Genomic DNA, 45272 nt, shown 5'->3' on the forward strand with positions numbered 1-45272 from the left:
TTCGATGCGCATAAAAAATCCGAAACCAATCAATAGGTTTCGGATTTTCACATATCAGAAGGATCGGTCAATGGATCCTTAACTGATCGGCATTAGGGCGTTCGCCCGGTTTTTTGTTTCGCTCATCCCTTACTTGGCGGGGATCTGCTCCAGCACACGGCTCAGCAACTGCCAGAAGCGCTCCACCGCGACGATATGTACACGCTCGTCCGGGGAGTGGGCGCCGCGGATGGTCGGGCCGAAGGAGACCATGTCCCACTCGGGGTAGGCGCTCTTGAACAGACCGCACTCGAGACCGGCGTGGATCACCATGATGTTGGGGCGGCTGCCAAACAGCTCCTGATAGGCGCCGCGGACCAGCTCCATGACCGGAGAGTTGACGTTCGGGGCCCAGCCCGGATAGGCACCGGTGAACTCGCAGCTGGCGCCGGCCAGGGCGAACAGGGAGCGGGTCATCTGCTCGATCTGGTCGCGACCCGAGTCGATGAGGGAGCGGATCAGGCACTGGATGTAAACCTCACCGTCCAGGGTCTTGATGACGCCCAGGTTGGTGGAGGTCTCGACCACACCGGCCATGCTGTCGCTCATGCGCATCACGCCGTTGGGACAGGCCATCAGGGCGTCCAGCAGGCGATCGCGCAGGGCGGTGCTCATCACTTTGGCAGGCGCCGTGGTCTGGGTCAGCAACAGGGTGAGGTTGGGCTCGGTGGCCGCCAGCTCGCTTTGGTAGATGCCGGTGAAGCGATCGACCAGAGCCTTGAAGGCGTTGACGCTTGCGCCCGGCACAATCAGGGTGGCGCGGGCCTCACGGGGGATGGCGTTGCGCAGGGTGCCGCCGTGGATCTCGGCGAGCTCCACATTCAGATCCTGAGCGGCCTTGAGCAGGCGCACCAGCAGCTTGTTGGCATTGCCGCGGCCGCGATGGATGTCACCCCCCGAGTGGCCGCCGACCAGACCCTTCACCTGCAGCTCGAATGCCTCGCCCGCGGGGGCTGCGATCAGCTCGAGGGGGAAGCGAATGTTGGCGTCGACGCCACCGGCGCAGCCCATATAGACCTCACCGTCCTCTTCGGAATCGGTGTTGATGAGGATCTCCCCCTCCAGCCAGCCGGCCTCGAGGCCGAAGGCGCCGGTCATGCCGGTCTCTTCATCGGAAGTGAGCAGCACCTCCAGCGGGCCGTGCTTGAGGCTCTTGTCGGCCAGCACCGCCAGGCAGGCGGCCATACCGATGCCATTGTCGGCTCCCAGGGTGGTGCCGCGGGCGGTGACCCACTCACCATCCACATAGGCATCGATAGGGTCTTTGGTGAAGTCGTGCGGTGTGTCGGCATTGGCCTGGGGCACCATATCCAGGTGTGCCTGCAGCACCACCGGCTTGCGGTTCTCCATGCCCGGGGTGGCGGGCTTCTTGATGAAGAGGTTACCGACCTTGTCCTGCTTCACCGCCAGCCCTTCGGCATTGGCCCACTCGGTGATCCAGCTGGCGAGGGCCTGCTCGTGCTTGGAGGGGTGGGGGATGGAGCAGATTTTCTCGAAGAAATGCCACACCAGGGTGGGGGAGAGGGAACTCAGTTGTGCCACGTCATGACTCCTTACACGGCAGGAAAGAGGGGTGGCAAGGATAATACAGTCAACGGCGCAAAAAGGTGAGCCAACTGTTCAAATGGAAAGTAAAGGAGTGTAAAGCCGGGGAGTCCGGGGTGATAAATCCCTTTTTTGTGATGCGCCTCACAAAAGTGTTGTGCAAAAAAGAGACCCGGTGTAGAGTACAAACCGTGATGAAGATCACGCTTCATGGACCGGACAATACGCCTCCAGGGAACAGAAGCAAAGCAAGTGCGCCTCCACGGAACCGAGTATCAGCTTATGGAAAAGCCCGCATCTAAGGTACGTTACTTGTTACGCATTAAGGAGTCTTGATATGGTCGGCAGCAACGCCTCTTACTGGTTTGCCAGCGCTCTCTACACCCAGAGCTTCCAGTATCCCAATCCCTTCCGCCGTTAATCCGGTGGAAAGCAAGACAGCAGGCCAGATGCCTGCTGTTTTTGTTTCTGCATTTCATACTGTGCGCCGGGACACAGAGTATGGTGAAAGTCGCTGGAAAAACGATTGTCACCTCACTATAATCCGCCGCAACTTTTATCCCCTGTCGTTGGATCATAGTGCCTGCCTGCTCGCCAGTGCCGGCCCTTTGTCGCATCTGCAGGAATCCATTTTTGCGCGTCAGCGCTCTGCCGCTCCCGAGGTCGTCATGCCGAAGAAGTTTTATGTGTCATGGGATAACCTGCAGCGTGAGGCTCGCCGCCTTGCCCGTCGTCAACTGCCCGTCAGCCAGTGGAAAGGGATCATCGCCGTCAGCCGTGGCGGTCTGGTGCCGGCGGCCCTGATGGCCCGTGAACTCGGTATTCGCAATGTGGAGACCCTGTGCATCTCCAGCTACGACCACGACAACCAGCGCGAGCTGGTCGTGGTCAAGCCGGCGACCACGGCCGGTGATGGCGAGGGGTGGCTGGTGGTCGATGATCTGGTCGATACCGGTGGTACCGCCAAGGCGATTCGTGAGCTGTATCCCCGCGCCAAGTTCATCACCATCTTCGCCAAGCCTCAGGGTGAGCCCCTGGTTGACGACTTCGAAGTCTCCATCCCCCAGGACACCTGGATAGAACAACCCTGGGACATGGCGCTGGAGTTTATGACGCCGATCTGTGACGAGGAGTAACTCTCCCGCCGTGACAAGGGGCCCTGATGGGCCCTTTTTGCTGGGCGCCGTAGCCCTTGGGGGTGATTTTCGCCCTGTCATCGGCTTAATATGGGAGTCATGTTTCCTACTCCTTGAGAGGCCCTTGTGGAACCGAATGATGAGCTCACCCTGACCGAGCGACTGTTTAGCCAGGTCAGGCGGGTTCGGGAAACCTCCCAGATATCCAATAGTTCCCCTGCCGAGCCGGAAGCAGTTCCGGGTGAGCGTCCCTTTATCGATGGCTCCTTCTCGACCCGCTGGTATCGCCTGCTGCGCCGCCCCGCCTGGGCCTGGCAGGGAGCCGATCCGGTCGAGGTCGAAGAGGTATTGTCCCGGATTGCGGCCGCCGATGGGGAACGCACCCATGAGCACTTTCTCGATACCATCAAGGGCTATGTTCCCGGTAACTGGATCTATGAGTGGAGCCAGTTGGCCGGCGACTATTACAAGCGTGGCCGGACGGCTCTGGCCGGTGACGAGCGCGACAGTGCCCGAGCCTTGTTGCTGCGGGCTGCCCGCTACTACTCCATTGCCAGCTATCCCCATCTCAAGGAGGACGAGTTGGCCGATCAGGCCCAGTTGCTTGGCAACATGGCCTATCGGGAGGCGGGCAAGCTCTTTACTGTCCCCCTCAAGGAGCTGCAGATCCCGTTCCGCGGCAAGAGCATCCAGGGATATTTGCACCTGCCCACTACCGAGCGCCCTGTGCCCCTGGTGATGGTGAGCGGCGGGATCGACTCGCTGCAGATCGACTTTGTGCAGCTCTATCTCAAGTATCTGGAGCCGGCCGGCATCGGCATGTTGTCGCTGGATATGCCGGGGATCGGTTATGCGGAGCATTGGCCCCTGGTGCAGGACACCAGCCGGCTACATCAGGCGGTGCTGCAGCACCTGTGCGAGGTGCCCTGGGTCGATCATCAGCGTATCGCCATGGTGGGATTTCGTCTGGCGGGTAACGTGGCGGCACGGCTCGCCTTCATCGAGCCTTTCAAGTTGCGTACCGTGGTCTGTCTCGGGGCGGGGGTGAACCAGGTCTTCACCCAGCCCGAACTCTTTGCCCGCTGTCCGCGCATGATGCGAGACAGTCTGGCCAATCGCCTCGGGGCCGATGCGGCCGACTGGGATCTGCTGCAGACCAAGAGCCAGGTGTTTTCGCTCAAGACCCAGGGACTGCTCAGCACCCGCACTTCCGTGCCGATATTGAGTATCGGACACAAGCAAGATTTCATCTGTCCCGAAGCGGATGTCAGGGCCCTGGCCAACGCCAGTCGCAACGGCAAGGCGATCGTCTACGATCGCGAGGCGCTCTGGGATGTGTACGATAAGGGATTGATTGAAACCGTAAATTGGTTGAAGCTGCATCTGGTGGGGTGACAAGCCCCAGGTTGTAATGAGCCCGTGACCCCCAGGGGTCTCCTCTCACTTATTGACAAGGTGGTTGATATGTCTGAAGGCGTCTCTTACAAGCGCTTGCTACGCAAGTTTCTGGCCATTGGCCCCTATCTGCGCGAGGAGCAGTGCAGGGAAGGGTGTTATCGATTCGACTGTCTCTCGGTCTGCGTCAGTGCCAAGCCAGCCCCCGACCGACGGGAGTTCTGGGGGTGGTGGTTGACGCTGGAGCAGGAGGAGCGTGCCTTCACCTATCACTACCAGTTCGGTTTTTACGATGTGGAAGGGGTTTGGCAGGAGAAGGCCTTGCCCAAGAAGCATCAGGACGAGGTCGAGCGCACCCTGAACCAGTTTTACGAGCGCCTGTCGGCCCTGCTGGGGGACCTGGAGTGCCAGTTGATTCCGGCAGAGCATCTGGCGCAGGAGCGGGTGATCACGGCCGCCTGACGGGGGGCTTAATTCGCCTTGCAGGCCAGCAGGGGCGTGGGTATAAAGGGAATCCCCTAGCCCTTTTTCTGTTGGTTCCATGGAAAACAAAACCATAGTCGTCAAGTTGGGCACCAGCGTGCTCACGGGTGGTTCTTCCCGTCTCAACCGCGCCCATATGGTGGAACTCGTGCGCCAGTGTGCAGCCCTGCACCGGGATGGCCATCAGGTGGTGGTCGTCACCTCCGGCGCCATCGCCGCCGGACGCGAGCACCTTGGGCACCCCTCCATCGCCCCCACGCTGGCCAACAAGCAGATGCTGGCCGCAGTAGGACAGACCCAGATCATCCAGGTGTGGCAGGATCTCTTCAATCTCTATGGCCTGCATATCGGTCAGATGCTGTTGACCCGCGCCGATCTCGAGGATCGCGAACGCTATCTCAATGCCCGTGACACCCTGCGTGCCCTGCTCGATCACCGCATCATTCCGGTCATCAACGAGAATGACGCCGTCGCCACCGCCGAGATCAAGGTGGGGGACAACGATAACCTCTCGGCGCGCGCCGCCATCCTGGCCGATGCCGATCTCTTGATCCTGCTGACTGATCAGAAGGGGCTCTTCACCGCCGATCCGCGTACCAATCCCGATGCCCAGCTGATCGAAGAGGTGCAGACCATAGACGATACCCTGCGCAAGCTGGCCGGGGGCAGCGTCAGCGGCCTTGGCACCGGTGGCATGGCCACCAAGTTGCAGGCGGCCGATGTGGCGCGCCGCGCCGGTATCGATGTGGTGATCGCCACCGGTCAGGTGCCGGAAGTGGTCGGGCGCCTGGCCAAGGGGGAGCGTATCGGCACCCGTTTCCCGGCGATCGCCACTCCGCTCGAGGGGCGCAAGAGCTGGATCCTCGCCGGCCCCCCTCCTCACGGCGAGGTACATGTGGACGCCGGCGCCGTGCTGGCGGTGCGTGAGAAGGGATCCAGCCTGTTGCCCAAAGGCATAGTGCGGGTTTTGGGGGACTTCGTCCGTGGCGACGTGGTTCGTATTCTGAGCCCGGAAGGGGGCGAATTGGCCCGGGGCATCTGCCGCTACGATCACGAGGAGTTGGGTCGCCTGTGCGGGGTGCACTCGGATCAGATCGAGGCGGTGCTGGGGTATGGCTATGGCGCGGTCGCCATTCATCGGGACGACATGGTGCTGCTCTGAATTGCGGCACTCACAGTGAATAAGGAAGGTACATGAGCCAGGAAACTCTCTCTCCCCTGACCGCCATGGGGCAGGCGGCCCGCGAGGCCGCCTATCAGCTGGCCGTCACTCCGACGGCGGCCAAAAACCGGGCCTTGGCGGCCATCGCCGATGAGCTGGAGGCGCACAGCGCCGAGATCCTTGCGGCCAACGCCCAGGATATCGAGGCCGCCCGTGCCGGTGGCATGGGGGAGGCGATGCTCGATCGCCTGCTGCTAAACGAGTCGCGCCTGGCTGGCATCATCGGTGATGTACGCAAGGTGATCACTCTGGACGACCCGGTGGGCAGCGAGCTCGACTGCCGGATGCTGGAAAACGGCATGCGCCTGTCACGCCGTCGGGTGCCTATCGGTGTCATCGGGGTCATCTACGAGGCGCGCCCCAACGTCACCATCGACATCGCCAGCCTCTGCCTCAAGACCGGCAACGCCAGCATACTGCGTGGGGGCCGCGAGACCTTTCACTCCAACCAGGCCCTGGTGCGCGTCATTCAGCAGGCACTTGAGAAGAGCGGGCTGCCGGCCGCTGCGGTGCAATACATCGACAACCCGGATCGCGCCCTGGTGGGCGAGCTGCTGCGCCTGGACCGCTATGTGGACATGATCATTCCCCGCGGTGGTGCCGGCTTGCACAAGATGTGCAAGGAGCAGAGCACGATCCCCGTCATCATCGGTGGCTTCGGCATCAGCCATCTCTTCGTCGATGCGAGTGCCGATCTCCGCCGCTCTCTCGATGTGATCGACAACGCCAAGGTGCAGCGTCCCTCCGCCTGCAATGCCCTCGATACCCTGCTGGTCCATGAGGCCATCGCCGCCACCTTCCTGCCGGCACTGGCCGAGCGAATGAACCAGCGCCAGGTGACCCTGGTGGCCGATCCGAGTGCCAAGGGACTGCTGGCGAGCGCCACCGGGCTGCGTGATGCCGGGCCTGAGGATTTCGACACCGAGTGGCTGTCGCTCACCCTGGGGGTCAAGCTGGTGAAGGGGGTCGACGAGGCGCTGGCCCATATGCGCGAGCACAATGCCGGCCACTCCGATGCCATCCTCACCAACGATCTCGCCAACGCCGAGCGTTTCGTCAACGGTGCCGGCTCGGCGGCCGTCTATGTGAATGCCTCGACCCGCTTCACCGATGGCGGCCAGTTTGGCCTCGGCGCCGAGGTGGCGGTATCGACCCAGATGTTGCATGCCCGTGGCCCCATGGGGCTGACCGAACTGACCAGCTACAAGTGGGTGGGGCAGGCCGACTATCTGAGCCGCTCCTGAGGCGACACGTTAGAGGCACAATGCCGGCATCATGCCGGCATTTTTCTTGCTGTGTCCTCACGGAGGCTCTATAACTCTTGGAGTTGGCAGGCGATGACAGGGAGATGTCATGAGGAAGTGTCTATGGAGTATGGCCCTGCTCGGGCTCTGGGTGGGGTGGTCGTCGCCTGCGGTGGCTATCAATGAGAGTGCCCTCTACTATGGATCGGGTCTCTCTCGCCTCATCTCCCCCCAGGTCTTCGAGGGGGCACTGCAGGGATATCGCCAGGTGCCCGGCAAGCGCAAGGCCCTGCTCACCATCATCGACTACAGCAAGCCTTCGAGCGAGCGGCGTCTCTTCATTCTGGACATGCTCAAGGGACGCCTGCTGGCGGCTACCTGGGTGAGCCATGGTCGCAACTCCGGGGATGAGCAGGCCTATGCCTTCTCGGATCGCCCCGAGTCGCGCCAGAGCTCCCTCGGTGTCTATCGCACCGCCGAGACCTACCTGGGTAAATATGGTTACTCCCTTCGCCTCGATGGCCTCACGCCGGGCAAGAACCTCAACGCCCGCAAGCGTGCCATCGTGCTGCATGGCGCCCCCTATGCCAGCCCGGCCCATCTCAAACGCTTCGGCAAGCTAGGGCGCAGTTGGGGGTGCCCGGCGGTCCCTCTGGAGCAGGCCCCGCGTATCATCCGTCTTATCGAAGGGGGCAGCGTCATCTACGCCTACGGTTCCAACCGGCAGGTGTAAGCATAAAAAAACCGGAACCCTTGGGTTCCGGTTTTTCTTTACCACGAAGTGGATTACTTACAGCCGTTGGCGTCGGCGCTGTTGATAAAGGTTACTTCACCGGCAGGCTGATAGTCGGCCACATTGATGGTCTGCTTGGCCTCCAGGTACTCCTTGAGGACACCTGCATCAACCAGACCGGCGTTGATGGTGTTGATCACCGGGTAACCGTCACCGCCGGCGGCGCTGAAGCTCGGGATGGCGAAGCTGTAGGTGGCATTGGCATCGAACGGCTTGCCGGCGATGGAGGTGATGGCCACGCTCTTGGCGCTGCAGTTGACCTCCATATTGATGCCGCCAAACTGGGGATAGCCGCCGGTGGTGATCGTCTTGGTGGCAACCTGACCCAGATAGGAGACCAGCTCGCTGCCCTTCATGGTGGCCTTGTTGACGGTGTTACCGAAGGGGTGCACGGTCAGCACATCGCGATAGGTGATGTCGCCGGTCTGGATGGAGGCACGCACGCCGCCCGAGTTGACGATACCGAAGTCGGCATTGAGGCGGGCCGTGGTTGCGGTGGTGATGAGGCGGCCCAGGTTGGTCTGCTTGCTACGGACATTGCTGCGCTCGCCGTCGAGCAGGCCATCGGTGGAGGCGATCCGGACGTTGAGCTCAGCCTCCCCCTTCTCCTGATAGACTTGCAGAGTGGATAGCAGGGTCGGATCCTTGATGATCTCGTCTTGAACGAACTTGGCGTTGCCGCTGCCATCCTTGAGCACGTTGTTCTTGGCATCACGTTGTACCAGATTGACCGGGATCAGCTCATAGCTGGTCAGGGTCAGCTTGCCATTCTGGTAGTCGAACTGGGCGCGGCCCACATACTTGCCCCACTCGTGGGCCTGCATGATCCAGGTGCCATTCTGCTGATCCGGCATGCAGTCATCACCGGGCTTGAAGGTCGCGTACTTGTTCGGCGTTCCCGGCTCCATGCAGACCGGATTCTGGGAGTGACCACCGATGATGGCATCGAGTTGACCGGCCGGCAGGGCACGGGCCATCTCAACATCGCCGGGAGCATTGCTGCCGTGTTGACCATCCGCATAGTGGCCCATGTGGGTGATGGCAAAGACCAGGCTGGCCTCTTTGTTGCTGCGGATCTGCTCGATGGTCTTGGCCGCTTCCTTGGTGGGATCGCGGAACTCGAGGGTCTTGACGTTGTTCGGGTCGACCAGCTGGGCGGTGTCTTCGGTGGTCAGGCCCACGACGGCGACCTTCATGCCGTTATCGAACTTGAAGACCTTATAGGGGTCGAAGTAGTGTTTGCCGCTCGCCTTGTCATAGATGTTGGCGGAGAGCATGGGGAACTGGGCCCACTTGCGCTGCTTCTCCAGCACCTCAAGCGGGTTGTCAAATTCGTGGTTACCCACGGCCATGGCATCGTAGCGGATGCTGTTCATGGCGACGAAATCGGGCTCGGCATCCTGCATGTCGGACTCGGGTACGCCAGTGTTGACGTCACCTCCGGAGAGTACCAGCACCTCGCTACCCGCCGCCTTGGCCTCGGCCCGCAGGCGCTCGACCAGGGTCTTCTGGGCGGCCATGCCGTACTCACCATCCTTGTTGTGCCAGAAGCGGCCGTGGGTGTCGTTGGTGTGCAGCACGGTCAGCTTGCAGACGTTCTCGGTACAGGGGGCAACGCTCTCGTTGCTGGAGCTGTTACAACCACTCAGGGCAGCCAGCACAGCCAGCGCCACACTTCCTTTCAGCAGATTATTCATTTCCATAGCACCTTTTTCGTTATCGTGGGCCATCCATATTCGGCCGTGCGGCACTATAACAAACATAAGATGACGTTTTTTCATCACCGAGTCAGAAAGTGCTGTAATTGTGATCGTGGGCTCACCCTCCACCTTATTGATTTAAATGATATTTAATGAAAACGTTTTCTATTTCTCCGAGGAGGAACGCTTTGATGGCCCGTCTCTGGTATTTCCGGGCTTTTTTTAGCAAAATCCGGCCTCTTTCCTGGTGGAGTCTATGATGGCCAAATATCAGAAAACCTCTCCCGAAACCCGGGCCGAGGCGCAGCGGCTGGCCCGCGCCAACCAGAAGCCCGGTCAAACCAAGGAGCAGACCCAACTGATCGCTCAGGGTATTCAGAAGGGGATTGAGGAGTACAAGAAGCAGCAGAAGGCCAAGGCTCGCGACCTCTCCCGCTACAAGAAGCTGCAGGCGAAGGCGAAGAGCCAAAATGAGATGGCCGAGATGAGCGAGGAGGTGGAGATCCTGATCGAGCGTCGCCATCATCCACTGCCCTGGCTGTTGCTGTTGGCAAGCTGGGGCGCGTTTGGACTCTGGCTGCTGCTACGCTAATCGTTTGCCACGGGAGCGGGCTCACACCTGGCTTGCGTGGTGCTGGCATCAAGGCTATCCGGCTGGTTAAATCGCCTCCCTGCCTAGACTGGAGTCATCCCAATGAGCACCTCATCCCTTTTCCTGTTGGCCCCGCTGGCGCTGTTTCTGGTGGCCATGCTGTTGTGGCGTATCTCTCCGCTGCGTGCCATGGCCGCCGGCAGTGCCCGTTGGCTGGTCTTTCCTGCCTTTACCCTCTTTATGCTGCTGATCGTGGCCAACAATGGTATCGATCCCGCTTTGCGCAGCCCCGGCGTCAACTGGCTGATGCCGGGGTTGGGGTTTGCCCTCTCTATTTTTCCGGCACTGCCCAAGGCGCTGGTGCCCCGTCTGGCTCTGCGTGAGGGGGTCTTCTCCGCCCTCGGGCTGATGCTGATGAGCCTGGGATTGCTGCTCTAATTCTTGCCAGCACCCGGTCGCGGGGGCATCTTGGAAGGGCAGGATGGAGCCTGCCAACCCGGAGTCCCCGATGAACGGAATACCCGACTTTATGGCCTGCTGGGACTACACCCAGCCTGCCGCCACCGCCGAGCGTTTCCTCGCCCTGTTGCCACAACTGACCGAGAGTGGCGATCTCCAGGCTCTGCTCGAGCTCAAGACCCAGCTCGCCCGTACCCACTCCCTGCGCAGCCAGTTCGATGAGGCCCATACCCTGCTCGACGAGGTGGAGCAGGGGCTCACCGATGCCACGCCCCGCGCCCGATTGCGCTGTCTGCTCGAGCGGGGCCGCAGCTTTAACTCCGCCGGTCGGCGCAGCGAGGCATTGCCCTGTTTCGAGAAGGCCTGGCAGCTGGCTCTCAAGCACCATGAAGACGCATTGGCGGTGGATGCCGCCCACATGATGGCCATTGCGCTGCCCAGTGCCGAGCAGATCCGCTGGCACCAACAGGCGATCACCCTGGCCGAACGCAGCAAGGAAGAGGGGGCCCAGCGTTGGTTGCCGAGCCTGTGGAACAACCTCTCCTGGACGCTGTTTGATCAGGGGCGCCTCGATGAGGCCATGACCCTGCAGCACAAGTGTCTGGACTGGCACGAGGCGCACGAGCGTGTGAAACAGGCCTTTATCGCCCGCTGGAGCATAGGGCGGATCCTGCGCGAGCAGGGCAAGAGCGACGAGGCCTGGGTCAGCCAACTGGCGTTGCAGGAGGCGATGGATGAGGCCGGGCAGGCACCCGATGGTTATCTGTTCGAGGAGCTCGGGGAGCTGGCGCTGCTGCGCCAGGATCCTGAGGTCAATAGCGAGGAGTTTTTTGCCAGGGCCTGGTTTCTCCTGTCGCAGGAGGAGTGGCTGGTGCGTGAGGCTCCGGAGCGCCTGGCCAGGCTCAAGCGCCTCGCCAAGCTCTGAGGCATCAGACGATGCCCGCATCCTCCCAGGCCTGCTTCTTGCGATAGATGGTCGACGGGCTGATCTCGAGCAGGGCGGCCGCCTTGGGGATATTGCCGTCACACTGCCTGATGGCGTGTTCGATGGCCTCTTTCTCCACGATCCAGAGTGGGCGTACCGGCTGGGGCTGTGCCTCGGCGGTGACCGCGATGGGGTTGTCGGCAGGAGGCATCTGGATCGCCCCCCGGTTGCTCAAGGGAGGCGGCAGCATGGTCACCTCGACGCGCTCTCCGTCGTTGAGTACCACGGTATTGCGAATCACGTTTTGTAGCTCACGCACGTTGCCGGGCCAGGGGTAGTCGAGCAGCAGCCGCACCGCCTCGGGAGAGAAGTCGGTGAAGCGGCGTCCCTCTTCACGGGCATAGCGCGAGAGCAGCTCCCGGGCCAGCAGCAATATGTCCTCACCCCGTTCGCGCAAGGGCGGCAGGGTCAGGGGGATGACGTGCAGCCGGTAATAGAGATCCTCGCGAAAGCGGCCCGCCTTCACCTCGGCCAGGGGATCCCGGTTGGTGGCGCAGACGAAACGCACATCTACCGACTCCATCTTGCCGCTGCCCACCTTCTGGAAGCTGCCTGTTTGAATAAAGCGCAGCAACTTGCTCTGCAAGTCGAGATCCATCTCGCAGATCTCGTCGAGAAACAGGGTGCCCCCGTCGGCCAGGCTGGCGGCGCCCTTGCGATCCCCGACGGCGCCGGTGAAGGAACCCTTCACATGGCCGAAGATCTCGCTCTCCATCAGGTCGTGGGGAATGGCGGCGCAGTTGAGGGCCACGAAGGGGTGCTCCCGACGGGGGCTGCTCTTGTGGATCGCCTCGGCACAGACCTCCTTGCCCGTACCGCTTTCGCCCGTGATAAACACGGTTGCCTTGCTCGGTGCCGCACTCTCTATGATGCGATAGACAGCCTGCATGGGCATGGAGGCGCCGATAAAGCCGGCGAAGGAGTTACGCTCGAAATTCTCCTTGTAGTGGGCAACCAGAGAACTCAGTTGCTGATGCTGCAGGGCGTTGCGGGCGGTGGCGCACAGACGCTTGCTGTCAAACGGTTTGGTCAGGAAGTCGAAGGCGCCGCAGCGCATCGCCTCCACGGCGATGTCGGCCGAGCCATGGGCGGTGATCACCACCACGGCACAGGGGAGCTGCTGTTCGGTGACCTGACGCAAGATGGTCATGCCGTCCATGTCCGGCAACTCGAGATCGAGCAGGATGAGGTGCACATTCTGGCTCTGCAGGATCTCGAGGGCCTGCTGGCCGCAATCGGCCATCACGACCTCATACCCCTCCTGGCGCAAGTACTGTTGATAGACAACGGCCAGGCTCAGGGTATCTTCCACCAACAGGATTCGAGAGGTTGACTGTGACACGGCAAGCATCCTTGATGATTGATTGTTAAGCACAATTTAGCCACGGACGGGTCTTGGGCTCAATCCAATTTAGGGTAATGCCTGTGCAAAATGCAAATGGAGGGGAAGCGGGCCGGCAGTGACCGGCCCGTACCGCATCACTCTTCCTGCTGGCGCACGATGAGCACGGGGCAGGGGGCGTGGCGCACCACGGCCTCGGCGACGCTGCCGACCAGCAGGTGGGCGAGGCCGGTGCGGCCATGGCTGCCCATGATCAGCAGGTCACACTTCTCCTTGTCGGCCAGGGCCACGATCTCGTCCGGCGCGCGTCCGAAACAGACCTCGAAGGTGGCCGGAACCGGCAGCTCGTCGAGCAGGGCGGTGAGATGTGCCTGGGCCTGCTGCTCGAGCTGGAAGGTGATCTCGGCGGCCGTCATGTGGAGGATCTTGTAGCTGTCAAAGCCCTGTAGCTGATCGACCACGTGCACCAGCTTGAGGCTGGCGTTGTGGCTCTTGGCCATGAACACCGCATAGTCGAGCACCGGCTTGGACATGGGAGAGAAATCGACGGGACACATGATGCTCTTGATGGACATGGAGAGACTCCTCTGAGTAGGGCCACGCGGGGCCGGAACGAGCGGCGGGAAGACCCCGCCCTCGTCCCTATCTTACGGAGTAGGGGGGGAAAGAACACCGCCGCGGCACGGGAACATGAGCCAGATCCGGTTTTTAACTGGTTTCAATGGGGGCCTGATTGTCCTGTCGCAAGGTCCCTCGGCAGGAGGCCTTGTGGGTCTTGGCCAGCCGGTCGTAGAGGATGACATTGACCGAGGCGGCCAGGTTCATGCAGCCCCGGGTCGGCACATAGATGACATCGCGGCACCACTGTGTGATGTCACTTCCCAGGGTGCCGTCCTCGGGCCCGAAAATATAGAAGGCATTCTCCGGGTGCCGGTAGTCGGGCAGGGGGGTGGCCCCTTCGATAAGATCCACCGCCACCGGCACGGCTCCGTCGGGCAGGGCGGCGATCAGTGACTCGACCCCGACCAGAGGGATCTGCTGCACCATCTGTTTGGTGTCGGTGACGAAACGCTGGGCCAGCTCGAAGCGGACCCCGCTGTAGAAGACGGCGTCGGCGCCGTAGCAGCCGGCGGCACGCAGCACGGCGCCCACGTTCTCCGGCGATTTGGGATTGACCAGCCCCAGGGTGACCTGACTCATGACGGCTCCTCGTGATAACGGGGCGCGATTATAGGCGCATGTGGCCAGCCGTGCACCTGGTGTCGATTTTGTGCGCTTCCCGACACTTTTTTGTACTGATCGTTGCACCTTCCCGGGAATGGCAAATAATGGACAAACGTTTGCAATTGGATGTTTGTCTATGACTGAGCGTGAACAAGAGGTGCTGCACCTGCTGCGCGAGGACCCCATGATCTCCCAGCAGGATCTGGCGGACCGGCTCGGCATTAGCCGTTCGGCCCTGGCCAGCCACATCTCGAGCCTGATGCGTCAGGGTTACGTGATGGGGCGTGGCTACGTGCTGAGGGAGGGACCCTATGCGGTGGTGATTGGCGGGGCCAACATGGATATCTGCGGCAAGGCGCTCGGCGCGCTGACGCTCGGGGATTCGACCCCGGGGAGGGTGCACACGGCGGCTGGCGGCGTGGCGCGCAACATCGCCGAAAATCTGGCCAGGCTTGGCAGTGACACCCGCCTCATCACGGCGGTGGGCAACGACGCTCACGGTCACCGCCTCATGGAGGTGAGCCAGCTGGCGGGCGTCAACATGCGCCACACCCTGGTGCTCGACGGCCACGCCACCTCCTGTTACCTCAGCCTGCATGACGGCAGCGGCGAGATGAGCTGCGCCATCAACGACATGGGGATCCTGGACGAGCTCACTCCCCAGCGCCTTGCCCTGCAAGATGGCCTGCTCTCGGGAGCCCGCGCCCTGGTGCTCGACACCAACCTCTCGAGCCAGACCCTGGCCTGGCTGTTCGATCGCTATGGTCACCTGCCCCTGTTTGTCGACACCGTCTCGGTGGCCAAGGTGGAGAAGATCCGTCCCTGGCTGCCGGCCATCCACACCCTGAAACCGAACCGGCTGGAGGCCGAGCGCCTCTGTGGCATGACCATCGCCGGGCCCGAGAGCTGGCCCATGGTGGCCGCCTGGTTCCACCGCGCCGGGGTGCAGCGCCTGTTCCTGAGTCTGGGGGAGCAGGGGATCTATTACAGCGACGGGGAGCAGCAGGCCCACCTGCCGGTGCTGCCCGTGCCCGTGGTCAACGTGACCGGCGGCGGGGATGCCTTCATGGGTGCCCTGGTTCACGCCTGGTTGCAGGAGACCCCCCTCGATGAGAGCGCCCGCTTCGCCCTGGCCTGCTCGGCCCTGGCGGTGGGCTGCGAAGACACCGTTTTTACCGGCCTCTCCCGGGCCGCCGCACTGAGAATCCTGGAGGAATACCCATGCTGAGCACCTATCTCGATATCCTGCCGGAAATTGCCGACGCCCTGGCCACCGGCAAACCGGTCGTGGCTCTCGAGTCCACCATCATCTCCCATGGAATGCCCTACCCGCAGAACGTGGAGACCGCTCGCCGGGTCGAGCAGGTCGTTCGCGACAACGGTGCCGTGCCGGCTACTATCGCCATCATGGACGGGCGTCTCAAGGTGGGACTGGATGCCGCCGCCCTGGAGGCCCTGGGCAAGGGGGGCCATGCCGTCACCAAGTGCAGCCGTCGTGACATCCCCTTCGTGCTGGCCGCCAAGCAGATGGGGGCGACCACGGTCGCCTCGACCATGATAGTCGCCGCCATGGCCGGGATCCGGGTGTTTGCTACCGGTGGTATCGGCGGGGTGCACCGTGGTGCGCCCGAAACCTTCGACATCTCGGCGGATCTGCAGGAGCTGGCCCACACCGGGGTGGCGGTGGTGTGCGCCGGGGCCAAGTCGATCCTCGACATCGGGTTGACGCTCGAATATCTGGAGACCCAGGGGGTGCCGGTGATCGGCTACCAGAGCGAGGAATTGCCCGCCTTCTACACCCGCGAGAGCGGCTTCAAGGTGGACTACCGGCTCGATACTCCGGCGGCGATCGCCGAGGCGCTGCGTCTGAAATGGGCGCTGGGGCTGGAGGGGGGCGCCGTGGTGGCCAACCCGATCCCGGCCGAATACGCCATGCCCAGGGCCGACATCGATAGGGCCATCCAGCAGGCTCTGCGCGAGGCCGACGAGCAAGGGGTCAAGGGCAAGGCATCGACCCCCTTCCTGCTGGCCCGCGTCTGCGAGCTGACCGGCGGCAACTCCCTGGCCGCCAACATCCAGCTGGTGCTCAGCAACGCCGCGCTGGGGGCGCGTATCGCCGCCGCCCTGTAGTGACCCATAAGAAGAGGGCCGGTTGGCCCTCTTTTGTGTCACTTGTTCTTTATCTCGTTGCCGATGCCATTGACGGTGTCTCGCGTACTATGGCCAATCTCCCGGGTCACATCGCGGGTGGTGTGACCTATCTCCCGGGTGACGTCGCGAGTGGTGTGGCCTATGGTACGACCCACCCCCTTGAGCTCGGCGCAGCCCGCCAATAGCACGACGGTGATCAGCAGCAGATGTTTCATCGTGGCTCCATGCAGTCAGTCAGCCCTTACTGTTTACCCGCTTCACAGGGGGGTCGCAACCAGCAGGGTGTGACCCGGTCCCGGGATATCGTGATCCTCCTCCACATGAAATTCCGCTTCACGCAGGCACTGGTACAACTCCTTGGAGTGGTAGAAGCGGCTGTTGCCATTGGCCAGACAGGTGAAGTAGAGGGAGGTGGCATTGAGGCTGAAGGTGGCCGCCTCGAACGGTTGCCTGTCCCAAAACAGCTCCAGAATGCACAGGCGTGCCCCCGGCTTCATGCTGCGACGAATGCGCCGCAGCAGCCCCACGATCTCGTCGTGACCGAAGCAGTCGAGAAACTGGCTCATCCACCAGATATCCGCCTCACCGGGGAGCTCGCGCTCCTCGAGCAGGTTGATAGGATAACCGCGAACCCTCTGTGCCAGGCCGGCCTCGCGGATCTGCTCCTCGGCCATGGCGATCTGCTCGGGCAGATCGAGAATGGTGACTTCCAGCTCCGGGCTGCGCCGGGCACAGGAGATAGACCATTTGCCGGTATTGCCGCCGAGATCGTAGAGGTGGCGAGGTTCGTAGCCGAAGACCAGGTCTTGTACCTGCTTGAACGCCCAGTCCGAATAGAAGTGATCGAAGCGAAACCAGCTGCTTCGTGCCGGCTCGGGGAGATCCTTGAGATGGGGGTAGAGGCTCTGCCAGTCACCAAACTCCTTGAGGCCGGAGGGCTCTCCCCGCTCGATCGCCTGTTGCAGATGAGCGAGGGGTTTGTAGCAGACGTGCTGGACAAAATCCATGTTGACCCGGGTCATGGGGTCATTGAGCAGGTAGTGTCCCACCTTGCCCAGACGATAGTGCTCCCCGGTCAGGTAACAGATTCCGCCCCCCAGCCCCATGTCCAGCAACACGCTCACCGCATACTCGCTCAGGCCGGTTTCAGTGGCCAGCATGGCCACCGTGGCCCCCTCGGATGAGGAGGCCATGGCTGCCAGTATGCCGGTTTCACGCAGGCTCCAGGCCGCCTGAAACAGCATGGGAGAAAAGGCGATCCGTTGAGCCTGACTAATCGCATCCAGCGCATTGTACTTATCGGACGGATAGTGATTCAAAAGACACCGACCTTACTTGTAGCTACTGGCGCGGTTGAGTTCGATCTGAATCGCCTGATTCAGTCCGTTGATCCAGCGGTTATAATTGCGATGGATTTTTCCACTACCGGTATCATCTAAATTGACGCTGCTCACATAATTAATGGAGTAGCTCTGGGTATTGTACGGAATGTTAATTGTGGCCTGATGCTTGCGGACCTGAATATGACCACTAATTACCCCGGGGCTATCCTCGCGCATGACCCAACGCTTGCTGACACCGGCATTAATAATGGCTTGAGAAACAACCTGTTCGCTAAGGCCGGTGGGCACGGGGCTGCTGGCTACGTTCATGACGGGTTGGGTGGTCGAGCAGCCGGCGGCCAGGGTTAATGTGAGCGCGGCAAAAATAAGTTTTAATTGTTTCATTTTTTTACCTTTGTAAAAGTGATGACACCTGAAAAAAGCCGCCTAAATAAGACAATAAAATCTCGGTGCTTTCAATATGCGAGCCCATTTGTATTGTGTTTCTATCACCTCTATTGGTCTGCTCACACTTTGCCTCTGTTCATGAAGAAAAATGGTGGTAATATGCAGCTCCTATTTTGAATCCTTAACCGGGGCTGAACCGGCTTTCTGTGGAGCCGATCACAACACCCCGCCACCTGTTATCGCATCAAGGTTGTTTTGTGCACAGTAAGCCCACTTTTTCCATCGTTGAGAGCCGAGCTTTGGCGCCGGGCATGTCGACTCGGGAGGAGTGGCTTGCATGGGGTCAGGATGGCCGTTGGCCCCTTGCTGCTTCGGCTGCGACGCCCCACATTCCCATGATGATGGCCCGGCGTATGAGCCTGGGGGGACGCCTGGCGGTCGAGGTCGCCCTTGAGCTGCTCGCCCGTCACCCGGTGGATGGCGCCGTATTTGCCAGCCGCCACGGTGAGCTGGAGCGCTCCCTGAGCCTGCTCGGTGCCCTGGCCGAGCGGCGCAGCCTCTCGCCTACCGACTTCTCTCAATCGGTGCATAACACCGCAGCAGGATTGACCTCTATTCAGGGCAAATACCCCGTCCCCATGAGTTCGGTGGCCGCCGGCAGCGGCAGTTTTGCCGCAGCCCTGCAGGAGGCGATGGGCATGCTGGCCGACGGCATGGACCGGGTGCTGGTGATCAGCTTCGAGGGCAAGATCCCCGCCTTCAGTCAGCCCTGGCTGGTCGATGAGGCGCCTCCCCATGCGGTGGGCCTGGTATTGGCCAGGGGGGAGCAGTGGCAGGGGGTCGCGACGACCTCTGGCGCAACCGGTTCGGGAGATGCCCTCGCCTGCTGGCGGGCACAACTGCTCGAGGCCCCCTGTTTTTCTACCTTTGACGGACGTCGGGAGTGGCGATGGCAGCGAAACTGAATCGGCTCTGGCGCTTGTTTGCCACCATGCTGGGGTTTGCCCTGTTTGGCCTGGGCTGCCTGCTGCTGACCCTGTTCTGGTTTCCTCTGGTATGGCTCTGTGTGCGGGGAGCGATGCAGCGCCGCCTGGCCCAGAGCTCCATCCGTCTGACCTTTCGTCTGTTTATCAATATTCTCAGGGGGCTGGGGGTCATGGACTACCGTTTTGACGGGCTTACTCCCGGCCTGAGCGGCGTGTTGGTGATCGCCAATCACCCCAGTCTGCTCGACTACGTCTTGCTGGCGGCCCATCTGCCCGAATGCGACTGCATCGTCAAAGAGGCGCTCTGGCATCATCCCTTTGTCGCCGCTATTGTGCGGGCAGCCGGTTACATTCCCAACGTGGCGGCCGAGACCCTGTTGCCCCGGTGCAGCGAGCGTCTGCAACGGGGTGGCGTGCTGCTGATCTTCCCGGAGGGGACTCGCACCACGCCGGGCCAGCCGCTGCAACTGCAGCGGGGGGCGGCCCACCTCGCCGTGCGCTGCAATGCCAGGTTGCAACCGGTGCGCATTCACTGCTCGGCCCCCTTTCTGACCAAGCAGCACCCCTGGTTTCGGGTACCCGAGCACAAGCCGCTCTTTACGATCGCATTCATGCCCCAGTGTCAGGCGCTGGAGCTGGTGTCACAAGAGGCGCCCCCTTCGCTGGCGGCGCGTCACCTGACCCACTATTTCAAACGGGTATTGAGCCCGACCCCACCCTTATGGACTCAAGATGCAAGACACCTTAACTGAAGACATCAAACAACTGATCATCGACAGCCTCAACCTGGAGGGCATGACGCCGGACGATATCGATGCCGATGCCCCGCTCTTTAACGATGGTCTGGGGCTCGACTCCATCGATGCCCTGGAGCTGGGGCTGGCGATCAAGGGACGTTACGGCATCGTGCTCTCCGCCGATGACGAAAACACCCGTCGCCACTTTGCCAGCGTCACAGCACTGGCGGCCCTTGTCGCCGCACAGCGAGGATAACCCCATGACCAGAGACGATATCTTCAACGAGATCCGCAATGCCCTGGTCGAGCTGTTCGAGATCGATCCCGAGGCCGTGACCCTGGATGCCCAGCTCTATCAGCAACTCGAGCTCGACAGCATCGACGCCATCGATCTGGTGGTGCATCTGCAGAAGCTGACCGGCAAGAAGATCAAGCCGGAGGAGTTCAAGTCGGTGCGCACCGTCGCCGACGTGGTCGACGCGGTCGAGCGCTTGCTCGCAGAGTAATGGGGCGAGCCAACCTGCTGGCGGGCGCTCTGCTGCTGCTCTATCCCCTGCTGGTCTACCTCAGTGTCGTCTCGGGGAGGGGGGAGTGGCTGCCGCTGCTGCTGTTGCCGCTGTTTGCCATTCGTCTCATCGCCGGCTCGGCGATGCCGCCGGCCTGGCAATGGGTCACGCGTTGGCTCGGGGCCATCGGCCTGCTGCTGGTGGGGCTGAACCTCTGGTTTCGCGAGCATGACTGGCTGCTCTACTACCCGCTGGCGGTCAATGCCACCCTGCTGGCCCTGTTTGGCGCGAGTCTGCGCCAGCCCATGACCCTGGTGGAGCGGCTGGCTCGGCTCTCCACGCCGGATTTGCCCGAGCAGGGGATTCGCTACACCCGCAAGGTGACGCAGGTGTGGTGCCTCTTCTTCATCGCCAACGGCGCCCTCTCCGCCTGGACCATCTGGCAGGGGGACCTTGCGCTCTGGAGCCTCTACAACGGCCTTGTCAGCTATCTGCTGATGGGTGCCCTGATGGGCGGCGAGTGGCTGGTCCGGCAACGGGTAATGAGACGGGGTGAGCCATGACCCTGCTGGATGAACTGCTGCAGGCCGATGGGGAGCGTATCGTCGCATTCGGTGCCCAGGGTGACGTCACGCTGGAGACCCTGCGCCGCGCGGCCCTGACGTTGGCCGGTCAGCTGCAGGTTGGCACTACGACCCGCTGGGCGCTCTGCATGAGCGACAGCTATCACTTCACCGTTGCCCTGCTGGCCTGTGCCCTGGCCGGTCACCAAGTGGTGCTGCCAGGCCATCTGCGCGTGGCCGCCCTGCAGGAGCTGCTCGAGCAAGAGGCCTTCGAGGGGGTGATCTGCGATGAGGCGCTCTCGCTGCCCTGTCCCGAGCTGCGGGTCGATAACTTGGCTGGCGACGACGCACAGCCCATGAGCTGGCACGCCCCCTCCCTGGCCCCGACCCTCACCCTCTACACCTCGGGCTCGAGCGGCCAGCCCAAGGCCATCCCCAAGCCCTGGTCTCTGATCGAGGCGGAGGTGCGGGTGCAGGGGGCCCTGTGGGGCGCCGCCCTCACGGGCGCCCGTCTCTTTGCCAGCGTCAGCCATCAGCATATCTACGGCCTGCTGTTTCGCATCCTGCTGCCGCTGAGCCTTGGCGTGCCGTTTGCCCGTCGCCAGACCGACTACCCGGAGCAGCTGCCTGGCCAGTGCCAGAGCTGGGCTCTGGTCAGCTCGCCGGCGTTTCTCTCGCGTCTCGGCGAGGCTCTGAATGCCTCCGGTTGCCGGTGGGTGGCCTCCTCCGGTGGCCCCCTCGCGTATGAGGATGCGCGCCAGTGCGCCGCCCGGCTCGGTTCCTTGCCGGTGGAGATCTACGGCAGCAGCGAGACCGGCGGCATCGGCTGGCGCCAGAGCCGCGGCCCGGATTGCTCCTGGACCCCCTTCCCCGGGGTCGATGTCGGCTGTGACGAGCGGCAAGCCCTGCTGCTGAGCTCCCCCTTTATGGATGAGCCCGCCCCCTGGCGCGGGAGCGATCGCATCGCCCTGTGTGGCGAGCCGGGACAGTTTCGCCTGCTGGGCCGCCTGGATCGCATCATCAAGGTCGAGGAGAAACGCATCTCTCTCGACGAGGTGGAGCAACGTCTCCTGGCCCTCGATGAGGTGTCTGATGCCGCCGTCCTGCCCCTCGAGCAGGGGGGACGCCAGATCCTGGGGGCTGCCCTGGTGTTGACCCCGGAGGGGAGGGCGAGTCTTGCCCGCCTCGGTCACGGCGCCTTCTTGCTGGCCCTGCGCCAACGGCTGCGCCCCTGGCTCGAGCCGGTGGCGTTGCCGCGCAGTCTCAGACTCTTTGAGGCTTTACCTCTCACCGGCGCCGGCAAGCGCGATGGCGTCGCGCTGCGCCGCGCCTTCACCCTGCCGGCCCCCGAACAACCCGGAGAACACTCCTGATGGATATTTCACTGCTTCCCACGCAGCTGGCGCGTCAGGTCACCTCCGACGGCGTGCAGCTGCTGCTGCGCCTTGACGCCGGCCTGCCCTGGTTTAGTGGCCACTTCCCCGGTGCCCCCCTGTTGCCCGGGGTCGCCCAGCTGCACCTGGCCATTCACTTCGCCCGCGAGGAAAAGCTGCTTGATGGGCAATTTCAGGGGATGGATCAGCTCAAGTTTCAGCGTCCCCTGCGCCCGGATGAGCAGTGCTGGCTGAGGTTGCAAAGACAAGAGGACGGCCAGCTGCGTTTTGAGTACCGGGTCGGCTGCGCCGAGGCCCAGGCAGAGCTGCCCCTGGCGAGCAGTGGACGGGTCAAGGTATCGTGACGCCCTGCCTGATTATCCCCTGCTACAACCATGCCGCGCCCCTTGCCGGCGTGCTGATTGAGCTCGCCCCCCTCGGCCTGCCCTGCCTGCTGGTGGACGATGGCAGCGAACCGGTTGCCGCCAATCTGCTGGACCAGCTGGCGGCCGAGCATGCCACCTGGGTCACCCTGCTGCGCCATGAGCGTAACCGGGGCAAGGGCGGGGCGGTCAAAACGGCCCTGCAGGCAGCCAGGGAACGGGGTTTTAGTCACGCCCTGCAGGTCGATGCGGATGGCCAGCACGATCTTGCCCGCCTGCCGGATCTGCTGGCCGAGGCACAGCGTTATCCCGAGGCGCTCATCTCCGGCGCCCCCCAGTACGATGAGTCGGTGCCCAAGGGGCGACGCTATGGCCGCTACCTGACCCATGTCTGGGTCTGGATAGAGACCCTCTCGTTCGAGATAAGAGACAGCATGTGTGGCCTGCGGGTCTATCCGGTGGCGACGAGCTGCGATCTGCTCGAGCAGTGCGCCCTCGGGGAGCGGATGGATTTTGATATCGAGGTGATGGTGCGCCTGCACTGGCGCGGGGTACCGGTGCGCTTTATCCCGGTGAAGGTGCACTATCCCGAGGATGGCCTCTCCCACTTCAATCCGCTGCACGACAACCTGCGCATCTCCTGGATGCACACCCGGCTGGTATTGACCCTGCTGCGCGATGGCGCCGTCCACCTGCTGCGCTGGCCCAGGCGGCTGCTGGACCGGGGGAGGGCACACTGGTCGCGTACCCCCGAGCGTGGCACCCTGCTCGGCATCCGCACCCTGCTGTGGAGCTACCAACTGCTCGGACGCCCCGGCTTTCGGGTGATCTCGCTGCCGGTCATCGCCTACTTCTGGCTGACCGGTCGCCGCCAGCGCGAGGCCTCCCGCGACTATCTGGCCCGCCTCTCCGCCCGCGCCCATGCGCTTGGCCATCCCCTGCCCGAGCGGGTGGGGAGCCTGCGCCACTTCCTGCGCTTTGGCGAGGCGGCCCTCGACAAGCTGGCCGCCTGGCGCGGCGACATCCGTCTCGACGATATCGAGCTGGTCAACCGCGAGCACTACGAGGCCGCCCGAGGTCAGGGGGCGCTTATCATCGGTTCGCACCTGGGTAACCTGGAGCTGTGCCGCGCCCTCGGTAGCCAGGAGCAGGGGGTGCGCATCACGGCCCTGGTCTTCACCCGCCACGCCGCCCGCTTCAATGCCCTGATGCAAGAGGTAAACCCCGATGCGGGCCTCAATCTGGTACAGGTGCAGGCGCTCGGTCCCGATACCGCCATCATGCTCAAATCCCGCATCGAGGCGGGGGAGTGGGTGGTGATCGTGGGGGATCGCACCTCGGTGACCAAAGAAAAACGGGTGGTCTGGGCCGAGTTTCTCGGGGAGAGGGCGCCCTTTCCTCTGGGCCCCTTTGCCCTGTCGGCGGTGCTCGGCTGCCCCACCTATCTGATGTTCGGGTTGCGCGAGCAGGGGCGTTTTCGGGTCCATTTCGAGCCCTTTGCCGATGGCCTGCCCCTGCCCCGTGCCGAGCGCCAGCAGCGCCTCGAGGCCAGGGTGCAACACTACGCCGACCGGCTGGAATACCACTGCCTGCGGGCGCCGCTGGAGTGGTTCAACTTCTTTGACTTTTGGCATCTGACCGATGAGCAGGATTGAGCAAGGTATGCACGAGATCGTATTCGGGGCCCGTCCCCTCACCATTGAAGAGGTGGTCGCCCTGGCCGAGCGCCGCGCCACCCCGACGCTCAACCCCGAGCCCGCCTTTCGTGCCCGCATCCAGCGCGGGGCCGACTACCTGGACCGGCTGCTGGCCGACGAGGGGGTCATCTACGGGGTCACCACCGGCTACGGTGACTCGGTCACCCGCGCCGTGCCCCTGGATCTGGTCGATGCCCTGCCTTTGCACCTGACCCGTTTCCACGGCTGTGGCCTGGGCGAAAATCTCAGCCCGGCCGCCACCCGCGCCGTGCTGGCCACCCGCCTCAACTCCCTGGCGCAGGGGGTCTCCGGGGTCAGCGTTACCCTGCTCGAGCGCCTCACCTGGCTGCTGGAGCAAGATCTTCTGCCGCGCATTCCCGAGGAGGGCTCGGTCGGTGCCAGCGGCGATCTGACCCCCCTCTCCTATGTGGCGGCGGCCTTGGTGGGAGAGCGCGATCTCTATCGGGACGGCCAGCTGATGGGGGCGGCGGATCTCTATCGGGAGCTCGGCATGAGCCCCCTCAAGCTGCGCCCGAAAGAGGGACTGGCGCTGATGAACGGCACCTCCGTGATGACGGCGCTCGCCTGCCTCGCCTTCGCCCGTTGCGACTACCTGATGCGCCTGTGTACCCGCATCACGGCGCTGGTGAGCGTGGCCATGGAGGGCAACGCCTTCCACTTCGACGAGCGCCTGTTTGCCGCCAAGCCCCACCCGGGCCAGCAGCAGATCGCCGCCTGGCTGCGCGCGGATCTGCAAAGCGGCGAGCTGCCCCACCACAGCAACCGGCTGCAGGACAGATACTCCCTGCGCTGCGCCCCCCACGTCATCGGCGTGGTGGCCGACAGCCTGCCCTGGTGGCGCCAGCTCATCGAAAACGAGCTCAACAGCGCCAACGACAACCCCCTTATCGACGGTGACGGGGAGCATGTGATGCACGGCGGTCACTTCTACGGCGGCCACATCGCCATGGCCATGGACAGCATGAAGGTGGCGGTGGCCAACCTGGCCGATCTGCTCGACCGCCAGCTGGCCCAGCTGGTGGACACCAAGTTCAATCAGGGGCTGCCGAGCAACCTCTCGGGTGCCAGTGAATCGCTGCGCTTCATCAACCACGGCTTCAAGGCGGTGCAGATCGGCGCCTCCGCCTGGACCGCCGAGGCCCTCAAGCACACCATGCCCGCCAGCGTCTTCTCCCGCTCCACCGAGTGCCACAATCAGGACAAGGTGAGCATGGGCACCATCGCGGCCCGCGACGCCCTGCGGGTGCTGACCCTGACCGAGCAGGTGGCCAGTGCCAGCCTGCTGGCTGCGGTGCAGGGGGTGGAGCTGCGTCTCGCCCTGCAGGGCAAGGGGCCAGGCGCCCTTAGCCCGGCGCTGGCTCACACGGTGGAGGCGGTGCGCCGGGATCACCCCTTCCTGACTGAAGATCGCCCGCTGGAGGCCGAGCTGCGCGCCCTGATGGAGCGCCTGCAGGCCCGTCACTACCCGCTCTATGACGAGGTGCCCCATGGCTGAACCCTGGCAACTGAGCGCCGAAGTCGACGTCACAGTCCCGTTTCACGACGTGGACATGATGGCCGTCGCCTGGCACGGCCACTACCTGCGTTACATCGAGCTGGCCCGCTGCGCCCTGCTCGATCGCATCGACTACAACTACCCGCAGATGGAGGCCTCCGGCTACCTCTGGCCGGTCATCGACGTGCGCATGAAGTACGTGGCGCCCCTGCGTTTTGGCCAGACGGTGCGAGTGCGTGCCACCCTGGCGGAGTATCAGAACCGCCTCAAGATTGACTACCTGCTCTACGATCCCGCGACCCATCAACGCACCAGCAAGGGTTACACGGTGCAGGTGGCGGTCAGCAAGGAGAGCGGCGAGATGTGCCTCGCCTCGCCCCGGGTGCTGCTCGACAAGCTGGGGGTGACAGAGTGAGAAAGTGCCTCTGGCTGCTGCTGGCCCTGCTCCCCTGGCCCCTGCTGGCCGGTCAGATCACCCTGGCCGAGGTGCAGCGCCAGCTCACCGCTGCCGATGCCCGCAGCGCCTGCTTCGAGCAGGAGCGCCAGATAAGCGGCCTGAGCCAACCCTTGCGATCCGGCGGCGAGATCCTGCTGGTCAAGGGCCAGGGGCTCTGGTGGCAGCAGCAAAAACCCTTTCCCCTGACCCTGACGCTCACCCCGACCCGCATGGTGCAGCAGTTGCCAGGCCAACCGGCCCAGACCCTGGAAAACCCCCAGCTGCTGGAGTTCAGCAACCTGATGCTGGCCCTGTTTGACCCGAGCGAAGCGGCCCTGGCGAGCTATTTTCGTCACACCCTCACCAGCGAGGGAGAGGAGTGGACCCTGACGCTTGAGCCCATCCGCGCCCCCCTCGACAAGGTCTTCGCCACCCTGGTGCTCACGGGGAGTCATGAGCTCAGGTCGCTGGCCATCCACGACAGGCAGGGGGATGTCACCCTGATCCGCTTTTCCAACTGGCAGCTCAAGCCCCTGCCACTGAGCGCCGAGGAGCAGTCCCGCTTTGATGCTCACTGAACGACACTGGCGCCTGCTGGGGCGGGCCTGGCTGCTGCTCTGCGTGGCGGTCTGCATCGCCCTGGCGCTGGCCCTGCCCCGCGCTCGTTTCAACACCAGCGTGATGGATCTGCTGCCCAAAGAGGAGCATCAGCAGTGGCACCCCGAGCTGCGGGCCGGGCTGCTTGCCAATCTGGACCGGCAGCTGGTGTGGCTGGTGAGCCTGCCCCCTGGCAAGGACGGGGAGGCGGCCGCAACCGGGTGGAGCCGGCGGCTGCAAGCCATCGACGCCCTGGCGCAGGTGAAGGGGGCTCAGCCCGAGCTCGCGGGAGCCTGGCAAGCCTATCTGCAGCAGATGGCGTGGCAGCACCTCACCCCGGCCGCCCGGGCACGGCTGGCGGGGGGCGCCAGCGTCTGGAGCCAGTGGGTGCTGGGGCAGATCTACTCCCCCTTCGGCGGCGTCTCCTGGGCCGAGTGGCAGGCAGACCCCATGTTGCTGACCCGCGCGGCCGTGCTCGAGCAAAAGAGCCCGATGCAGCTTGGCGAACAGGGCTGGTTGAGTGCTCAAGGGCCCGATGGCCGGCGCTGGTATCTGGTGCGCGCCGAGCTCAACCTCTCGGCCTTCGACATGGCCCGTAACCGGCAGCTGCTGGCCGAGCTGACCCGCGCCGAAGATGCGCTGAAACAGGACTACCCCGGGGCCGAGCTGCTGCGTCGCGGCACCCTGTTTTATAGCCAGCACGCCAGCACCCTGGCCGAGCAGGATATCTCCACCATCGGCCTGGGGTCGCTCTTTGGGGTGGTGCTGCTCATCTGGCTGGCGTTTCGCTCCCTGCGGGCCCTGCTGCTCTCCCTGTTGCCGCTGGCCATGGGGATGCTGTGGGGACTCGGCGCCGTGCTGCTGGTGTTTGGGGAGATCCACGTCTTCACCCTGGTGATCAGCACCAGCCTCATCGGCATCTCCATCGACTATGCGCTCCACTTCATGAGCGAGCGGCGCCTGCACGGCCACGAGACGCCGGCCCAGACCCGCGCCCACCTGCTGCCGGGCCTGAGCCTGGCCCTGCTCACCACCCTCATCGGTTATGCCCTGCTCTGGCTCGCCCCCTTCCCGGGGCTGCAGCAGCTGGCGGTCTGCGCCCTGGCCGGCCTGCTGGCCGCCTTCCTGACGGTGCTGCTGCTCTTCCCGGCCTGGCTCGGGGAGTTGTCGCAGGGGCCGCTCCCCATCCGCCGCTGGCAGGCGCGCTGGATTGCCGCCTGGCGCGCGCCTGCAGGCCTGCGCCGCTGGCTGCCGCTGCTGGCGCTCGTCGTCAGCGCCATCGGCGTGAGTCGCCTGGTGGTGGATGACGACATCCAGAAGCTGCAACCCCTGCCGCACCAGTTGCAGGCACAGGAGCGCCAGATCCAGCAGCTGACCGGCCAGCAGGGGGGCATGACCGGCTATCTGGTGGTCGGGCGCGATGGCGAGCAGGCCCTCACCCGCCTCGAGACCCTGGCTGGCCACCTCGAGCAGGCCCGCCAGCGCGGGCAGCTGGATCACTTCGTTGCCATCAGCCAGTGGCTCCCCTCCCGGGCGCGCCAGCAGGGGGACCATCACGCCATCGCGAAGCTGCAACCAGGCGTCATCGCGGCGCTCCAGGGGGCCGGCCTGCCGGTGGAGGCCAAGACGCGCCCCTTCTCGCCGCTCACCCCCGAAGCCTGGCTGGCGAGCCCGGTCAGCGAAGGGAGCCGGTTGCTCTGGCATGCCTTGCCTGACGGCCGGGTCGGCATCTGGGTGCCGCTTGCCGGTATTCACGACGCCGCCGCCCTGGCCAACCTCGCCACCGAACTGGATGGCGTGGTGTGGCAGGATCAGCGCAGCCAGTGGAGCCAGCTCTTCGCCGACTATCGCCTCAAGCTGGCCGAGCTGCTGCTGGTGGCGGTATTGCTGGTGACCGGGCTGCTCTGGCGGCGCGTCGGCTGGCGCGTCGCGGCGCGGATCCTGCTGGTCAACGCCCTGGCCATCGCCATGGGACTGGCCCTGCTCGGTTTCAGCCAGCAGCCGCTGACCCTCTTCGGGGTGCTGGCGCTCGGCCTCATCTTCGGCATCGGCATCGACTACGGCCTCTTCTTCGCCCACTGCGGCGAGGATCCGGGGCGCCAGCAGTCGACCCTGCTGGCCATTTTGCTCGCCCACCTCACCACCCTGCTGGCCTTCGGCCTGCTGGCGCTTAGCCACACCCCGGCCATCGCCGGCTTTGGCATAGTGCTGAGCGGCGGGATCTTTACCGCGTTTTTGTTATCGCCCATGGTGCTGGCCCCGCGGCCGGCTGCGGAGTCATGATGAGATATCTGATGTGTTTGCTGTTGCTGCTGGGCGGCTGCAGCAGCCGGCAGGGGGTGGAGGCCTTTATCGCCCCGAACGTCCCCCTGTCGTTGCCGGCGCCCACCCTGGCCGAGCCTCTCACCCGCCAGCAACTGCTACGGGCCAGCGCCCAGGGCAAGCAGTACCAGCTGCTCACCGCCCTGGAGGCGGGCCCGCAGGGGATCACCCTGGTCGGCCTGATGCCCACCGGGGCACGCCTGTTCAAGGTGCGTTACGATCGAAGCGGCATTCATAGCGAGCGCCTGCTGCCTCTGCCGGGTAACGCCCTGCCGCCCCCCGCCCAGGTGCTGGCGGATGTCATGCTCTGCTACTGGCCCGTGGCCGACTGGCAGCCCCGCCTGCCCGCCGGCTGGCAGCTCAAGGACGAGGGAGATGTCCGGCGCCTCACCGACCCCGCCGGAGAGCTGGTCACCGAGATCCACTATCAAACCTGGCAGGGCCAGCGCGAGCCGGTCAGCCTGACCCAGCACCGCTTCGGCTATGCCCTGACACTGGAGAGCCTGGCCCCATGACCCTCTACATTCACGCCTACAGCCTCATCAATGCCCTCGGCCGCGGCAAGGCGGCGGTGTGCGACGCCCTGAGTGCGTGGCATAGCCGGGGTGAGAGCCCCCTTGATAAAGAGCGCTGGACCCTGGTCGATGGCCGCACCTCGCCGGTGGGGCGGGTGAGCGATCCGCTGCCCGAGGTGGCGCAGCCCCGCCACGACTCGCGCAACAACCAATTGCTGCTCGCCGCCCTGGCCGATATCGACGCCGAGGTGAGCGCGGCCATCAGCCGGGTGGGCGCGGATCGGGTAGCCCTGGTGCTCGGCACCAGCACCTCCGGCATCGGCGAGGCCGAGGAAGCCGTGGCGGCGCAGCTAAGAGGTGAAGCGATGTCGCCCCGCTTCGACTATGCCCAGCAGGAGCTGGGATCCCCGTCGACCTTTCTTGCCGAGCATCTGGGCATACTGGGACCGGCGATGACCCTCTCGACCGCCTGTTCGTCGAGCGCACGGGCCTTTATCACGGCGCGCCGCCTGCTCGAGAGTGGCCAGGCCGATATGGCCCTGGTCGGCGGCGCCGACGCCCTGTGCGGCCTCACCCTGAACGGTTTCGACAGCCTGGAGTCCTTGAGCGAGCGGCGCTGCCGTCCGTTTGCTGCGGGGCGCGACGGCATCAACATCGGCGAAGGAGCGGCCCTGTTTCTGGTGAGCCGCGATCCCGCCCCCCTGGCCCTGCTGGGGGATGGGGAGTCGTCGGATGCCTGGCACATCTCGGCGCCGCACCCGCAAGGGGAAGGGGCCGAGCGGGCCATGCGCATGGCGCTGGCGCGCGCCGGTCTCGAGGCCGAGCGCATCGACTACGTCAACGCCCACGGTACCGCCACCCGTCTCAATGACGAGATGGAGAGCCTGGCCCTGTCGCGCCTCTTCCCCCACGGGGTGGCGGTGAGCTCTACCAAGGTGCTGACCGGCCACACCCTGGGGGCGGCCGGGGCCACCGAGGCGGCCCTTTGCTGCCTGCTCCTGGAGCGCGCCCTGCCGCTGCCCCCGCAGGGGGAAGCGCAAGACCCGCGCCTGGCCCCGCTGACGCTGGTCAGGGAGGCCGGGGCGTCCCGCATCATCATGTCCAACTCGTTTGCCTTCGGTGGCAACAACGTCAGCCTTATCTTTGGCAAAGAGGCGCCATGACTTTTCCTCCCATAGAACAACTGCTGCCCCACCAGGCGCCCATGTTGCTGCTCGATCGCGTCATTGCGTCTGATCCCCAGAGCATCAGCTGCGAGACCCGGGTGGGGGAGCGGCACGCCCTGCTGCTCGATGCACAGGGCAATCTGCCCGGCTGGTGCGGCATCGAGCTGATGGCCCAGGCCATCGCCGCCTGGGCCGGCTTGCAGGCGCATCAGCGTAGCGAGCCGGTGCGCATCGGCATGCTGCTCGGCACCCGCAAATACGAGAGCCAGCTGCCCACCTTTGCCGCCGGCAGCCTGCTGCGCATCGAGGCGCACTGCCTGCTGCAGGACGCCGGCATGGCCAGCTTCGAGTGCCGCATCCTGCAAGGTGAGACCCTGTGCGCCAAGGCGCGCCTGAGCACCTACCAGCCCACGGCGGCCCAACTGACAGATTTACTGGAGCAGAAACAATGAACTCGACCGTATTGGTAACCGGCGCCAGCAAGGGGATTGGCCGGGCCATCGCCCTGAAACTGGCCGCCGACGGCTTTGCCGTGGTGGTCCACTATCACGGGGATCAGCAGGGCGCCCAAGGGACCCTCGATGAGATCGTCGCCCAGGGCGGGAGCGGGCGCCTGATCCAGTTCGATATCGGCGACAGGGAGCAGTGCCGTGCGCGCCTCGAGGCCGACATCGAGCAGCACGGCGCCTACTACGGCGTGGTCTGCAACGCCGGTATCGTGCGCGACGGCGCCTTCCCGGCCCTGACGGACGGGGAGTGGGACGACGTCATCCACACCAACCTCGACGGCTTCTATAACCTGCTCAAGCCCTGCATCATGCCGATGATCGGGCTGCGCCGCGGCGGGCGCATCGTCACCCTGTCGTCGGTCTCCGGCATCATGGGCAACCGTGGCCAGGTGAACTACAGCGCCTCCAAGGCGGGCCTCATCGGCGCCACCAAGGCGCTGGCACTGGAGCTGGCCAAGCGGCGTATTACGGTCAACTGCGTGGCCCCCGGCCTTATCGACACCGGCATGGTGAGTCCCGAGGTAGAGAGCGAGGCACTCAAGATGATCCCCCTCAAGCGGATGGGACAGGCGGACGAGGTGGCGGGTCTGGTCTCCTACCTGATGTCCGACATCGCCGGCTACGTGACCCGGCAAGTGATTTCCATCAACGGAGGCCTGATATGAACCGACGTGTCGTCGTCACCGGCATGGCCGGTGTGACCGCCTTTGGCAACGACTGGGCCCGCGTGAAGGCGCGCCTGCAGGCAGGACGCAGCGCCGTGGTAACCATGCCCCAGTGGGCCGTCTACGACGGGCTCAACACCCGGCTGGCGGCCCCCATCACCGATTTCTCCCTGCCGGCCCACTATCCGCGCAAGAAGACCCGCGCCATGGGTCGCGTCTCAGAGATGTCTACCGTCGCCACCGAGCTGGCGCTGGAGCAGGCCAGGCTGCTGAGTGATCCTGTGCTGACCGATGGCCGCACCGGCATCGCCTACGGCTCCTCCACCGGCAGCACGGCCCCCATCAGCGCCTTTGGCGCCATGCTCAACGACAAGACCACCGCCAGCATCACCGCCACCACCTATGTGCAGATGATGCCCCATACGGCGGCGGTCAATACCGGTCTCTTCTTCGGCCTGCGCGGTCGGGTCATCCCCACCTCCAGCGCCTGCACCTCCGGCAGCCAGGGGATTGGGTATGCCTATGAGGCGATCCGTCACGGCTACCAGACAGTGATGGTGGCGGGCGGCGCCGAGGAGCTCTGCCCGTCGGAGGCCGTGGTGTTCGACACCCTGTTCGCCACCAGTCAGCTCAACGACACCCCCGAGCTTAGCCCGCGCCCCTTTGACCGGGATCGCGACGGTCTGGTCATCGGTGAGGGGGCCGGCACCCTGGTGCTGGAGGAGCTGGAGCACGCCCTCTCGCGCGGCGCCCCCATCATCGCCGAGCTGGTGGGCTTTGCCACCAACTGCGACGCGGCCCACGTCACCCAGCCCCAGAGCCAGACCATGCAGCTGTGCATGCAGATGGCGCTGGATCAGGCAGGGCTGACCCCCGAGCAGATCGGTTACATCAGTGCCCATGGCACCGCCACCGAGCGCGGCGACATTGCCGAGAGCCAGGCGACCGCCGCCATCTTCGGTGACCAGACCCCCATCTCGTCTCTCAAGAGCTACTTCGGCCACACCCTGGGAGCCTGCGGCGCCATCGAGGCCTGGCTCGCCCTGGAGATGATGCACGATGGCTGGTTTGCCCCAACCCTCAACCTCGCCCACCCGGATCCCGCCTGTGCCCCCCTCGATCACATCACGGGGGCGGGCCGCGAGCTGCCGGAGATCGAATACCTGATGTCCAACAACTTCGCCTTTGGTGGCATCAACACCTCCCTCATCTTCCGGCGCTGGCCACACGCCTGAGGGAAGTGACACCATGAAAAGAGGGCCGTTCGGCCCTCTTTTTTATTCCAGAATGGTGCGGGCGCCCAGAGGCTGCGCCGGCCGGTTGTTGGGGTGGTGCATCACCGCTTTGAAGGCGTCGATCTGTGCCTGACTGGCGGTGACGGGGTGCTTGAGCACCAGCCAGCGCACCCCCTCGCTGCAGGGTGGCGTGGTGAGCGAGCCGTTGAAGCGATAGTAATCGAGGTTCCGGGGTAGCAGGGCTCGCACATCGAGGGGCCGAGTCAGGGTAGCCGTCGTGCCTGATTGCGTCGGGATCTGACGCCATGCCGTGGTGAGCAGGGGATTGCCTGCCCCCACCTCGAACATGACCGCCAGCACCAGCAGCGCCCCTTGCTCGCTGGCGTGGACCAGGTGCGCCTCGAGGGGATAGTGGCGACCCTGGATCAGGTTTTCGCTCGGGGCGTGAAAGTGAAACTGTTTGAGGGTGAAGGCTTGCCCGTCCAGGGTGAGCGTGCTGCCCGGGGCATAGTCGACCTGTATCGTGTGACCATTGTTGACCAGGGCAGTGGCCCCCGTCTGGTAGTGGAGGGTGAGCGGCGCCAGGGCCGATTTGATGGTGCCCTTGATGTCGACCGGTGACTGGTTGTGGCCGCTGCAGGCGGCAAATTCCGGGGTGAGGCTGGCCCAGTGCTCGGGCCCTTCGGCGCCGGCGTAGCCCCAGTGGGGGGCGGCGAAGGTGGTGGAGGAGAGCAGCAGTGTCGTGGTGAGCCAGCAGGCGTTGATCTTCATATCCCTATCCGATAACAAAAATGAGCGTGCCTCCACGAGGGAGGAGTGAGTGAGGTGACCATGTATTGTGGTTATGATGGGGTACTACCCCCAAGGGGGTGATCGATGATGCGTGAAAAGGGGAGGGTGCGATACGAACTCAATTAATCGAGGTGGCTTGTTTGATTAAATTGGTGCCAAGTGGGCCGGCTGCGAAAGCGGTGGGCTAAACCAAGCAGTATCTCACTTATCAACTCGCTGATTTAAAGCATATTAACGTCTGTTCAGCCGGATATCGGGGGCCAGTCACAGTTTCGAAATGTGTAAAAAAACTGCAATTGATGCACTGGTCTGATCTCGTGTCAAATTGCTCCGCCTACTAAACTGGAGCAATACAAAAATGATAAAAATCAATAAATTGGTTCTGGCTGTCACCCTCTCTCTCGGCTCCGCCCCCCTGCTGGCGGCGGGCTTTGCCTGTGGAGAGCATGTGCGCTTCGGCATTCCGTCCGAATCGAGTCAGAAGTTGTGTCGTGTCGGCTATGCGGTCGGCTACAACTATGACTACAAGGTCGCTGACTGGGTCTCTTACCAGATGACCAGCGAGAGCGCCCAGGGCCCGACCAAGCGTAAAGATGCCTTCGCCGAGGACAAGGAGATCCCGGTGGCCTACCGTGCCACCCTGGCCGATTACAAACGCTCTGGCTATGACCGTGGCCACCAGGCTCCGGCTGCCGACATGGCCGCCACCGCCACCACCATGAAGCAGAGCTTCTTGCTCTCCAACATGACGCCGCAACTGCCCGCCCTCAACCAGAAGGCGTGGCGCATCCTGGAGGAGAAGGTGCGTAACTGGGCCATCGCCCGTGGCGATGTCCAGGTCATCACTGGCCCCATCTTCACCGGCAACGAGGACTCCATCGGTAATGGGGTCGGCATCCCGAGTGCCTACTACAAGGTGGTGATGGATCCCTACCGCCTGCAGGCCATCGCCTTCATCCTGCCCCAGGAGGATGTGCCCATGAGCCAGCTGGCCAACTACCGTGTCTCGGTACGCGATGTGGAGCAGCAGACCGGTCTCGACTTCTTCAGTGACCTGCCCTACGACCAGCAGGATACCCTGGAAGAGCGTGTCTCCCCCATGTGGAGCGACCGCTGAGCTGAATAGGGGCTGTATGGTACAGCCCCGGTTTAGCTTCAGGGAGTAGAATGGCCCTCCATTTTCCGGAGGGCTTTTTCTTGTCCAAGTACGCTTTCATGTTGGCCACGCTGCTGGCCGCCCCGCAGGCTCTGGCCGACGATCAGTTCACCCTGGGTCGTACCATATTGCTCGGCATGGGGGACAGGGGGGCCGTCATCCCGCTGGTGCTCTGCCGCCCCACCAAGTACGTCAAGGTCAAGGCCGAGCGGGAGCTGACCCTGGATCGGTTGGTGGTGACCTATGGGGACGATCGCACTCGTACCGTGCGTTTTGACAGGGAGATGGACAAGGAGCAGGAGACAGAGTGGAAATCTCTGGGCACCCGTCGCTGCGTCAAGAAGATCGAGGTCTATGGCAACGCGGAAGGGAGCAAGGCCGGGGTCAAGGTCTTCGGCCGCCGCTGAGTCGAGACAAGAAGAGCGCCTGATGGCGCTCTTTCTCATTTCTTGGGGCGAAACGGCTTGATGACGCTCTCGTCACACTCCAGACGGGGCCCCTCCATCAGATCGATGCAGTAGGGGATGGCGGGGAAGACGGCGTCGAGGCACTCGCGGATCGACTTGGGCTTGCCCGGCAGGTTGACGATCAGAGTGTCACCGCGCAGGCCTGCGGTCTGGCGCGAGAGGATGGCGGTGGGTACAAACTTGAGGGACTCGGCGCGCATCAGCTCCCCAAAGCCCGGCATCATGCGATCGCACACCGCCTCGGTAGCTTCCGGGGTCACGTCACGTTTGGCTGGCCCCGTGCCCCCCGTGGTGACGATGAGGCAGCACTCCTCCTCGTCTGCCAGGGCAGTCAGGGTCTGCTCTATCAGGGGCTGCTCGTCGGGGATGAGGCGATAGACGGGCTCCCACTCCGAGCTCAGGTAGGCGCTCAGGGTATCTATGATGGCTTGTCCCGACAGATCCTCGTAGACACCGGCACTGGCGCGGTCGCTGACGGTGACGATACCGATTCTGGTTCTCTGTGATTTCACTCTCATGCTCCTCCCGTTTCGTGGCGGCCACACCTTAGCACGCAGGCCCTGTGCCGGCCCAGTCTCGGCTGTGTACATGTATGCAAAATGGTCTATTTGACGCGGCTTTAGAGAAAGATGGTCTAACCGTAAGCAGAGGGGAGGGGAAGAGGTAACTTATTGAATAAATAATGTTTTATGGGCTGGAATTAAAAGAGGTTGCGAAGTGGGGAAACGTCTGGCTCCGGGGGGGAATTGCCCTGCTGCGCCGCCCATGCTGTATTGCTCGTTAAGTGAACAGACGAAGTGCATCCGGCCGGGTGCCCCGACATGGGAGGGAGCTTATGTCGCTGCCGGATTTCGATACCCTCAAGGCCATGGCCGAGGAAGATGAAGCCGCACTGGATGCGTTGCTTCACGAGCAGGTGGAGGCGCTGGTGGCGGCGGCCCACCCCCAGTTTCAAGAGCGGCTGCGCGGCCTGCAGTTCGAGATCGACTGTCAGAAGCGGCTGGCTCGCAATCCCATCGACCGCTGTGTGCGCCTCTCTCGCATGATGCACAGCCGTTGCTATCAGCTGCACGAGACATTGCGCAACCTGCAGCACAATCAGCTGGAGTTGCCCGAGCCCGATGCCCCCTGCGAGGTGGTGGAGCTCAAGACCTGGCGCCATAAAAAACGGCCGACATGATGTCGGCCGTTTCGCAGGATCAGTGATCGACCCAGACAAACTTGAGGATAAAGAGCAGGGCCACGGCCAGCACGCAGGGGTTCACCTCGCGCCAGCGGCCGGTGCCCGCCTTCATCACGCAGTAGGAGATAAAGCCCACGGCGATCCCCTCGGTGATGGAGAAGCTGAACGGCATCATGACGGTGGTCATGAAGGCCGGTACGGCCTCGGTCAGATCGTCCCACTCTACCCGGGTCAGCTCCGAGCACATCAAGACCCCCACATACATCAGGGCGCCGGCGGCGGCATAGGCCGGTACCATGGCGGCGAGGGGGGAGAAGAAGATGGCGAGCAGGAACAGCAGACCCACCACCACGGCGGTCAGGCCGCTGCGTCCACCCACGGCGACCCCGGAGCTGCTCTCGATATAGGCGGTCACGGAGGAGGTGCCCATAAAGGCGCCGCCCACCGAGCTGACACTGTCCACCATCAGGGCCTGCTTCATACGCGGGAAGTGTCCCTTGTCGTCGGCCAGCTTGGCACGGTTGGTCACCCCGATCAGGGTGCCCGATGAATCAAAGAGATTGACCAGCATAAAGGAGAAGATGACGCCGGCCAGGCCGATGTCGAGCGATCCCATCAGATCGAGTTGGCCGAACACCGGCGTGATGCTCGGCGGCAGGGAGACCAGGCCCTGGAAGGTGACATCACCGAAGGCCCAGCCCAGGGTGGTGGTGACGGCGATGGCGATCAGCACAGCCGAGTGGATCCCCTTGGAGGAGAGAATACAGATGAGGAAGAAGCCCAGCGCCCCCAGCAGGCAGGGGAGGGAGGTGAGTTTGCCCACAGTCACCATGGTGGCCGGGCTCGCCACCACCATGCCGGCGTTGTGCATGCCGAGCAGGGCGATCAACAGGCCAATGCCGGCGGTGATGCCGACCCGCAGGGAGAGCGGAATGTTACCGATGAGCCAGTAGCGGACCCGAAACAGGGTGAGGATCAGCAGACCCACGGCGCCCCAGAAGATGGTGCCCATGCCCACCTGCCAGGAGTAGCCCATGCCGCCGACCACCACGAAGGCGAAAAAGGCGTTGAGACCCATGGCCGGCGCCAGGGCGATGGGCAGGTTGGCGAGCAGACCCATCAGTATGCTGCCGATACCGGCGATGAGGCAGGTGGTGACGAACACGGCCTGGGTGTCCATGCCCGCATTGGAGAGGATCTGCGGGTTGACGAACACTATGTAGACCATGGTGAGGAAGGTGGTGATGCCGGCGATCACCTCGGTTCTGGCATCGGTGGCGTGGGCCTTGAGGCCAAAGAGGCGCTCGAGCAGGCCGCCACGGGCGTGTTGGGGTTGACTCATCTCTATTGTTACCAATGATTTCGTGTGTGGGGGGCGGCCACCCGGGGTGGCCGACCGCGCATTTTGGCACAGATGAGGGGTGACCCCAAAACAGAAAAGGGAGTGAGATGAGCGAGGGGTAAACGTTTTTCTGGCGGATTCCCGCTTTATCAGGGGAGTGAGTCCAGGTAGCGCTCCACCAGCATGGCCAGGGTCTCGTCGATGCGCTCCTTGAGGTGGTCGAGATCGCAGCCGGCCCGGTGCAGGTATTGATCCGCCTGATCCTCGCTCATGCGACGGCCGGCCAGGTGAAACTCCATCTCGTCGAGCTTCTTGTCGTGGCGCGGTACGATTTCCCAGTTGAGCAGGTCGGGCTCGAGGCGGGGAAAGACCTGCATGGCGAGGGTGCAGAAGGTGTCGATATGCTGCTTGCCTTCCGGCCCCAGACAACCGGGTTCGACCCGAAACAGCAGGGTGAGTTTGGGCACAGACATGATGACCTCGTGAAGCTGGGTTATTCCCGACATTATGGCAGCAATAAGAAGGGGAGCCGAGGCTCCCCTTGCAAGATCGCCGTGGCAATCCCTTATTTGGTGATGCGCTTGTACTTGGCGCGATGCGGTTGGACCGCTTCGGCACCATAGGTCTTCTTCTTCCACTCTTCGTATTCGGTAAAGTTACCTTCGAAGAATTCGATCTTGCCCTCGTCCTGATAGTCCAGGATGTGGGTGGCGATACGGTCGAGGAACCAGCGATCGTGGGAGATGACCATGGCACAACCGGGGAACTCCAGCAGGGCGTTCTCCAGGGCGCGCAGGGTTTCGATGTCCAGATCGTTGGTCGGTTCATCGAGCAGCAGCACGTTGCCGCCGGTCTGCAGCAGCTTGGCCAGATGCAGACGACCCCGTTCACCCCCGGAGAGCTCGCCGACCCGCTTCTGCTGATCGGAGCCCTTGAAGTTGAAGCGGCCGATGTAGGCGCGGCTCGGGAACTCGTAGTTGCCGATGCGCAGGATATCCTGACCGTCGGCCACCTCTTCGAACACCGTCTTCTTGTCGTTCATCTGGTCGCGGAACTGATCCACCGAGGCCAGCACTACGGTCTCGCCCAGGGTGATGGCGCCGCTGTCCGGCTGCTCCTGGCCCGACATCATGCGGAACAGGGTCGACTTACCGGCACCGTTGGGACCTATGATGCCGACGATGGCCCCCTTGGGAATGGTGAACGACAGATCGTCGATCAGCACCCGATCCCCGTAGGATTTGCGCAGGTTGGCCACTTCCACCACCTTGTCGCCGAGACGCGGCCCGGGCGGAATGAACAGCTCGTTGGTCTCGTTACGCTTCTGGTAGTCGTTGGTGTTGAGCTCCTCGAAGCGAGCCATACGGGCCTTGGACTTGGCCTGGCGACCCTTCGGATTTTGGCGAACCCACTCCAGCTCCTTCTCGATGGACTTGCGACGAGCCGCTTCGGTGCTGGCCTCCTGGGCCAGACGAGCGTCTTTTTGCTCCAGCCAGGAGGAGTAGTTGCCTTCCCACGGGATACCTTCGCCGCGGTCCAGCTCCAGGATCCAGCCTGCCACGTTGTCGAGGAAGTAACGGTCGTGGGTGATGGCCACGACGGTGCCCTCGTAGTCGTGCAGGAAGCGCTCCAGCCAGGCCACGGACTCGGCGTCCAGGTGGTTGGTCGGCTCGTCGAGCAGCAGCATGTCCGGCTTTTCCAGCAGCAGGCGGCACAGGGCGACCCGGCGACGCTCACCCCCGGAGAGGTGCTTGATCTGGGCATCCCAGGCGGGCAGACGCAGGGCGTCGGCGGCGCGCTCGAGCTGGTTGTCCACGTTGTGGCCGTCGTGAGCCTGGATGATGGCTTCCAGCTCACCCTGCTCCTTGGCCAGCTTGTCGAAGTCTGCGTCCGGATCGGCGTAGGCGGCATAGACCTCGTCGAGGCGGGCCATGGCGCGCTTCACATCACCCATCGCCTCTTCGACGGCGTCGCGTACGGTCTGCTCCGGATCCAGCTTCGGCTCCTGGGGCAGGTAGCCGATCTTGATGCCGGGCTGCGGGCGGGCTTCCCCTTCGATCTCGGTGTCGAGCCCGGCCATGATGCGCAGCAGGGTGGACTTACCGGCGCCGTTCAGACCCAAGACACCAATCTTGGCGCCCGGGAAGAAGGAGAGGGAGATGTTTTTGAGGATATGACGCTTGGGCGGCACGACCTTGCCGACCCTGTTCATGGTGTAAATAAATTGAGCCATTGGCTAATTCTCTTTGGTTTCAGTGCGTTGGCTGTGATGCCCTCGCTCTGGGGCCGGGGTGGGGCCGGGGGCTGGCCCCGGTTCCAAAAAACCCGTCGATTGTAAACCAAGGGGGAAGGGGGGGCAAAGCGGCCCCGTCGGCTCAGAATGATAATCCTCCCTATCAAAGTGAGCGGGTGATAGGGCCTCCCGCCCGCTTTCTGTGAGCCGGGGCTCACTTCTCGAGTGAGCAGAGAGGGCATGACCCTTGCTGTAAAGCCCCGGTGCCTGCCTCGGGCAGGTCAAGTCACCGGGACCCCCAAGGAGTATCCCATGAGAGTGAATCCCTCCCCTGTGGATCAGGAGGACGAAGTCGAGGCCCTGCTGCCCGCCGGTCAATTGCTGACCCTGGGACTGCAGCACGTGTTGGTCATGTATGCGGGGGCGGTCGCCGTGCCCCTGGTCATCGGCGGCAGCCTGGGGCTGCCCAAGGAGCAGATCGCCTTTCTCATCAGCGCCGATCTCTTCTGCTGCGGCATAGTGACCCTGCTGCAGTGTCTCGGGATAGGGCGCTTCGCCGGCATCCGGCTGCCGGTCATCATGTCGGTGACCTTCGCGGCCGTCATGCCCATGCTGGCCATAGGGGCGGATCCCAATCTCGGGCTCAACGGCATCTTCGGTGCCACCATAGCGGCCGGGGTGCTCTCGACCCTCTGCGTCCCCCTGATCGGGCGGCTCATGCCCCTCTTTCCCAACCTGGTGACCGGGGTGGTGATCACCTCCATCGGGGTGAGCATCATGGGGGTGGGGATCGACTGGGCCGCCGGCGGGCGTGGCAACCCCGACTACGGGGATCCCCGCTACATAGGGGTGAGCATGGCGGTGTTGCTCTTCATCCTGCTGGTGACCCGCTTTGCCAAAGGATTTATGGCCAATGTCTCCGTACTGCTCGGCATCCTCTTCGGCTTCGCCATCGCCATCATGATGGGGGAGGTGAGCTTCGCCGGCCTGCAGGAGGCGGCCTGGTTCTCCCCCATCCGCCCCTTCGCCTTCGGCTGGCCCACCTTCGATCCCATCGCCATCATCACCCTGACCGTGGTCATGCTCATCACCTTCATCGAGTCCATGGGCATGTTTATGGCACTGGGGGAGATAGTGGGTCATCCGACCCGGCGTGGCGACATAGTGCGTGGTCTGCGGGTCGACGGGATTGGTACCGTGATAGGGGGGCTCTTCAACAGCTTCCCCCACACCTCGTTTTCGCAAAACATCGGCCTGGTGGGGGTGACGGGCGTCCACAGTCGCTGGGTCTGCGTCATGTCCGGTGGGATCTTGCTGCTCTTCGGTCTGGTACCCAAGATGGCGGTGGTGATCGCCTCGGTGCCGAGTTTCGTCATGGGCGGCGCTGGGATCGTCATGTTTGGCATGGTGCTGGCGACCGGCATCCGCATCCTCTCCCGGGTGGACTACAGCCACAACCGCTACAACGCCTATGTGGTGGCCATCAGCCTGGGGCTGGGTCTGATCCCCTCCTTCTCGCCTCACTTCTTCGCCCGTTTCCCCGGCTTCCTGCAGCCCCTGCTTCACAGCGGCATACTGCTGGCAACCGTATCGGCGGTGCTGCTCAACCTCTATTTCAACGGTTATCGGCGCAAGGAGGCACCGGCAGCGGTGGAGGCCGAGGCCTCAGTGTGAGGATTGCCCGGCGTAGTAGAGCACCCGCTGCACATAGTCCCGGGTCTCGGGGTAGGGGGGGATGCCGCCGTAGCGGGTCACCGCCTTCTCGCCGGCATTATAGGCGGCGCTGATGCGAACCCAGTCCTGCCCAAACTCTCCCTCGAGCCACTTGAGGTAGGCCATGGCGCCACGAATGTTCTGTTCGGGATCGAACGGTTTGGTCACGCCGAAGCGGGCCTGGGTCTCGGGGATGAGCTGCATCACCCCCTGAGCCTGCTTGGGAGAGACGGCAAGGGGATTGAGGTTGGACTCGGTGATGGCGATGGCCAGCGCCAGCCTGGGATCGACCCTGTGGCGCAGGGCTGCCTTGCGGATCTGCTCGGCCAGCTGCTGTTTGGCAAGGGACTGGCGGGCGATGTAGTGCTCCATGTCGAACGGGGTGCCGGGTTGTACCCAGGGGGTGCCGCCACCGCCGGCACCGCAACTGCCGAGGGGGGCGTTGCCGACCCTGTCGTTGTAGTAACGGCCCGCCTGTTGGCTCCCCAGTCGCATCGCCATGGCAAGGTAGGCGTTGGCCCGGCGCGGACTGCGGATCTCGCCCGGCCCGCGGGCCAGCAGGCGGCCGATGCGAAAGTAAGCCTCCGGATTACCGAGGCGTGCCGCGGCGCAATAGTAAGCGATGGCCTGGTGCGGATCGCTGCGCTCCAGGGCCGCACCCTGACGCAGGGCGGTCGCGACCCTGGGGGGTTGGCGAAAGGTCTCGGCGTGCAGGGGAGAAGCACCGATCAGCAGCAGAAGCGAGCCCCAGAAGAGGATGCGATCCATGGGTCTGTTCTCTTGGTGTTGTCCAAGAAACATAGGTCGTCATCGCGGACGTCGCTATCCGGGCAGTGGATCGTGTGGTTATGTGCCGGAAACCCAGAGAACTAAATATTCTGGAACTCCCTTAGAAGGGGTGGTGGTAGTCCTGTTTCGGGGAGTCCAGGGTGCGGATGACGTGGCGCACCTCGAGCAGCGTCCAGAGGGTGGCCTGGCCCAGCATGGCCAGCAGGGGGAGCAGTTCGTGGGTGGTTTGCAAGGTCAGGGCGGCGAGCAGGGTACCCAGGGGTAACAGGCGACGAATCATGGGTTCACTCCATTGAATCAGGTTCCTTCAGTCTTCTTTTAGGTACTACCCGATTCGGGGAGGCGAGTCCAGCGCTTCATCCCCTGCCATATCTTGGTGCAATAGCTGTAACGTAAAAAATACACGCCCCATTTTGGGGCGTTTTGGTGTCGGCTTGTGATCTTGCTCACCGAAAATAGACTCGGAAACCATAACGAGATCCTGATGACAGGATCCAGTGCTGTGCCCCTTTTACTTCGCCGCCAACAGGAACACGTTATGGATAACCGCACTCACCCTCTGCATGAGGATCTGCTCGCCCTGCTGACCGCCTCGGGTTTCGTCTCCCTTGGCATCTATCTGTTTCATCAGGTGGGTCTACTGACCGGCGGCACTGCCGGCCTGGCCCTGTTGCTGCAAAAAATGACCGGATTGAGCTTTGGCCTGATCTTTTTCGGCATCAATCTTCCCTTCTACGCCCTGGCCTGGCTCAGGATGGGGCCGCGTTTTACCCTTAACACCTTCATCTCGGTGGCGACCGTCTCCTGGGTGACCGATCACCTCAACGCCGTATTGCAGATTGGCAAGATCGAGCCCGTCTATGCGGCTCTCATCGGCGGCACCCTGATCGGCATGGGGCTGCTCATCATGTTCCGTCACAAATCGAGCCTCGGGGGCTTCAACATACTGGCGCTCTTTATTCAGGAGAGGTTCGGCCTTCGGGCGGGCAAGCTGCAAATGGGGCTCGATTGTGCCATCGTCATCGCCTCCTTCTTCGTGGTGCCGCTCTGGATCCTGCTGCTGTCCGTGGTCGCCGCCATCATCTGTAACCTGGTGTTGACGCTCAACCACAGGCCGGGGCGCTATCAGTTGGCCTGATGGTGTCGCGGCTCGGGGGGAAACAGGGTGTGCAGCCGGTGATCGGGCAGCGGGGAGGAGAGTCCCCAGCGCACCCGGTGGCGCAGCAGATTGCCCTGGGCCTCGAGCCGGCTCAAGATCTGGTTGAAGGCGTTGAGCCTGGCTTCGCTCACCCGTTCCCGGTTGAAGGCGATGTAGTAGTTGGCCTCGTGGCTCTTCTTCCAGAGCCGGATCTGTGACTCCCCGTTGAGGTTGAGCCGATGCAGGGCCACATCGATGTTCGAGAAGTAGAGGCTGTAGCGCCCCTGTCGCTCCAGCTTGAGCAGGCTGGCATAGTCGTCGTTGACGTTGAGGTCGAGGCGCATCGGCGGCAGCCCTTGCTGGCGCAATGCCGCATCCAGATGGCGTAGCAGGGTCTCGCTAAACGAGCCCTTGGTCACCCCGATCCGCTCGTCACCCAGTCGGGCCAGGGTAAGAGGCCTGTCTGTCTCCTCACCGCGGGCGAAGATGCCCCAGCTCGCCTTGCACAGGGGGAGCGAGTAGCGCAGGGTCCTGGCTCTTGTCTCACTCCAGGCGAGGGGGAACATGCCGTCGGCTTCCCCCAGCTCCAGTTGCTTGCGTGCCCTCAGATTGGGCAGCAGGGTGATCTGGCACCCCTCCGGCCAGTAGTTGCACGCCTCTTTGACCATCTCTACCGTGGCCCCTGCCGGTTGATGGTCACTGCCGGCAAAGCTGTAGGGGGCGAACTCCTGCACCACCAGGCGCAGGGGGGCCGCAAGGCAGAGGGGCGAGAGAGTCCAGAGCAGCAACAGACGACCTAGCATGGGGCACGACTCCATGAGTGATTCCCTAGCAGTATGGATGAGAAAGTCTAATCTAACCCACCCTCGATGGACACTTGGTTAAGTGAGTAAAATCACTGACAGAGGTACATCATGACCAAAGCAACGATCGAACAGAAAACACCCAGAACCCGTTACTCTCAGCAATACAAGGAAGAAGCCTTGGCTCTGGCCGAGCGCGTAGGAATGAGCAAGGCCGCCATCCAATTAGGCCTCAAAGAAGCCCAGCTCTACGCTTGGCGCACCAAGGCCAAGCAACTCATGGATACGGGGGAGCGCGAGCAGCAACTCGCCGATGAAAATGTCCGACTCAAGCGCCAACTGGCTGAGCAAGCAGAAGAGTTGGCCCTGGTAAAAAAAGCCGCCGCGTACTTTGCCAAACACCTGAAGTG

The 45272-nt window shown here is 63.4% G+C and carries 49 protein-coding genes and 1 pseudogene; 34 read left to right on the top strand and 16 right to left on the bottom strand.

What is annotated here, in order from left to right; genetic code table 11:
- Positions 1-129: 129 nt before the first annotated feature.
- On the bottom strand, positions 130-1581 hold the full coding sequence (locus tag AB5Y48_RS15605; protein ID WP_050666665.1) for an aminoacyl-histidine dipeptidase: 1452 nt from the start codon (positions 1579-1581) through the stop codon (positions 130-132).
- A gap of 671 nt (positions 1582-2252) precedes the next feature.
- Here AB5Y48_RS15605 and gpt point away from each other — a divergent pair.
- From gpt to AB5Y48_RS15635, 6 genes are all read left to right on the top strand, one after another.
- Complete coding sequence (gene gpt, locus AB5Y48_RS15610) at positions 2253-2720, top strand: xanthine phosphoribosyltransferase (protein WP_050666743.1); 468 nt, start codon at positions 2253-2255, stop codon at positions 2718-2720.
- Positions 2721-2846: 126 nt separating this feature from the next.
- The gene (gene frsA / locus AB5Y48_RS15615) at positions 2847-4115 is read left to right on the top strand and encodes an esterase FrsA (RefSeq protein ID WP_060587211.1); all 1269 of its coding nucleotides are present in this window, start codon (positions 2847-2849) and stop codon (positions 4113-4115) included.
- 69 nt (positions 4116-4184) lie between these two features.
- A complete protein-coding gene (crl, locus tag AB5Y48_RS15620; RefSeq protein WP_050666667.1) occupies positions 4185-4577 on the top strand; it encodes a sigma factor-binding protein Crl in 393 nt (130 codons plus the stop codon).
- A 79-nt stretch (positions 4578-4656) separates the two neighbouring features.
- Entirely contained in the window at positions 4657-5760 is a 1104-nt protein-coding gene (proB, locus tag AB5Y48_RS15625; RefSeq protein ID WP_050666668.1) for a glutamate 5-kinase, read from the top strand.
- Positions 5761-5792: 32 nt separating this feature from the next.
- Positions 5793-7064, top strand: coding sequence for a glutamate-5-semialdehyde dehydrogenase (locus tag AB5Y48_RS15630; RefSeq protein ID WP_368165048.1), 1272 nt, complete (start codon positions 5793-5795; stop codon positions 7062-7064).
- 109 nt (positions 7065-7173) lie between these two features.
- Positions 7174-7797 (top strand): murein L,D-transpeptidase catalytic domain family protein, encoded by a 624-nt coding sequence (locus AB5Y48_RS15635; protein ID WP_136614129.1) that lies wholly within the window; start codon positions 7174-7176, stop codon positions 7795-7797.
- 53 nt (positions 7798-7850) lie between these two features.
- On the opposite strand, the gene ushA is transcribed toward AB5Y48_RS15635, so the two are convergent.
- A complete protein-coding gene (gene ushA, locus AB5Y48_RS15640) occupies positions 7851-9554 on the bottom strand; it encodes a bifunctional UDP-sugar hydrolase/5'-nucleotidase UshA (protein WP_368165049.1) in 1704 nt (567 codons plus the stop codon).
- Positions 9555-9816: 262 nt separating this feature from the next.
- On the opposite strand from ushA, the gene AB5Y48_RS15645 reads away from it, so the two are divergent.
- The 3 genes from AB5Y48_RS15645 to AB5Y48_RS15655 all read left to right on the top strand — a co-directional run bounded on the left by AB5Y48_RS15645 (position 9817) and on the right by AB5Y48_RS15655 (position 11533).
- Complete coding sequence (locus AB5Y48_RS15645) at positions 9817-10149, top strand: DUF2956 domain-containing protein (protein ID WP_368165050.1); 333 nt, start codon at positions 9817-9819, stop codon at positions 10147-10149.
- Between the two features lie 102 nt (positions 10150-10251).
- Positions 10252-10587, top strand: a complete 336-nt coding sequence (locus AB5Y48_RS15650; RefSeq protein ID WP_368165052.1) for a hypothetical protein — start codon at positions 10252-10254, stop codon at positions 10585-10587.
- A 70-nt stretch (positions 10588-10657) separates the two neighbouring features.
- Complete coding sequence (locus AB5Y48_RS15655) at positions 10658-11533, top strand: tetratricopeptide repeat protein (protein ID WP_050666673.1); 876 nt, start codon at positions 10658-10660, stop codon at positions 11531-11533.
- A gap of 4 nt (positions 11534-11537) precedes the next feature.
- Here AB5Y48_RS15655 and AB5Y48_RS15660 read toward each other — a convergent pair whose 3' ends face one another.
- The 3 genes from AB5Y48_RS15660 to AB5Y48_RS15670 all read right to left on the bottom strand — a co-directional run bounded on the left by AB5Y48_RS15660 (position 11538) and on the right by AB5Y48_RS15670 (position 14135).
- Positions 11538-12935 carry a sigma-54-dependent transcriptional regulator gene (locus AB5Y48_RS15660; RefSeq protein WP_368165053.1) on the bottom strand — a complete coding sequence of 466 codons (1398 nt, stop codon included), beginning with the start codon at positions 12933-12935 and terminating at the stop codon, positions 11538-11540.
- Between the two features lie 137 nt (positions 12936-13072).
- A complete protein-coding gene (locus tag AB5Y48_RS15665) occupies positions 13073-13510 on the bottom strand; it encodes a universal stress protein (protein ID WP_136614125.1) in 438 nt (145 codons plus the stop codon).
- A 133-nt stretch (positions 13511-13643) separates the two neighbouring features.
- Positions 13644-14135: an RNA methyltransferase gene (locus tag AB5Y48_RS15670; RefSeq protein WP_136614124.1), complete on the bottom strand. Its 492-nt coding sequence runs from the start codon at positions 14133-14135 to the stop codon at positions 13644-13646.
- A 160-nt stretch (positions 14136-14295) separates the two neighbouring features.
- Between AB5Y48_RS15670 and AB5Y48_RS15675 the strand changes: the two genes are divergently transcribed.
- Together AB5Y48_RS15675 and AB5Y48_RS15680 are read left to right on the top strand one after the other, a co-directional pair.
- On the top strand, positions 14296-15387 hold the full coding sequence (locus AB5Y48_RS15675) for a PfkB family carbohydrate kinase (protein ID WP_224162877.1): 1092 nt from the start codon (positions 14296-14298) through the stop codon (positions 15385-15387).
- Positions 15381-16289, top strand: a complete 909-nt coding sequence (locus AB5Y48_RS15680) for a pseudouridine-5'-phosphate glycosidase (protein WP_368165056.1) — start codon at positions 15381-15383, stop codon at positions 16287-16289. Before AB5Y48_RS15675 ends, AB5Y48_RS15680 begins: the two co-directional genes overlap by 7 nt.
- Before the next feature lie 38 nt (positions 16290-16327).
- On the opposite strand, the gene AB5Y48_RS15685 is transcribed toward AB5Y48_RS15680, so the two are convergent.
- From AB5Y48_RS15685 to AB5Y48_RS15695, 3 genes are read right to left on the bottom strand one after another with little or no spacing between them, the layout of a single operon-like run.
- Complete coding sequence (locus AB5Y48_RS15685; RefSeq protein ID WP_368165057.1) at positions 16328-16525, bottom strand: hypothetical protein; 198 nt, start codon at positions 16523-16525, stop codon at positions 16328-16330.
- A gap of 42 nt (positions 16526-16567) precedes the next feature.
- The gene (locus AB5Y48_RS15690; protein WP_060587202.1) at positions 16568-17629 is read right to left on the bottom strand and encodes a class I SAM-dependent methyltransferase; all 1062 of its coding nucleotides are present in this window, start codon (positions 17627-17629) and stop codon (positions 16568-16570) included.
- A gap of 12 nt (positions 17630-17641) precedes the next feature.
- A complete protein-coding gene (locus AB5Y48_RS15695; protein ID WP_136614122.1) occupies positions 17642-18037 on the bottom strand; it encodes a hypothetical protein in 396 nt (131 codons plus the stop codon).
- Positions 18038-18351: 314 nt separating this feature from the next.
- On the opposite strand from AB5Y48_RS15695, the gene AB5Y48_RS15700 reads away from it, so the two are divergent.
- From AB5Y48_RS15700 to AB5Y48_RS15780, 17 genes are read left to right on the top strand one after another with little or no spacing between them, the layout of a single operon-like run.
- Positions 18352-19005 carry a beta-ketoacyl synthase chain length factor gene (locus AB5Y48_RS15700; RefSeq protein WP_136614121.1) on the top strand — a complete coding sequence of 218 codons (654 nt, stop codon included), beginning with the start codon at positions 18352-18354 and terminating at the stop codon, positions 19003-19005.
- Positions 18990-19778: a lysophospholipid acyltransferase family protein gene (locus AB5Y48_RS15705; protein ID WP_368165058.1), complete on the top strand. Its 789-nt coding sequence runs from the start codon at positions 18990-18992 to the stop codon at positions 19776-19778. Before AB5Y48_RS15700 ends, AB5Y48_RS15705 begins: the two co-directional genes overlap by 16 nt.
- Entirely contained in the window at positions 19759-20019 is a 261-nt protein-coding gene (locus AB5Y48_RS15710) for a phosphopantetheine-binding protein (protein ID WP_050666745.1), read from the top strand. Before AB5Y48_RS15705 ends, AB5Y48_RS15710 begins: the two co-directional genes overlap by 20 nt.
- A gap of 4 nt (positions 20020-20023) precedes the next feature.
- On the top strand, positions 20024-20269 hold the full coding sequence (locus AB5Y48_RS15715; protein ID WP_050666684.1) for an acyl carrier protein: 246 nt from the start codon (positions 20024-20026) through the stop codon (positions 20267-20269).
- Positions 20269-20832 carry a hypothetical protein gene (locus AB5Y48_RS15720; RefSeq protein WP_368165060.1) on the top strand — a complete coding sequence of 188 codons (564 nt, stop codon included), beginning with the start codon at positions 20269-20271 and terminating at the stop codon, positions 20830-20832. The genes AB5Y48_RS15715 and AB5Y48_RS15720 overlap by 1 nt, the downstream gene beginning before the upstream one ends.
- Positions 20829-22205, top strand: a complete 1377-nt coding sequence (locus AB5Y48_RS15725; protein WP_368165062.1) for an AMP-binding protein — start codon at positions 20829-20831, stop codon at positions 22203-22205. Before AB5Y48_RS15720 ends, AB5Y48_RS15725 begins: the two co-directional genes overlap by 4 nt.
- On the top strand, positions 22205-22570 hold the full coding sequence (locus tag AB5Y48_RS15730; RefSeq protein ID WP_050666687.1) for a hypothetical protein: 366 nt from the start codon (positions 22205-22207) through the stop codon (positions 22568-22570). The genes AB5Y48_RS15725 and AB5Y48_RS15730 overlap by 1 nt, the downstream gene beginning before the upstream one ends.
- A complete protein-coding gene (locus AB5Y48_RS15735) occupies positions 22567-24243 on the top strand; it encodes a glycosyltransferase (protein ID WP_368165064.1) in 1677 nt (558 codons plus the stop codon). Before AB5Y48_RS15730 ends, AB5Y48_RS15735 begins: the two co-directional genes overlap by 4 nt.
- Positions 24230-25801 (top strand): histidine ammonia-lyase, encoded by a 1572-nt coding sequence (hutH, locus tag AB5Y48_RS15740; RefSeq protein WP_368165066.1) that lies wholly within the window; start codon positions 24230-24232, stop codon positions 25799-25801. The genes AB5Y48_RS15735 and hutH overlap by 14 nt, the downstream gene beginning before the upstream one ends.
- Entirely contained in the window at positions 25794-26216 is a 423-nt protein-coding gene (locus tag AB5Y48_RS15745; RefSeq protein ID WP_368165068.1) for an acyl-CoA thioesterase, read from the top strand. The genes hutH and AB5Y48_RS15745 overlap by 8 nt, the downstream gene beginning before the upstream one ends.
- Positions 26213-26815: an outer membrane lipoprotein carrier protein LolA gene (locus AB5Y48_RS15750; protein WP_368165069.1), complete on the top strand. Its 603-nt coding sequence runs from the start codon at positions 26213-26215 to the stop codon at positions 26813-26815. Before AB5Y48_RS15745 ends, AB5Y48_RS15750 begins: the two co-directional genes overlap by 4 nt.
- Positions 26805-29117, top strand: a complete 2313-nt coding sequence (locus AB5Y48_RS15755; RefSeq protein ID WP_368165071.1) for an MMPL family transporter — start codon at positions 26805-26807, stop codon at positions 29115-29117. The genes AB5Y48_RS15750 and AB5Y48_RS15755 overlap by 11 nt, the downstream gene beginning before the upstream one ends.
- The gene (locus AB5Y48_RS15760; protein WP_153006750.1) at positions 29117-29671 is read left to right on the top strand and encodes a DUF3261 domain-containing protein; all 555 of its coding nucleotides are present in this window, start codon (positions 29117-29119) and stop codon (positions 29669-29671) included. Before AB5Y48_RS15755 ends, AB5Y48_RS15760 begins: the two co-directional genes overlap by 1 nt.
- Positions 29668-30834 carry a beta-ketoacyl-[acyl-carrier-protein] synthase family protein gene (locus AB5Y48_RS15765; protein WP_368165072.1) on the top strand — a complete coding sequence of 389 codons (1167 nt, stop codon included), beginning with the start codon at positions 29668-29670 and terminating at the stop codon, positions 30832-30834. The genes AB5Y48_RS15760 and AB5Y48_RS15765 overlap by 4 nt, the downstream gene beginning before the upstream one ends.
- Positions 30831-31289, top strand: a complete 459-nt coding sequence (locus AB5Y48_RS15770) for a thioester dehydrase (protein WP_368165074.1) — start codon at positions 30831-30833, stop codon at positions 31287-31289. Before AB5Y48_RS15765 ends, AB5Y48_RS15770 begins: the two co-directional genes overlap by 4 nt.
- The gene (locus tag AB5Y48_RS15775; RefSeq protein ID WP_050666696.1) at positions 31286-32011 is read left to right on the top strand and encodes a 3-ketoacyl-ACP reductase FabG2; all 726 of its coding nucleotides are present in this window, start codon (positions 31286-31288) and stop codon (positions 32009-32011) included. The genes AB5Y48_RS15770 and AB5Y48_RS15775 overlap by 4 nt, the downstream gene beginning before the upstream one ends.
- The gene (locus AB5Y48_RS15780) at positions 32008-33246 is read left to right on the top strand and encodes a beta-ketoacyl-ACP synthase (protein WP_050666697.1); all 1239 of its coding nucleotides are present in this window, start codon (positions 32008-32010) and stop codon (positions 33244-33246) included. The genes AB5Y48_RS15775 and AB5Y48_RS15780 overlap by 4 nt, the downstream gene beginning before the upstream one ends.
- Before the next feature lie 42 nt (positions 33247-33288).
- Here AB5Y48_RS15780 and AB5Y48_RS15785 read toward each other — a convergent pair whose 3' ends face one another.
- A complete protein-coding gene (locus AB5Y48_RS15785; RefSeq protein WP_060587186.1) occupies positions 33289-34017 on the bottom strand; it encodes a carbonic anhydrase in 729 nt (242 codons plus the stop codon).
- 379 nt (positions 34018-34396) lie between these two features.
- Between AB5Y48_RS15785 and AB5Y48_RS15790 the strand changes: the two genes are divergently transcribed.
- Both AB5Y48_RS15790 and AB5Y48_RS15795 read left to right on the top strand, forming a co-directional pair.
- Complete coding sequence (locus AB5Y48_RS15790) at positions 34397-35155, top strand: DNA/RNA non-specific endonuclease (protein ID WP_050666699.1); 759 nt, start codon at positions 34397-34399, stop codon at positions 35153-35155.
- Between the two features lie 98 nt (positions 35156-35253).
- On the top strand, positions 35254-35601 hold the full coding sequence (locus tag AB5Y48_RS15795) for a DUF2541 family protein (protein WP_224160292.1): 348 nt from the start codon (positions 35254-35256) through the stop codon (positions 35599-35601).
- 35 nt (positions 35602-35636) lie between these two features.
- Here the strand turns inward: AB5Y48_RS15795 and mog are convergent, their stop codons facing one another.
- Positions 35637-36173 (bottom strand): molybdopterin adenylyltransferase, encoded by a 537-nt coding sequence (gene mog / locus AB5Y48_RS15800; protein ID WP_368165077.1) that lies wholly within the window; start codon positions 36171-36173, stop codon positions 35637-35639.
- A gap of 323 nt (positions 36174-36496) precedes the next feature.
- On the opposite strand from mog, the gene AB5Y48_RS15805 reads away from it, so the two are divergent.
- A complete protein-coding gene (locus AB5Y48_RS15805) occupies positions 36497-36841 on the top strand; it encodes a DUF3135 domain-containing protein (RefSeq protein WP_060587182.1) in 345 nt (114 codons plus the stop codon).
- Positions 36842-36860: 19 nt separating this feature from the next.
- Here AB5Y48_RS15805 and AB5Y48_RS15810 read toward each other — a convergent pair whose 3' ends face one another.
- From AB5Y48_RS15810 to ettA, 3 genes are all read right to left on the bottom strand, one after another.
- Positions 36861-38186, bottom strand: coding sequence for an NCS2 family permease (locus tag AB5Y48_RS15810; RefSeq protein WP_050666703.1), 1326 nt, complete (start codon positions 38184-38186; stop codon positions 36861-36863).
- A gap of 149 nt (positions 38187-38335) precedes the next feature.
- Positions 38336-38659 (bottom strand): hypothetical protein, encoded by a 324-nt coding sequence (locus tag AB5Y48_RS15815; RefSeq protein ID WP_050666704.1) that lies wholly within the window; start codon positions 38657-38659, stop codon positions 38336-38338.
- Between the two features lie 92 nt (positions 38660-38751).
- Positions 38752-40419, bottom strand: a complete 1668-nt coding sequence (gene ettA / locus AB5Y48_RS15820; protein WP_136614105.1) for an energy-dependent translational throttle protein EttA — start codon at positions 40417-40419, stop codon at positions 38752-38754.
- Positions 40420-40731: 312 nt separating this feature from the next.
- On the opposite strand from ettA, the gene AB5Y48_RS15825 reads away from it, so the two are divergent.
- Positions 40732-42093 (top strand): nucleobase:cation symporter-2 family protein, encoded by a 1362-nt coding sequence (locus tag AB5Y48_RS15825; protein ID WP_050666706.1) that lies wholly within the window; start codon positions 40732-40734, stop codon positions 42091-42093.
- Here AB5Y48_RS15825 and AB5Y48_RS15830 read toward each other — a convergent pair.
- Together AB5Y48_RS15830 and AB5Y48_RS15835 are read right to left on the bottom strand one after the other, a co-directional pair.
- On the bottom strand, positions 42085-42900 hold the full coding sequence (locus AB5Y48_RS15830) for a lytic transglycosylase domain-containing protein (protein WP_368165079.1): 816 nt from the start codon (positions 42898-42900) through the stop codon (positions 42085-42087). The genes AB5Y48_RS15825 and AB5Y48_RS15830 overlap by 9 nt on opposite strands.
- A gap of 121 nt (positions 42901-43021) precedes the next feature.
- Entirely contained in the window at positions 43022-43201 is a 180-nt protein-coding gene (locus AB5Y48_RS15835; RefSeq protein ID WP_050666708.1) for a hypothetical protein, read from the bottom strand.
- 258 nt (positions 43202-43459) lie between these two features.
- On the opposite strand from AB5Y48_RS15835, the gene AB5Y48_RS15840 reads away from it, so the two are divergent.
- The gene (locus tag AB5Y48_RS15840; RefSeq protein ID WP_050666709.1) at positions 43460-44059 is read left to right on the top strand and encodes a YitT family protein; all 600 of its coding nucleotides are present in this window, start codon (positions 43460-43462) and stop codon (positions 44057-44059) included.
- Here the strand turns inward: AB5Y48_RS15840 and AB5Y48_RS15845 are convergent.
- Positions 44047-44862 carry a substrate-binding periplasmic protein gene (locus AB5Y48_RS15845; RefSeq protein ID WP_368165080.1) on the bottom strand — a complete coding sequence of 272 codons (816 nt, stop codon included), beginning with the start codon at positions 44860-44862 and terminating at the stop codon, positions 44047-44049. The two genes, AB5Y48_RS15840 and AB5Y48_RS15845, sit on opposite strands and share 13 nt — an antisense overlap.
- Positions 44863-44973: 111 nt before the next feature.
- Between AB5Y48_RS15845 and AB5Y48_RS15850 the strand changes: the two are divergent.
- Positions 44974-45272 (top strand): annotated as a pseudogene (locus AB5Y48_RS15850) (transposase); the annotation flags it as partial.

It is taken from the genome of Aeromonas sp. R6-2 (genome assembly GCF_040908155.1).
In the GTDB taxonomy this organism is placed as follows: Bacteria; Pseudomonadota; Gammaproteobacteria; order Enterobacterales; family Aeromonadaceae; genus Aeromonas; species Aeromonas schubertii.

What these genes read in the sequence shown, in the direction of transcription:
- AB5Y48_RS15825 (WP_050666706.1), top strand. Translation starts at nt 40,732, where the DNA reads ATGAGAGTGAATCCCTCCCCTGTGGATCAGGAGGACGAAGTCGAGGCC.
- AB5Y48_RS15775 (WP_050666696.1), top strand. Translation starts at nt 31,286, where the DNA reads ATGAACTCGACCGTATTGGTAACCGGCGCCAGCAAGGGGATTGGCCGG.
- ushA (WP_368165049.1), bottom strand. Translation starts at nt 9,554, where the DNA reads ATGAATAATCTGCTGAAAGGAAGTGTGGCGCTGGCTGTGCTGGCTGCC.
- ettA (WP_136614105.1), bottom strand. Translation starts at nt 40,419, where the DNA reads ATGGCTCAATTTATTTACACCATGAACAGGGTCGGCAAGGTCGTGCCG.
- AB5Y48_RS15635 (WP_136614129.1), top strand. Translation starts at nt 7,174, where the DNA reads ATGAGGAAGTGTCTATGGAGTATGGCCCTGCTCGGGCTCTGGGTGGGG.
- AB5Y48_RS15760 (WP_153006750.1), top strand. Translation starts at nt 29,117, where the DNA reads ATGAGATATCTGATGTGTTTGCTGTTGCTGCTGGGCGGCTGCAGCAGC.
- AB5Y48_RS15840 (WP_050666709.1), top strand. Translation starts at nt 43,460, where the DNA reads ATGGATAACCGCACTCACCCTCTGCATGAGGATCTGCTCGCCCTGCTG.
- gpt (WP_050666743.1), top strand. Translation starts at nt 2,253, where the DNA reads ATGCCGAAGAAGTTTTATGTGTCATGGGATAACCTGCAGCGTGAGGCT.
- AB5Y48_RS15725 (WP_368165062.1), top strand. Translation starts at nt 20,829, where the DNA reads ATGACCCTGCTGGATGAACTGCTGCAGGCCGATGGGGAGCGTATCGTC.
- AB5Y48_RS15675 (WP_224162877.1), top strand. Translation starts at nt 14,296, where the DNA reads ATGACTGAGCGTGAACAAGAGGTGCTGCACCTGCTGCGCGAGGACCCC.
- AB5Y48_RS15810 (WP_050666703.1), bottom strand. Translation starts at nt 38,186, where the DNA reads ATGAGTCAACCCCAACACGCCCGTGGCGGCCTGCTCGAGCGCCTCTTT.
- AB5Y48_RS15815 (WP_050666704.1), bottom strand. Translation starts at nt 38,659, where the DNA reads ATGTCTGTGCCCAAACTCACCCTGCTGTTTCGGGTCGAACCCGGTTGT.
- AB5Y48_RS15680 (WP_368165056.1), top strand. Translation starts at nt 15,381, where the DNA reads ATGCTGAGCACCTATCTCGATATCCTGCCGGAAATTGCCGACGCCCTG.
- AB5Y48_RS15780 (WP_050666697.1), top strand. Translation starts at nt 32,008, where the DNA reads ATGAACCGACGTGTCGTCGTCACCGGCATGGCCGGTGTGACCGCCTTT.
- AB5Y48_RS15700 (WP_136614121.1), top strand. Translation starts at nt 18,352, where the DNA reads ATGTCGACTCGGGAGGAGTGGCTTGCATGGGGTCAGGATGGCCGTTGG.
- AB5Y48_RS15730 (WP_050666687.1), top strand. Translation starts at nt 22,205, where the DNA reads ATGGATATTTCACTGCTTCCCACGCAGCTGGCGCGTCAGGTCACCTCC.
- AB5Y48_RS15650 (WP_368165052.1), top strand. Translation starts at nt 10,252, where the DNA reads ATGAGCACCTCATCCCTTTTCCTGTTGGCCCCGCTGGCGCTGTTTCTG.
- proB (WP_050666668.1), top strand. Translation starts at nt 4,657, where the DNA reads ATGGAAAACAAAACCATAGTCGTCAAGTTGGGCACCAGCGTGCTCACG.
- AB5Y48_RS15655 (WP_050666673.1), top strand. Translation starts at nt 10,658, where the DNA reads ATGAACGGAATACCCGACTTTATGGCCTGCTGGGACTACACCCAGCCT.
- AB5Y48_RS15765 (WP_368165072.1), top strand. Translation starts at nt 29,668, where the DNA reads ATGACCCTCTACATTCACGCCTACAGCCTCATCAATGCCCTCGGCCGC.
- crl (WP_050666667.1), top strand. Translation starts at nt 4,185, where the DNA reads ATGTCTGAAGGCGTCTCTTACAAGCGCTTGCTACGCAAGTTTCTGGCC.
- AB5Y48_RS15845 (WP_368165080.1), bottom strand. Translation starts at nt 44,862, where the DNA reads ATGCTAGGTCGTCTGTTGCTGCTCTGGACTCTCTCGCCCCTCTGCCTT.
- AB5Y48_RS15755 (WP_368165071.1), top strand. Translation starts at nt 26,805, where the DNA reads ATGCTCACTGAACGACACTGGCGCCTGCTGGGGCGGGCCTGGCTGCTG.
- AB5Y48_RS15745 (WP_368165068.1), top strand. Translation starts at nt 25,794, where the DNA reads ATGGCTGAACCCTGGCAACTGAGCGCCGAAGTCGACGTCACAGTCCCG.
- AB5Y48_RS15720 (WP_368165060.1), top strand. Translation starts at nt 20,269, where the DNA reads ATGGGGCGAGCCAACCTGCTGGCGGGCGCTCTGCTGCTGCTCTATCCC.
- AB5Y48_RS15805 (WP_060587182.1), top strand. Translation starts at nt 36,497, where the DNA reads ATGTCGCTGCCGGATTTCGATACCCTCAAGGCCATGGCCGAGGAAGAT.
- AB5Y48_RS15795 (WP_224160292.1), top strand. Translation starts at nt 35,254, where the DNA reads ATGTTGGCCACGCTGCTGGCCGCCCCGCAGGCTCTGGCCGACGATCAG.
- AB5Y48_RS15670 (WP_136614124.1), bottom strand. Translation starts at nt 14,135, where the DNA reads ATGAGTCAGGTCACCCTGGGGCTGGTCAATCCCAAATCGCCGGAGAAC.
- AB5Y48_RS15630 (WP_368165048.1), top strand. Translation starts at nt 5,793, where the DNA reads ATGAGCCAGGAAACTCTCTCTCCCCTGACCGCCATGGGGCAGGCGGCC.
- AB5Y48_RS15695 (WP_136614122.1), bottom strand. Translation starts at nt 18,037, where the DNA reads ATGAAACAATTAAAACTTATTTTTGCCGCGCTCACATTAACCCTGGCC.
- AB5Y48_RS15830 (WP_368165079.1), bottom strand. Translation starts at nt 42,900, where the DNA reads ATGGATCGCATCCTCTTCTGGGGCTCGCTTCTGCTGCTGATCGGTGCT.
- AB5Y48_RS15790 (WP_050666699.1), top strand. Translation starts at nt 34,397, where the DNA reads ATGATAAAAATCAATAAATTGGTTCTGGCTGTCACCCTCTCTCTCGGC.
- AB5Y48_RS15710 (WP_050666745.1), top strand. Translation starts at nt 19,759, where the DNA reads ATGCAAGACACCTTAACTGAAGACATCAAACAACTGATCATCGACAGC.
- AB5Y48_RS15665 (WP_136614125.1), bottom strand. Translation starts at nt 13,510, where the DNA reads ATGTCCATCAAGAGCATCATGTGTCCCGTCGATTTCTCTCCCATGTCC.
- AB5Y48_RS15835 (WP_050666708.1), bottom strand. Translation starts at nt 43,201, where the DNA reads ATGATTCGTCGCCTGTTACCCCTGGGTACCCTGCTCGCCGCCCTGACC.
- hutH (WP_368165066.1), top strand. Translation starts at nt 24,230, where the DNA reads ATGAGCAGGATTGAGCAAGGTATGCACGAGATCGTATTCGGGGCCCGT.
- AB5Y48_RS15645 (WP_368165050.1), top strand. Translation starts at nt 9,817, where the DNA reads ATGGCCAAATATCAGAAAACCTCTCCCGAAACCCGGGCCGAGGCGCAG.
- AB5Y48_RS15685 (WP_368165057.1), bottom strand. Translation starts at nt 16,525, where the DNA reads ATGAAACATCTGCTGCTGATCACCGTCGTGCTATTGGCGGGCTGCGCC.
- AB5Y48_RS15770 (WP_368165074.1), top strand. Translation starts at nt 30,831, where the DNA reads ATGACTTTTCCTCCCATAGAACAACTGCTGCCCCACCAGGCGCCCATG.
- AB5Y48_RS15705 (WP_368165058.1), top strand. Translation starts at nt 18,990, where the DNA reads ATGGCAGCGAAACTGAATCGGCTCTGGCGCTTGTTTGCCACCATGCTG.
- AB5Y48_RS15785 (WP_060587186.1), bottom strand. Translation starts at nt 34,017, where the DNA reads ATGAAGATCAACGCCTGCTGGCTCACCACGACACTGCTGCTCTCCTCC.
- AB5Y48_RS15715 (WP_050666684.1), top strand. Translation starts at nt 20,024, where the DNA reads ATGACCAGAGACGATATCTTCAACGAGATCCGCAATGCCCTGGTCGAG.